Raw genomic sequence first — 57,124 nt, 5'->3', positions numbered from 1 at the left:
CATTACGGACCTGTACAAATGACCATTTTTATCAAACTTACTTGATAAAAATGAATAAACTTCGGGGGTGCCATTTCTTGCCATGTTAAAAATAACATGAATTGCTATTAACTCTAACGTAAAGGATTCATTTTTGTATTTTTTAGCGAGTTTTAACATCGAATCATTCACGCCAACGACATTCAGTCTTTTTAGTTCATTTAATAAGAGGCCAAATAATGGAGGGACATCGCCAGGGCTAAGATACGGTAGATTATTACTATATTGGTGAGGGTGTACAGATGTCTCAATTGTTAATTGGAGTAATTTTAATGCCACAACCCGTTCATCCTCTAACTCAATTAAAGATTTGTACAGGCTGAGTGGTTTTTTTACGTTAGTAGTCCCCCTGGAATTGCGGTTTTTTGCGAGTTGATTAATTACTTTGTTTTTTAAAGTAATAGGTGTGATAATGTTTTGTTGGTGTGAGGAATCTCCTATCTTACTTGGGGAAGGAAGTTTATAAAGTTGCAATTTTAAATTTCCCTCGCCGCCACCAAGATAATTCATTGCATAAAGCTTGCTGTTTTTACAAAAATTAATCCAGGAGTAGATACTATACAGTTCCGTTACTTCATTTAATGAAACAGGAAGATCCGGCCCGATTCTTATACGGCGTACATAGCTTTCTGTGTTTCTCCAAGCCGGTGTTTTTCGTATTAATACAAGCTTCTCTCTGGCCTGTCTTATTAATCCAGCATTTTCAATTGAAGATATCTTTCTGACATATCCCCTCCTGCTATTGAATGCGCAATAGTAAATGCGCCCCTTCTTTAATCGTTTTATTTTACGAGGGATATATTTATTAATCCGATAAACAAGGTCTTTTTCCTTGCGCTCACTCAGTTCGCAGAAGCGCAAATAATGTTTTTTACAGAGCCTTTTACGTTTTGCTTCAGGTAATGGGGACACTAAACGATTGCAGTTTTTTCGTACACATTTAGCCATTTCATATTCCCTCATTCCAGAAAAATTTAAACCTATATTACTCCTTTGAACAGACGGTTAACCATTTTCCGGCGCTATTTTTTCACAGGAGTAAATCATGCCTCAAATCCCCGACCCGCAGGATACAAGCAATGTTCTGCGCACCTGTCTTAATCTCTTACCCCCGCATTCTGCTGAACGTATTCTTTCCCGCCTCCAGGAGGCGATTCGCTATGAACCCATGATAGGCATCATGGGCAAAAGTGGTGCGGGCAAGAGTTCATTATGCAACGCGCTTTTTCAGCAACCCGTTTGCCTGACCAGTGATTTGCTCGGTTGCACCCGGGAACCCCAGCGGATGATCCTAGATGTGGGTAATCGTTGTATGACGCTGGTGGATTTACCGGGTGTGGGTGAGACACCGGAATACGACGAGGAATATCTGGCGCTCTATAAGGCGTTGCTGGCAGAGCTGGATTTGATTATCTGGGTGCTGCGTGCCGATGACCGTGCCCGGGCAACAGATATCAGTGCGTACAGGGCACTGATGGAAGCAGGTGCCGATCCTTCACGTTTCCTGTTTGTACTGACTCAGGCCGACCGTATTCCGCCCCTCAGGGATGGTGAGCCCTGGCAAGCATCACCTTCTTCTGAGCAATGCCTTTCACTAGCAGCGGTCAGTGCTCAGGTTGCCGGACAGTTGCCGTCCTCTTTCCCGGTCATGGCTGTCTCTGCACATACCGGCTATAACCTGCCCGCCATGGTGGAGTTGATGGTGCATGCCTTACCCGTACAGGCCAGCAGTGCCGTGTATTGCCAGCTGAAACCAGAGAATCAGACCCCGGACAGCGACGCCGCTGTACGGCAGCAGTTTGGTGAGGCAGCGGGTAAGGCTTTTGACACGGTGATTAATCCTGACCACTTGCCCTCTGCCTGGACTGCCCTGTTAAGGAGTATCAGACAGAAGTTAGTGCAACTTGCCACGGCATTATGGGACCGCATATTTGGCTGAAATCCGCCGATTTACCCCTCAATTACCACATTCAAAAAACAGTATATTGATCTGTAAAAACGATCGATAATCAAATATCGATCGTTTTTATCTATTAAAATATCGATGTATTAGCCCCCTATTGATCGCTTTTACCTATCAAAGCAAAGGGATATTTATTTTTCAAAGTCTTCATGAGCACGACGAACAGGGACGTTAACGTCATGGTTCGGATACAAAGATGGATCAGTTTTTGTGTACCGCGTCCCCCGTTGCCGCTTCTGATTCATTAATAAGGTGACATATGAAAATTCAGACCGTGATTGCACTTGTTTTGTCAGCCGTTTCGGTTTCTGCTCAGGCGGGTAACTGGGCTGTGAAAAACGGCTGGTGCCAGACGCTGACCGATAATGGTCAGGCACTGGTGATGCTGAAAAACAACACCATTGGCATCTTTGGCCAGTTACAGGGCTGCCCCAGTGGCCCGCAGGAGCTGATGGGGAGTCGCATCAGTGTAAACGGCAATCTGGTACCCACGTCTCAGTTGTGCAACCAGCAAACTGGATTTAAGGCCGTTGAGGTTGAAGGCGGACAGGCACCTGCAGCCGCCAGAAAGGCAATTGCTTCGATTGCAGGTCAGGAAACATCGACCCTTCAGGTCTTTGGTGCGCAACTGACATTCACCCGAGGGGACATGATGACGGTCTGCCCGAAATACGTATCTGGCCTTGCTGCCAGTGCCGGGAGCCCAGCGCCGGAGATTAACAAAGGCTCAGTCATGAAAGCGGCCAAAGAAGCGTACACGAAAGAGTATGACCGTGACACGGCTGAGGCCGCTGATTTTGGCAGCTACAAAGTGGAGGGAAATACTGTGGTTTATGAGGTCTACAATGCCGGGTACCGTACCTACGATAAGGTGACAGTCACCATTGGTGCTGATGGTAAGGCCACCGGTGCCAGGGTTGAATATATGGGGCAATAACGCGTTATCCGCCACGCCATTCGTAATGTTAAAGGCCATGTTCCTTCGGGAGCGTGGCCTTTTCTTTTTATACCGATAACCACACAAAGGAGTGAATTATGCGATTAGCATCCCGCTTTGGTGCGGTGAACCTTGTTCGCCGTGACCGTCCCTTAACCCGTGATGAACTTGCTCACTATGTTCCCAGCGTGTTCAGTGAGGAAAAGCATGAATCGCGCAGCGAGCGCTATACCTGCATCCCGACTATCACCCTGCTGGATAACCTGCAGCGCGAAGGTTTTCAGCCGTTCTTTGCCTGCCAGACCCGTGTGCGTAACCCCGACAAGCGGGCACACACCAAACATATGCTGCGTCTGCGCCGCGAAGGGCAGATTACCGGTAAACAGGTGCCAGAAATTATCCTACTTAACAGCCATGACGGTTCGAGTTCATACCAAATGCTGCCGGGCCTGTTCCGGTCGGTCTGTCAGAACGGACTGATTTGCGGCGAGAGCTTTGGAGAGGTGCGAGTGCCCCATAAGGGAAACGTGGTGGAAAAGGTTATCGAAGGGGCTTACGAGGTGCTTGGGGTGTTTGACAGGGTGGAGGAAAAACGCGACGCCATGCAGTCACTAATGCTTCCACCACCAGCACAACAGGCACTGGCAAAAGCTGCACTGACATATCGCTTTGGCGAGGAGCATCAGCCCGTGACGGAATCACAGCTATTGGCCCCTCGTCGCTGGCAGGATGAGTCCGGAGATCTCTGGACAACTTATCAGCGTATTCAGGAAAACCTGATTAAAGGCGGACTGGTGGGGAGAGCGGCAAACGGAAAGCGCGCAAATACCCGTGCCGTTAAGGGTATCGACAGCGACGTGAAGCTCAACCGCGCCCTGTGGGTGATGGCAGAGAACATGCTGTCATTGCTCGGTCAGTCCTGACATCGGAACGGAGACACATATTCGTGCATACCGAACCTGCTTTATCCCTCCCCGACGGTCCGTTTACCCGCCACCAGGCAACATCCCTCACAGAGCTATATAAGAACGTCGCTATCGAAGACGACCAGGGGACACATTTTCGTCTGGTCGTACGCTATAACGGCACGATGGTCTGGCGGGCATGGAACTTCGAGCCAGAAGCCGGACGGTTACTTAACTGTTACATCACATCTTACGGTATTCGTAAACCCTGACTGACTTAACGACCCCTTATTCCCGCCAGCCCTTACCGGCTGGCTTTTTTATTTCCGGAGACACTCACCATGAATATTGCCCTCCCTGATACTTCTCTTGTCCCTGCCCCCATAACCGCCACGCTCATCCCTAATGAGCAACGTCTCAGCTTCTGGCCCCAGCATTTCAGCACGGTTCCTCAGTGGATATTACTGGAGCCACGTGTCTTTAGCCGGATGGACGCGTTATGCGTGGACTACACCGGTGGCATCTGGAATTTCTTCACGCTCAGTAACGGTGGAGCATTTATTGCCCCGGACGGTGACGAAACATGGTCGTTGTGTAACGTCCTTAACGGTAATAGCGCCATCCTTGGTAATGAAGCGGCAGGCATCGCGGTTTGTCTGCTGGCCTGGAACTACCACGCCTGGCATACGGGTAGTGACGTGATGTGTGACCACTTTTACCGCCTGCGTAATTACGCCCTTCAGCATCCTGAATGCAGCGCCATTTTGCAGATTATCGACTGAGGGAAACGGTATGACTTTCGAATTAACAGCTTCACCTGCACTGCCGATGACTACCCGTCGTACGGTTCAGAGAGCACTCTCATTACTGGAGAAACATCTTCGTGAGCCGGGTGCATTGTTTACGTCCACTGCGGCGGTTCGTGACTGGCTGCGTCTGAAAATGACCGGCCTGGAGCGCGAGGTATTTATGGTGCTGTACCTGGATAACCAGCATCGTCTGTTGGAATGCGAAACATTGTTCAGCGGCACCATCAACAGTACGGAGGTGCATCCACGTGAAGTGGTGAAGGCAGGCCTGAGACATAACGCTGCAACGGCCGTACTCGCACACAATCACCCGTCTGGGCATTCAGAACCCAGCGATGCCGACAGACGAATCACTGAGCGTCTTAAACAGGCACTCGATCTGGTGGATATCCGGCTGCTGGACCACCTGGTGGTTGGCCGAATGGATATCGTCTCATTTGCTGAACGGGGCTGGCTGTAATTTCAGAGGAAAGCAACAGTATGAAAATTATCAGCAAACGTCAGGCGATGGCGATATATCGCCAGCATCCTCAGTCGCGGTTGTTTCGCTTCTGTACCGGGAAATATCGCTGGTCCGGGAGCGTCTGCCATTACTACGGCCGTGAAGTTCAGGAAATCAAAGGTGTTCTGGCCGTCTTTGCCGAGCGGCGCCAGGATCGGAACGGACCCTATGTCTGTCTGCGCAGCGTCACTCTCAATTAACTTTATAAAAGGAGCTTAAGATGTCGAATAAGACACTGACAGTGAATGACGATATTGCTGAGCCCTGGTGGGGCTTGAGTCGTAACGCCATCCCTTATTTTGGTGCTCGTCTGGTCCAGGAAGGTAACCGCCTACATTATCTGGCTGACCGCGCCAGCATAACAGGCCAATTCAATGAAGTGGATATACTCCATCTTGACCAGGCATTCCCGGTACTGCTGAAGCAGGTGGAGCTCATGCTTACCTGCGGCGAATTGAATCCCCGACACCAGCATTGCGTCACGCTCTATGCAAAGGGGCTGACCTGCGAAGCTGATACGCAGGGCTCCTGTGGCTACGTCTATATTGCCATTTACCCCACTCACACTAATCGACCTTAGAACTCACTTTTACGAGAACAACTCATGAATACTTTACCTGCAATAAACCAGCGGGCTGTTCAGTCACGTCCATCGCCCGTGGTTTTCTGGCAAATGCTGCTTGCCCGACTTCTTGAGCAGCACTATGGTCTGATGTTAAATGACACGCCGTTCAGCGATGAAGCTGTTATTAAGGGACATATCGAAGCTGGTATCACGCTTGTCGATGCCGTTAATTTTCTGGTGGAGAAGTATGAGTTAGTACGTATCGATCGCACAGGATTTACCTCAAAGGAACAAGCACCATATTTGACCGTGACAGATATCCTTCATGCCGGGAGGGCGTGCGGATTAATGAACAATTGTTCGTATCGGGAAGTAAATAATATTGTTCTTAGCCGATCGCGGTAATGAGGAAGACTTCAAGAGTCGAGAAGATTTGCACGGTCTGTGAAAAAATTGGTGATATTGGCGACTCGGTGAAAGGCTCATCGAGTCGCATGAAAAACAAGATGGGGGCACAAAAGGGGGCATGTATAAAGATGAAACAAGAAAATATGTATATTTATCAATGGTTAATTTGGTTGTGTTATGTTCCTATTATCGCACCACTTGCACATCTTCCCACGTCTATTAAAATCTACTCAAGCCGCTTGCTATAAGGCTTTAGGCGCTCCAGATAGTCTCGTAACGTCTACGGACATACCCCAAAATCCACACGTCATTGGGGGTACATCTGGGGGTATTTGCTGTTCGGTCTGGTAAAGATACCCCCAGATGAAACTCAACGCCCGCCAGACACCATAACCTACGCCGCAATATCCACTTGCGCTTCGCTGACCTGATGTTCAAGCGAAGCGCGCACGTCGTGCAGGGCTTTTTCCTGCTGGGCGAAGTAGGCTTCCATATTGCTCAGCGACGAGACCAGCAGCCAGGATTCCTCTTTTTCCAGTTCCGCCAGTTCAGTGACCAGGGTGTCGATTTGCTCACGCACCTGCGCAATTCGTTTGCGAATGCGTTCCAGGTCGTTAAGCCTGTCGCTCGCCATCAACGGCTCAAAGCCGTGTTGCAGGCGGGCCACCAGTGAGCGAATGGCTTTCACGTCGCCGCGCTGCTTCGCCTGATTGAGCTGGACCATAATGGCGTTGGCTTCTTCTTTGCGATCGTCGGCAACCAGATCCGGGTGGCAGAGCTTGCTGGCCTGCCGCCACAGCCGTTTCAGCTCGTTGCGATCGTCTTCCGACAGCGCCTTGCCTTTACGTAACCGACTCTCCACATCGTGGTGCTGTTCGCGGTATTTCTCGAACGCTTCATTTGCCTGGTCCCGTGCCTGACGCGCAGGTTCTTCTTCGCGGGTTAACCCCGTTTCCAGCTCCAGCGCTTCGGCAAGCAGATTGGCGATCAGGTTACTCTGCTGCTGCAAATGCTTACGCGCTTCAACCGCCTGTACGGAATCCGCGGGCAGCTCCCGCCAGCGTTGCGTCAGCGTGGTCATTACTTCCACCGCCTGAGCCGTATACTGCTGGCAGCGGCGATAATCCTCTTCCCGTCGCCGCGCTTCTGCCTGCTGGCGGCGCAGATTTAGCTCCGCCAGCGTTTTACGCAGCGAGAGGATCTGCTGCATCAGCGGTCCAAGGCGCGAGAAATAGAGATCGTTAAACTCATCCAACTGCTGTACCCGCGCATTGCGGCGATCGATCAGATCGCGCAGGCGTTCCTCCAGCGCTTTCAGCTCCAGTTTGCTGGCCGCCACTTGCGGATCGCGCCACTGGGTGATCGCGCGCTGGCTTTGCAGCCAGGCGGTGATCGCCGTCATCGCGCGGGTGTAGTTTTTCGCTTCCAGCGCGATGACGATCCCCTGAAGCTCATCGTCAAACGCTTCGCTTTTCAGCCGTGCCAGTTGGCTCTGGATGATGTCATCATCTTCCAGCTCGATGGCATTTTTAATGATTTCCAGCCGCTTGATCGGTGTGCTCATGATGCGTTTCGCTTTGGCGCTTAAGTCGTTGAGGTAAGGTTAGTTGTGGTTCAGTTCAGCGCAAATAATACACACGGATTATGATCGGCGCGATGGAGGATTTCTTTAGTTTTACCTGGCGTGACGCCGGTAATAATTAAAGACGTTTTAAATATCATGACGCGTCAGCCCGACATCCTTCAGTTGCTCATCACTCATCCTCTGCAAAATTCGGCGTGTCCGGTGAACGCGATAGCCGCTTTTTATCGCTTCCCACAGCCAGATAAACACGACGAACGGACGTTTTGCACGATTTTCATTGAATTCCATGATGTTTTCCTCACTGGTCAGAGGCTTTATCATCATGCAATCTCACTGTGGCAATACAGAGCCAAAAACAACTTTTATTTAACATACAGATTGGTTAAAACAGTATCTGAATGCCATTTTTAACAGCAAACTGTACCGGTTTATTTATCTGTATGATGCAACCCAGGGATACAGCATGACCCGTTACCAACATCTGGCCAATCTGCTGGCAGAGCGTATTGAACAAGGCCTGTATCGCAGCGGCGAACGGTTACCCTCGGTGCGTACGCTGAGCCAGGAGCACGGCGTGAGCATCAGCACCATACAGCAGGCCTACCGGCTGCTGGAAAACCTTCAGCTGATCACCCCGCTGCCGCGCTCCGGCTACTTTGTCTCGCCACGCAAAGCGCAACCGCCAGTGCCCGCCATGACGCGCCCGGTCCAGCGCCCGGTGGAAGTCTCCCAGTGGGACGAGGTGATGACGCTGCTTGATACGCGCGGCGATAAAAACGTGGTGCCCTTTGGCAGCGGCTCGCCGGATTTGGATCAACCGGGGCTTAAGCCTTTGTGGCGCGAAATCAGCCGGGTAGCCCAGCATCAGCCGGAAGCGGTGTTGAGCTATGACATGCTGACCGGACGTCAGGAGCTGCGTGAGCAAATCGCCCGTCTGATGCTGGATGGCGGGGCGGTGGTTTCGCCGGATGAAATTGTGGTTACCAGCGGATGTCACGGCGCGCTGGCTATCGCGCTGCTGTCGGTGTGCAAGGCTGGCGATATCGTGGCGGTTGAATCGCCGTCTTATCATGGCACCATGCAGATGCTGCGTGGGTTCGATATCAGAGCCATTGAGATCCCAACCGATTCGCAAACCGGCATCAGCATTGAGGCCCTGGAGCTGGCGCTGGAGCAGTGGCCAATCAAAGGCGTGCTGCTGGTGCCGAACTGTAATAATCCGCTGGGTTTTATCATGCCCGATAACCGTAAGCGGCAGATCCTGTCGTTGGCCCAGCGTCACGATATCGTGATTTTTGAAGATGATATCTACGGCGAGCTGGCGGCGGCTTATCCGCGGCCTTCAACCATTAAATCCTATGACGTGGATGGGCGCGTATTGCTGTGCAGTTCCGTTACCAAGAGCGTCGCGCCGGGGCTGCGCGTGGGCTGGATTGCGCCAGGCCGTTACTACGACAGGGTAGTGCATATGAAATACGCCGCCAGCAGTTTTGGCGTGCCGGCAACCCAGATGGCGGTCGCCAGCTTTATCCGCGATGGGCACTATCACCGGCACGTGCGGCGTATGCGCCAGATTTATCAGCAAAATATGGAAACCTATACCTGCCTGGTACGGCAATACTTCCCCTGCGGGATCTGTGTGACGCGCCCGCAGGGCGGCTTTTTGTTGTGGCTGGAACTGCCTGAGGATGTCGATATGGTGTCCGTCAGTAAACAACTGAGGCTTCAGAACATCCAGGTTGCCGCGGGCTCGCTGTTTTCGGCGTCAGGGAAATACCGCAACTGCCTGCGCATCAACTGCGCGTTACCGCCGAACGAGCGCAACCGCAATGCGCTTAAGCAGATTGGCGAGGCGGTTCAACGTGCGATGGAAGATGCCTGACGGCAGGCCGTTTATTGCGCAAAAAGCCGCTCGCCAATCTGCGCGATCGCCGTATTCGTCATTGGCATCGTCGCCTCCGTGCGGGTGATATAAATCGCCACATAAAAGGGTGCCTGCTGCGGCGGATACACTGCGGCAATAATGGCCCGCGAACCGTGGCCGCCCGCGCCGGTTTTATCGGCAATCGACCAGCCTTGCGGCAGCGTGGCGCGTAACAGCGCGTCGCCCACTTTATCTTCCCGCATCCAGCTATCCAGCGTTGCCCGGTTTGCTGGCGTCAGGGTGTTTGAGGTGAGAATTTTTTGCAGCCCCGCCGCCATGCTTTTCGGCGAGGAGGTATCGCGCGCATCGCCAGGCATGGCTTCATTCAGCGTCGGTTCGGTGCGATCCAGCCGCGTGACGTTATCGCCGAGGCGGCGCATAAACTGGGTGATGGCCTGCGGTCCGCCAAGATACGCCAGAATCCGGTTGCCCGCAGTATTGTCACTGTAGCTCACCGCCGCCGCACACAGCGTTCGCAGCGAGAGGGTCGCCGGGGCCAGATAGTTTTTGGTAATCGGCGCGTAGTCCAGGAGTTCGTCGGGTTGGATAGTGACCTGCTGATCCAGCGATCCGCCGTCTTTCTGCAACCGCTCCAGCAGGGCGGCACAGGCAAGGGTTTTAAAGGTGCTGGTCAACGGGAAGCGTTCGTCCTGCCGATAGCCGAAAACAGATTCGCCCTGCGCATTAACCACCGCCATGCCGATACGGGCGTTAAGCTGCTTTTCCTGCTGTTGCAGAAAAGCCGTCATTGCTGGAGGGCTACCCGCCATTGCGGGGGGGATCAGCGTGAGCAAAATAAAGGCGGCTATGCCGATGAGACGTTTCATGAATTATCCTTAAATGCCGCGTTTGGCTTGATGAGTTCAGACAGGTCAACCTCGCCACTCTATCCGATATTTACCCCGCGCGTGAAGCCGACAAGCTGCTACACTCACCCGAGGCCATCTCCCGGAGGACCCATGAAATTAGGCTTCGCGTGTAAATATCTGGACGCTGACTTTAAACAACCGTTTCCCTTCAAATCCACCACCCGCACCCGGTTTTTAAGGCTGAGTCATGACGAGAGAGCCACGCTGCTTCATACGTTAGCCACCACCAATCTCACTAACCTGTATTTGATTTTCCAGCAACTGGCCCAACAGCCGCCTGCGCTACGGATGATGCGCATCGGCAGCGATTTACTGCCGCTCTATACCGTGCCTGAGGCCACGGCGCTGTATAACGAATTTTTGCCGACGCTGGCTCCGCTGTTCACCCAATGCGGGGCGTTCGCCAGAGCTAACGCTATCCGGCTGTCGTTTCACCCGGGGCAGTATTCGGTGCTGGCGTCAGACAATCTGCTGGTGGTGGAAAGAGCCCTGGAGGATGTCGAGTATCACGCGCTGTGCGCCACGCTGATGGGCTACGGCCAGGCGTTTCAGGACTTCAAAATCAATATTCATATGAACGGCAAAGCCGGATTTGCAGGCTTTAAACGCGCGTTCGGCAAGCTCAGCCCGCAAGCGCGGCGGATGCTGACGGTGGAAAATGATGAAATTTCCTGCTCGCTGGATGATGTGTTGCAGGCGAAAGCGCTATGCCCGGTTGTGGTGGATATCCACCATCACTGGGTGAAAGAGAATGCATTTCTTCAGCCGGACGACCCACGTATCGCGCAGGTTATTGACTCATGGCGCGGCGTAACGCCGGTGATGCATTATTCCGTCTCGCAGGAGGGCATTATCCCGGAGCAGGGTTTCCCGGATCAAAACGCCCTGAGCGTTGCGAAAACCAAACTCAGGGCGCACTCGGATTTTTACTTTAACGCCACGCTGAACGACTGGGCGCTGTCGTTTAACGGTTTCGACATTATGTGCGAAGTGAAAATGAAAAACCTTGCCCGCGACCGGCTGTACCACTATGCGCTGTCGCGGTCGTCTATTACTTCACTTTGACTTTGCTCGCCACCAGCAACGCGGTTAACAGCATCAGGGTGCCAGACAGCACCAGCGGGGAAAGCAACCCCAGGTTATCCAGCGCGAAACCACCTACCGCTGCGCCGCAGGTATTGGCCAACTGGATCACTGCCACCTGGATGGAGCCGGCTTTTTCCGCCTGATCGGCCAGCGAGCGGGTGATCCAGGTTGACCAGCCGACCGGCACCAGCGCAAACGACAGCCCCCAGATGATGGCAATGGCTGCGGCGACGACCTGGTGAGACCCCCATAACATCAGCACTAATGCGCTTAACGCCAGCATCAGCGGCGCGCAGGCCAGCGCCAGTTTTACGGAACGCTTCAGGATGTGCGAGGAGAACGAGGTGCCGACAAAACTGGCGATACCGAAGCTCAGCAGCACCAGCGTCAGGCCGTCAACGTCGAATCCCGCCAGGTTCATATAGATAGGGCGAATATAGGTAAAGAAAGAGAACTGCCCGGCGAAGGCCATAAAAATCGCCAGCATGCCCGCCAGCACGCCCGGACGCTTCAGCAGGCCAAACATATTCTGGTGGTGCTCAGTCTGCCCCGGCATTGTCGGCAACGCCTTCCAGACCCACACAATACAGGCGAATCCCATCAGCGCCGCCGCGTTAAACACCTGCCGCCAGCCGATGATCCCGCCGAGGAAACTCCCCAACGGCGCGGCAATCACTAACGCGATGGACACCGCGCCAAAAATCACCGACAGCGCTTTGGGTATACTGCGGGCGGGCACCAGCCGCATGGTCAGTGAGGCCGACATCGCCCAGAATCCGCCGAGCGCCAGCCCCAGGCAGGCACGGCCCATCAGCAACAGCGTAAAGTTATCGGCAAACGAGACCAGCAGGCAGGAGAGGGTCAGCAGCACGGAAAAGGCGATGACCACCAAACGGCGATCGGTTTTCCCGATGATCTGGGTAATAAACAGGCTGGCGAACATCGCGACAAACGCGGTCACCGTGACGGATTGCCCGGCTACGCCTTCCGAAACGCCGAGATCCTGCGCCATCGGCGTCAACAGGCTCACCGGAAGGAATTCGACGGTAATCAGGCAGGCCACGCAAAACGCGACGGCAAATACCGCCGACCAGTTGGGACGAGCTATCTCAGTAGTAAAAGGCGGTGCCTGCTGCACATCGATCATTATTGTTACCTGGCTTGGTTTTCAGCGAGAAAGTTGCGCAGTGTAACAAATTAAATCGTGATCTAATTAACATTTTGGCAACTTAACGTCATCCTGAGCCTTCTTCTTATCAGTGAAACCGGCAGGCCATACATAGAACAATGAATACTCTTTAACCCCGCCAACTTTCTGAATTCAGCGAGGCGGGATTAATTTCTTGCGAAGCGCATTCCGGCTTTTAACGCCTGTTTTGTTTATTAATTTTTTTCGCGTCATACTGCCGCTGTTTTCCGTCATAACCTGGCCTTTAATGCGCGGGTTCATCGTTTGATGTGATGTTTTTACCAATCCCCTCTGCTAAATTTAACAGGAGTTAATAAGTGTTATTAAAAGAGGCTATAGCGATGAGTTCTTCAACCAAACAGACCATTAGCGCGCAAATTCCGGTGGAACTCGCCAGTGCCGTTGAGCAACTGGCACGTGAACTGGATCGGTCAAAAAGCTGGATCATCAAAGAAGCGCTGACTGCCATGCTGGCAGAAAGAGAGCGTCGCCACCAGAGCGTACAGGCGGGACTGGATGATGTTACTGAGGGTAGGGTAATCGGCCATGCACAGATGAAGCATTTTGCCAGCCAGTTGAAGAAAGAGTAATAAATGGAAATTTACTGGACGCGTAAAGCTCAGAATGATCTGGCGCGAATTTATCGGTTTGCTCTTCAATATAGTCACCAACATGCGACAGAAGTGGTAGACCGTTTAATTACATCAAGCGCTGATCTTACCGAACATCCAGCTATGGGCATCCAGCAAACACGCTATCTTCCCAGAGAGGTAAGGAAAGTCTTGTTTGATGATTATGAAATTCATTATGAAATTGCGGGGAACGATATTTTTGTACTGGATCTCTGGGGCACCAGAGAGGATCGGTAAATAAACTGTCTGTAATGGTATTAATAGATCAGCCAGTCACCCGCACCTCTCTGTCTCCTTTACTTCACCGCCTCACTCCTCAGCCAGTTTTGCAACAGCACCCCATCCGGCGTCATATCGCTGTCTTTACGCATACACAGGTAGTAATCCCGGCCATCGTCAATCGCGTTATCAAATATCTTCACCAGCTCGCCGCTATCCAGATACCGGGCGATCAACGGTTCGCGCATCAGCGCACAGCCCAGCCCCGCCTGCACGCCCGCCAGGGTCAGTAAACCATCTTCAAACAGCGGCCCGGCAGAGCGGGGAGGGCGCTTAACGCCCTGTTGCACAAACCACTGGCCCCAGGTGGTGCGCTCTTCATCATGCAGCAGCGGCATTTGCAGCAGTTGATCCGGGGTATCGATATGGCCGTGCAGGCGCAAAAAATCGCGGCTGCATACCGGCACCATCCGCCCGGAGATCAGCTTTTCGCTCTGGTAGCCCGCCCACTGGCCGTTGCCGAAGCGGATCGACATATCCGACGCGTCGCTCAGGTAGTTGCGATGGTTGGCGTACACCACATTGATTTCGGTTTGCGGATTGGCGCGCATAAACGCGGGAAGACGAGGAATAAACCAGCCCATGCCGAACAGCGGGATCAGGCTGATCGTCACCTGGCGAGTTAACGCCTGATCCACCAGATGCTCTGTGGCCTGGCGCAGCACATTAAACGCCGCGCGGATCGAGCGGTAATATTCGCGCCCCTGCTGGCTGAGGATCAGCCTGCGCCCCTGACGTTCGGTCAGCGGCATTTGCAGATAGCCCTCCAGCACCCTGAGCTGATGGCTCACGGCGGAGGGCGAGATCGCCAGCTCCTGCGCCGCCAGGGTAACGCTGCCCAGCCGGGCGATGGCTTCAAAGGCGCGTACCGCCCGCAGCGGCGGATCGTTGGCCAGCCGGCTGTCGGCATAATCAGGTAGCAGGGACTGTTCTGTTTTATTCATATATTGATTTCTTTAGGGTAATTCGCCCATGTCGTGTGTTTGGCATTCTCTTTTAAATCATTGACATAAAACAAGTTCGAAAAATCATAAGAAATAATATATGCGTATTTTACAATTTAATTCACTTATTAGATGTTACCCGCTGAAAGAGCACTTTGTCGGGTAACCACGTTGGACACACTCATACAACAACTGATCAATGGCGTGATGCTGGGCAGTATCTACGCGCTGATCGCGCTGGGCTATACCATGGTGTATGGCATTTTGCGCATTATTAACTTTGCACATGGCGATATTTTGATGGTCGGCGCGTTAACCACGCTGTCGGCGCTTAACGTTCTGAACAGCCATTTTCCCGCAATGCCGCAACTGCTCCAGCTGGGGTTCGCGCTGGTCATCGCAATGGCGGTGTGCGCCCTGCTGGCGATGGCGGTAGAGCGCTTCGCCTATCGCCGTCTGCGCAACGCGCCGCGTCTGGCGCCGCTGATTTCGGGGATCGGCGTTTCGGTCCTGCTGCAAACCGTGGCGATGATTATCTGGAGCCGCAACCCGCTGATGTTCCCGCAGATCCTGCCGATGGACCCGATTACCGTTACCGCCGGCAGCGCGGCACATCCGCCTGCGATTATCACCGTCACCGGTATCGTCACCGTGGTACTGGCGCTGGTGGTGATGGTCGGCCTGTGGCTGCTGGTGGAGTACACCCGCCTGGGCCGCGGGATGCGCGCCGTGGCGGAAAACCCCCGCGTCGCTACCCTGATGGGCGTTAACCCCAACGCGATTATTACCCTGACCTTCGCCATCGGCGGCGTGTTTGCCGCGCTGGCGGGGGTGATGATGGCCAGCAACTACGGCAACGCCAGCTTCTCGATGGGCTTCCTGCCGGGCATCAAAGCCTTTACCGCAGCGGTCCTCGGCGGCATCGGCAATATTCGCGGCGCGATGATCGGCGGCATTCTGCTGGGGATTATCGAATCCCTCGGCGCGGGCTACCTGGGTGAACTGACCAACGGCGTGTTTGGCAGTAACTATCAGGACGTATTCGCCTTTATCGTGCTGATTCTGGTGCTGGTGTTCCGTCCGGCAGGGTTACTTGGCGAGCGCGTGGCGCACAGGGCGTAGGGGAAAACATGACAACTGCACAACTTCAGGCGCCTGCCGTTCCTCGCCGTTTCTGGTCCGGCATGACGCTGTTTATTCTCGCGCTGCTGATTGCGCCCGTGGTCGCCAGCCAGCTTGGCGGCAACTACTGGGTGCGCGTCATCGACTTCGCGCTGCTCTACATTATGTTGGCGCTCGGGCTGAATATCGTGGTCGGCTATACCGGCCTGTTGGATATGGGCTTTATCGCCTTTTACGCCGTAGGGGCGTATCTGGCGGCGCTGCTGGCCTCGCCGCATCTGCTGGAGGTCTTTCCGCTCCTGGCGGCGTGGTTCCCGGACGGGCTACACACCTCGTATTTATTGATTATCCCGATTGCCGCACTGCTGGCGGCGGTGTGCGGCATTCTGCTCGGCGCGCCGACCCTGAAACTGCGCGGTGACTATCTGGCGATTGTCACCCTCGGCTTCGGGGAAATCATTCGTATCCTGATGCGCAATCTCGATCGCCCGGTCAACATCACCAACGGCGCGAAAGGCATTACCGGCGTCGATACCCTGAACCTGTTCGGCCTGAAATTCAGCGGCGTCTACCACTGGTTCGGCGTGAAGGTTCCGGCGCTGTGGCTGTGGTACTACCTGCTGATGCTGGTGATTGTCGCCATTATTTTCGTCTGCCTGCGCCTCCAGCATTCGCGCATTGGCCGCGCCTGGCATGCCATTCGTGAAGACGAAGACGTGGCCCGCGCCATGGGCATCAATGTGCGTAACTATAAGCTGCTGGCCTTCGCTATGGGCGCGTCGTTTGGCGGCGTGGCGGGGGCGCTGTTTGGCGCGTTCCAGGGCTTTGTTTCCCCGGAATCCTTCACCCTTCAGGAGTCCATCGCGGTACTGGCGATGGTGGTGCTCGGCGGCATGGGCCATATCCCCGGTGTGATCCTCGGCGCGGTGCTGCTGACCGCGCTGCCGGAAATCCTGCGCAGCCAGGCGGCACCGGTGCAGCAGGCGCTGTTTGGCACGGTACTGATCGACCCGGAAATCCTGCGCCAGTTGTTCTATGGCCTGGCGCTGGTGGGCGTGATGCTGGTGCGTCCGTCCGGCATCTGGCCGGTACGCCATAAGGAGATAACAGCATGAGCCTGCTAACCGTGCGCAATATGTCCAAACGCTTTGGCGGCCTGACGGCGGTGGACAACGTCTCCCTGACCATTAACGCCGGGGAGATCTACGGCCTGATTGGCCCGAACGGGGCGGGCAAAACCACCTGCTTTAACCTGATCACCGGGCTGTATCCGGCGGATTCCGGCGAGTTTTTGATTGCCGATAAGCCCTATACCCCAAAGCACATCGAAAAGGTCACGGCGGCGGGGATCGCCCGCACCTTCCAGAACGTGCGGCTGTTTAACGACATGTCAGTGCTGGAAAACGTGATGGTGGGCCGCCACGTGCGTACCCGCAACGGCTTATGGGCGGCGCTGTCGCGCCATAAGCGCGCCCGCGCTGAAGAAACCGACACCCGCGAACAGGCGTGGCGCTGGCTGGAATATACCGGCATCGCCAAATTCGCCCACTATCGCGCCTGCGACCTGGCCTACGGCCATCAGCGTCGGCTGGAAATCGCCCGCGCGCTGGCAACCGACCCGCTGCTGCTGGCGCTGGATGAGCCCGCCGCCGGGATGAACGCGGTGGAAAAATCGGCCCTCGGCGAACTGCTGATGCGCATCCGCGACGATGGCAAAACCCTGCTGATTATTGAACATGACGTGAAACTGGTGATGGGCATCTGCGATCGTCTTACCGTGCTGGATTACGGCAAAACCCTGGCCAGCGGCACGCCGGAGACCGTGCGCCGCGACCCGGCGGTGATCGCCGCATGGCTTGGAGGCAACGCCCATGTCTGAGTTATTAACCGTTGAGCGTCTGGATGTGCACTACGGCGGCATCCAGGCGGTACGCGATGTTTCATTCAGCCTGAAAGAGGGCGAGCAGGCCACATTGATCGGTGCTAACGGCGCGGGGAAAAGCTCCACGGTGCGCGCTATCACCGGGCTGGAAACCTTTGGCGGGGAGATCACCTTCAACGGCCAGCCGGTGCGCAAGCGCCAGGCCGAAGCGTTATTGCGCGACGGGCTGGTGATGGTGCCGGAGGGGCGCGGGATTTTCGCCCGCATGACGGTGCTGGAAAACCTCCAGATGGGCGCCTGGCTGCGCCGCGACACGGCAGCGGTGAAGCAGGAAATGAACCAGATATTCGAGCGCTTTCCGCGCCTCGGCGAGCGCCAGAATCAGCTTGCCGGGCTGCTGTCCGGCGGCGAACAGCAACTGCTGGCGCTTAACCGCGCGCTGCTCAGCCGCCCGCGTCTGCTGATCCTCGATGAGCCGTCAATGGGCCTGGCTCCGAAGATGGTCGAAAACATTTTTGAAGTGATCGCCGGGCTGCGCCATCAGGGCGTGGCGCTGCTGCTGATCGAGCAAAACGCCCGGCTGGCGCTGGAAGTGACCGACCGCGCCTGGGTTATGGACAGCGGCAGTATTGTCCACCAGGGCGACTCGCAGGCCATGCTGGACGATGACCAGATTGCACAGATTTATTTGGGCGATATGCCCGTTTAACACACCAACCAATACCAGGGAAAAACAATGAAAACAGCAAAAATCAGTGCGCTCAGCGCCGCCATTCTGCTCAGCGGTTTTGCCTCAACCGGCGCATGGGCCGCCGACAGTGAAACCGTGGTGATCGGCCTGGCAGGCCCGCTGACCGGTCCGTCCGCCCGTATCGGCAAGGATCTGGAAAACGGCGCGCAACTGGCGATCGACGACGTTAACAAACAGCACCTGACCATCGGCGGCAAAGCGGTGACCTTCAAACTGCAATCCGAAGACGACCAGTCTGACCCGCGTACCGCCGTCGCGGTGGCGCAGCGTCTGGTGGACAGCGGCGTCGCGGGCGTGGTGGGCCACTGGAACACCGGCACCAGCATCCCGGCAGCGCGCGTGTATCACGATGCGGGCATCGCCCAGGTGGCTCCGGTCGCCACTGGCCACGCCTATACCAAACAGGGTTTCGACACCAGCTTCCGCGTGATGGGCCACGACGATGACGGCGGCCAGTACGCCGGTAAATACGCCGTTGAAACCCTGAAGGCGAAACGCATCGCGGTCATCGACGACCGTACCGCGTTCGGCCAGGGGCTGGCGGATGAGTTCATCAAATCGCTGGAAGCCCAGGGCGTGAAAATTGTTGACCGTCAGTACGTTGACGACAAAACCGTGGACTTCAGCGCCGTGCTGACCGCCATCCGCAGCAAAAACGCCGACCTGATTTTCTTCGGCGGGGTAGATAGCCAGGCGGCACCGCTGGCGCGCCGTATCAAGCAATTGGGCATGAACGCCACGCTGATGGGCGCGGGCGGCTTCGTGAGCCAGACCTTCCTGCAACTGGCCCAGAAAGAGGGCGAGGGCGTAGTAGCGCTGGAGCCAGGTCTGCCGGTGGACCAGATGCCGGGCGGTAAAGCGTTTGAGCAGGCGTACCAGTCGCGCTGGCACACCCATATCGAACTGCACGCGCCGTTCGCCTATGACGCCACCCGCGTGCTGGTGGCCGCGATGCAAAAAGCCGATTCCGTTGACCCGGCTGACTACCTGCCCGCGCTGCGCGCTATCAACTATTCCGGCGTCACCGGCCAGATCGCCTTTGACAATCAGGGCAACCTGAAATCCCCGTCATTTACCGTTTACAAAGTGGTCGACGGCAAATGGCAGCCGCAAACCGTACTGGGCGGCGCAAACGCGAAGTAACGCAGTGAGGCAATGTGATGAGTGATAATAATGAGCTGGGCATCCTCGCCCGCCGCAAAATTGAAGCAGAAATTATTAAGCCGATTTATGAAATCCTGGTGCGCGAGATAGGGAAAGCCCGCGCCCAGGCGGTGATTGGCGAAGCCATTGAGCAGGCTGCCATTAACGCCGGGAAAGAATTTGCCGCTAAAGAACCCAACGGCGCAGACGTGAAAAGCTTTATCGCCCTGCAATACCTGTGGGAGAAGGACAACGCCCTGGACGTAAAAGTCATTGATGCCGACGACCAGCAGTACAACTACAACGTGACCCGCTGCCGTTATGCCGAGATGTATCACGAGATGGGGCTTGGCGAGATCGGCCATCTGCTCTCCTGCGCCCGGGATGAAAAATTCATCGTCGGTTACGCGCCGGATGTGGAACTGACCCGCACCTCCACCATTATGCAGGGCGGCTCATGTTGCGACTTCCGCTACCGCAGCACGAAGGACAAGGCATGATCGCCGTTAACGCCGCGCGCCTGTGGTCTACGCTTGAGACGTTGGCGCAAATCGGCGGTACCCCGGCGGGCGGCGTCACCCGTCTGGCGCTGAGCGAAGAAGATCGCCTTGCCCGCAACTTGCTGCGCGATTGGGCGCGGGAAGCCGGGTTTAGCTGCGACGTTGACAGCATGGGCAATATGTTTATCCGCCGCGCGGGTAAAAACCCTCAACTCGCCCCGGTAATGACCGGCTCGCACGTCGATTCCCAGCCGCTGGGCGGGCGCTATGACGGCATCTACGGAGTGCTGGCCGGGCTGGAAGCGCTGCGCGCGCTAAACGACCACGCCATCGAAACCGAACGCGATATCGTGCTGGTGAACTGGACCAACGAAGAGGGCGCGCGTTTTGCGCCCGCGATGCTGGCCTCCGGCGTCTGGTCCGGGCAGTTTTCCGAGCAGTTTGCCTGGTCCCGGGCGGATAGCGCAGGCGTCACCGTGGGCGAGGCGCTGGAAGCGATTGGCTATAAAGGTCAGACCCCGACCCGCGCGTTCCCGGTTCATGCCTGCTATGAACTGCATATTGAGCAGGGCCCGATTCTGGAAGATGAAGCCATCGATATCGGTTTAGTGCATGCGGCGATGGGCCAGCGTTGGTTTACCCTCACTCTGGACGGCTTTGCCGCCCATGCGGGCACCACGCCGATGCACAGCCGTCGCGATGCGCTCACCGCGTTTGCCGAACTGGCGCTGAAGGTCGAAGCGATCGGCGTGCAACATGCGCCAGACGGACGTGCCACCATCGGCATGGCGCATATCACGCCGAACTCGCGCAACGTAATACCGTCCCGTGTGATATGCAGCGTGGAATTTCGCCATCCGCAAACCGAGGCGCTGGTCGCGATGGAAACCGCACTGCGCCAGGCGGCCGACAACCTGGCGGCGCGCGGCGTGACGGCGAACGTAGAGCGGATTTTCGATTACGCGCCCATCGCCTTTGATGCGGCCTGCCTGAGCCGCAGCGAACAGGCGGCGCGGGAATGGGGTTACAGCACCAAACGCATGGTGTCCGGTGCGGGCCACGATACCTGTTACATCAGCAAAATCGCCCCGGCGAGCATGATTTTTATTCCCTGCGTAAAAGGCATCAGCCATAACGAAGCGGAAAACATTCATCAATCCTGGGCGGAAAAGGGCGCGAATGTGTTGTTGACAAGTTTGTTGCTGGCGGCGCAGGAAAAGTAAATCACGCAAATGCGGCGGTAACGCCGCATTGCACGGCAACCCTAACGTAAAAGCTGCTCGTGAAAGGAACTCTTTCATTTTTTTAGCAAAATATATTCTCTTCATTAAGCCTTTCATCTTTCTCACTTCCCTGCCGTTCTGAGCGGTAATGTCCCTGCGCTGCTTTGTGACTGACTCCCTTCACTTTTCACCCCATAGTCTATGATTGATTTTCGTATGGAACCTGGTGTCACGGTATCTGGAGACCGTTTCAATCCCCCTCTCTTTGCGGTGCCAGCCTCTTCAGGACAACCTGGAGACGACCGGCCCGTGGTGGCATTCAGGTCTGATTTTCGCGTTTAAGCTACTGGAGCTCGCCTCGGCGACGAAAGCGCGATGGCGTGCATTGCTCACTTTTGGGTTAAACGAGGCATTGATATGGGATCTAAAACGTTTGTTAAAAGCTGGGGCAGCGAGTTTGTAACGGATGGCGTAGTGCGCTTTCGCCTGTGGGCACCGGGGCAGGAAAGTATCACGCTGAGACTCAACGGCGAAGAGCAGCCGATGAAAGCCGCCGACGAGGGCTGGTTTGAGCATCAGGCAACCGGCGTATCGGCTGGCGCTGAGTACCAGTTTGTGCTCGCCGACGGTATGGCGGTCCCCGATCCGGCATCCCGGGCGCAAAAAGCCGATGTCAACGGGCCTTCGCTGGTTATCGACCCCTACCAGTACGCCTGGCAAAACACCGGCTGGCGGGGGCGTCCGTGGGAAGAAACGGTGGTCTATGAGATGCACTTCGGCACCTTTACCCCGGAAGGCACCTACCGCGCGGCGATTGAAAAGCTGCCGTACCTCGCCGAACTCGGCATTACCATGATCGAAGTGCTGCCCGTCTCGCAGTTTGGCGGCAATCGCGGCTGGGGTTACGACGGCGTGCTGCTTTACGCGCCGCATTCCGCCTACGGCACGCCGGATGATTTCAAAGCGTTTGTCGATGCCGCCCACGGGTATGGTCTGTCGGTGGTGCTGGACATTGTGCTTAACCACTTCGGCCCGGAAGGCAACTATCTGCCGCTGCTGGCCCCGGATTTCTTCCATAAAGAGCGCATGACCCCGTGGGGGCCCGGCATCGCCTATGACGTGGACGCGGTGCGCCGTTATATTGTCGAAGCGCCGCTCTACTGGCTGAAGGAGTACCACCTCGACGGCCTGCGCTTTGACGCCATCGACCATATCCATGATGTCTCGGAAAAACACGTGTTGAATGAGATTGCCGAACGCATCCGCGCGGAAATCACCGACCGGCCCATTCATCTGACCACCGAAGACAGCCGCAATATCATCGATCTGCATCCGCGTGATGCCGATGGTCGCGCGCCACTGTTTACCGCGGAATGGAACGACGATTTTCATAATGCGGTGCATGTATTCGCCACCGGGGAAACCCACGCCTATTACGCAGATTTTGCCGAACAGCCGGAACAACACGTCGCCCGCACGCTGGCGGAAGGGTTTGCCTGGCAGGGAGAATACTCGCCCCATGCCGGTAAAGAACGCGGCGTGGACAGCACCGGCCAGCCGCCCATCGCCTTTGTCGATTTTATCCAGAACCACGATCAGACCGGCAACCGCGCGCACGGCGACCGGTTGATCGGGCTGGCGGGCGAGGATCGCACCAAAGTGCTGCTCGCCACGCTGCTACTCTCGCCGCATATCCCGCTGCTGTTTATGGGCGAAGAGTACGGCGAAACCAACCCGTTCCTGTTCTTTACCGACTTTCACGGCGAGCTGGCTAAAGCGGTGCGCGAAGGGCGCGCCAGAGAGTTTAAAGGCCATCACGGCCACGATGGCGAAGACGTGCCCGATCCCAACGCCGCACAAACGTTCGAACGCTCGAAGCTGGACTGGCACCGCCGCTGTAGCGAGCAGGGCAAACAGTGGCTGGCGCTGACCCGGCAACTGCTGCAACTGCGCCAGCAGCATATCGTGCCGCTGTTGGCGAACGCGCAAGGAGCCGGGAAGGTGGTGAAAACCGCACCGGGCTTTGTCGCCGTAAGCTGGTCGTTGCGTGAGGCCACGCTGTCAATGGCGCTGAATATCGGGAATGCCGCGCAGCCGCTACCGGTTTTTCCTGGCGAGACGATTTTCGCCTGGCCGAACGCGGTAGATGAGCTGCCGCCGAATTCCATTATTGTCCGGCTTGCTTCAGGAGAGGCTATTTGATGATACCCACCGCGACGTATCGTATTCAGTTTCGCAACGGCATGACCTTTGACCGCGCGGCCGCGCTGGTTCCTTATCTTAAGCGGCTGGGCATTAGCCATCTGTATGCCTCGCCGATTTTTACGGCGACAGCGGGATCGACCCATGGCTATGACGTCACCGACGCCAACCAAATCGACCCGTCTATCGGCGGGCGCGATGGCTTCGACCGTATGGCGAAAACCCTGAAAGAGGCCGGGCTGGGGCTGATTCTCGATATCGTGCCGAACCATATGGCGACATCGCTGGAAAACGCCTGGTGGCGCGATGTGATTGAGCATGGCGAAAACAGCCGCTACGCCCGGCATTTTGATATCGACTGGACGCGCCGCCTGACGCTGCCGTTTCTCGGCGACACCTTTGAAGCGGTGCTGGAAAGCGGCGATATTTGCATTAAGGCCGATCCGCAAACCGGCAAACCGGTGCTGGCCTATTTCGAAAACTTATATCCGCTGACTCCGGAAAGCTGGCAGGGCCGCGAACAAGAGGTGCTGAGCCTGACCGATAAAGCGGCCATCGCTGAACTGCATGAGCGCCAGCCGTACCGCCTGATGTCGTGGCGGGACGCGCCGCGCGAGCTGTCGTTCCGCCGCTTTTTTGAAGTCACCGGGCTGGTGGGGATGCGGGTGGAGGACGACGCGGTGTTTGATGACACCCACCGGCTGATCCTCGAGCTGGTGCATTCCGGCGCGGTGGATGGATTGCGCATCGACCACGTCGACGGGCTCGCCGATCCCAAAGCCTATGTGGAAAAACTGCGCCAGCAGGCCGGGCCGGATTGCTACATCACCGTGGAAAAAATCCTCGGCAAGGGCGAGCATCTGCCTCAGGACTGGCCGATTTCCGGCACCACCGGCTACGAGTTTATTTCGTCGCTATCCGAAGTGCTGGTGGACGACGAGCAAATTGACGCGCTGCGCGACGTCTACCACAGCGTGGTGGGCCAGCCGGTGGATATCAAAGCCGAATTGCGCGCCGCCAAACTGCTGATGGTGGATCGCAATTTCGAAGGGGAGTTCACCCGGCTACTCAACCTGGCGGTCACTATTGCCGAAGCGGAAGGCGTGGCGCTTGATGAGCCCACTATCCGGGCGGCGCTGCGTGAACTGCTGATCGCCTTCCCGGTGTATCGCACCTACGGCACGCTACAGGGGATGCCAGAGGAAGGGCAGGCGCTACTGGCGAAAATCATTGATAAGGTGAAAGCCAGCGAGTTTGCGCCCGAGCCGGCGGCGCTTGATTTCCTGACCCGAGTGCTGCATGGCGAGGTATCCGCTGGCGCGTCGGACACCGCCGGGCACTTTCGCACCCGCTTCCAGCAGTTAACCGGCCCGCTGATGGCCAAATCGGTGGAGGACACGCTGTTCTTCCGCCAGAACATGGGGCTGGCGCTCAATGAAGTTGGGGCCGAGCCGGTACAGCGCGCGTTTTCGCTCGACCGCTTCCACAAAGAGATGAAAACCCGGCTGGAACGCCAGCCGGATGCGATTTCCAGCACCTCGACCCATGACACCAAACGTGGTGAAGACGCCCGCGCCCGGCTGTACACGCTCACCGAAGCGCCGCAGCTGTGGGATGAATGTTTCGCCCGCTGGCGGCAGATGAACCAGACCAAAGTGGTGTTTCTTAACGATGGCACCGCGCCGCGCGGCGTGGACACCTGGATGCTGTATCAGGCGCTGGCGGGAGTGTGGCCCGCCACGCTGCAACCCGATGATGAAGCGGGCATCCGGGCGCTGGAGGCGCGTTTTCTGGAGTTTGTCGAAAAGGCGTTGCGTGAAGCCAAGCTGCGCACCGACTGGGTCGACAGCAACGAAGCCTATGAAAACGCGGTGCTGGATTACGCCCGGCATATGCTGGATCCGGCGAATCAGACTTTCCTGCAGGATTTTTACGCGGGGCTCCAGCCGTTTATCCACGCGGGCCTGGTCAACAGCTTGACTCAGACGGTGATCAAACTGACCGCGCCGGGCGTGCCGGATATCTATCAGGGCAGCGAGGCGCTCAACTTCAGCCTGGTTGACCCGGATAACCGCCGCGACCCGGATTTCGCTACCCTGGAACGGATGCTGGACGACGAGCGCCCCAACTTCAGCGCCGAAGAGAACTGGCTCAGCGGCCAGGTGAAACAGCGGGTCATCGCGCATGTGCTGCGATTGCGTCAGCAAAAACCGCTGCTGTTTCGCCGCGGTGACTATCTGACGCTGGCGGCCTCGGGTAAACGGGCGGATAACGTCATCACCTTCGCCCGGGCGCAGGATGACGATGCGCTGATCGTTATCGCCCCGCGGCTGGTATTTAGCGCGCTGCACGGCGGCTTTGAGTTGCCCCATACCGAACTCTGGACGGAGACGGAAATCCGGTTGCCGGAACGGCTGGCTAACCAGCGCTATCGCGACATTCTTAGCGGAAAAGAGATCTTACTGACGGACCGCATCGACCTTAATTCGGTCGATTCCTGTTCATCCGTCTTGCTGCAACGGGTTAACTCTTCTGAAAGCTAAAACGTTAGCCGCTGCATTTGCTGAAATTTCTGGTTCCAAGAGAGGGATTCATGTCTAAAGGTAAACCGTTTGAAATCCTGGCGGGGCACGCACACCAGCTCGGTGCCAACTACGATGGCGAAGGCGTAAACTTTGCGATTTTCTCCGCCCATGCGCAACGTATTGAACTGTGTCTTTACGATCCCACCGGTAAAGTTGAAATTGCCCGGCGCGATCTGCCGGAATGTACCCACGAAGTGTGGCACGGCTACGTGCCGGGCCTGAAGCCTGGCGCGTTGTACGGCTTTCGCGTTCATGGTCCTTACGATCCGGAGAATGGCCACCGCTTCAACCCCAATAAACTGCTGCTCGACCCCTACGCCCGAGATCTGGTGGGCGACCTTGAGTGGAACGAAGCCCATTTCGCCTACGACCTCTATCATGAGGATAAGGACCTGACCTTTGACGAGCGCGACAGCGCGCCGTTTACCCCAAAATGCCGGGTTATCGATCCTAATGAGTTTAACTGGCACGATCAGAACCGCCCGACCGTTCCGTGGCCGAAAACCGTGATCTACGAAACCCACGTCAAAGGGTTTACCCAGCTTAATTCCGCGCTGCCGGAAGAGATGCGCGGCACCTACGACGGTATGAGCCATAAATCCACCGTTCAGTACATTAAGAGCCTCGGCGTTACCTCGGTGGAGCTGTTGCCGGTGCACTGGTTCCCGGACGACCAACACCTGCTGGAGCGCGGGCTTAAAAACTTCTGGGGCTATAACTCGCTGGGCTTTTTCGCGCCCGCCTCGCGCTACTTTGGGCCGCGCGGCATCCAGGGCTTCCGCGATATGGTGCGCGCTTTCCACGACGAGGGCATCGAAGTGATCCTCGACGTGGTGTACAACCACACCGCCGAGGGTAACGAACTGGGCCCGACGCTGTCGTTTAAGGGTATCGACAACTTCTCCTATTATCGCACCATGCCCGATCAGCACCGCTATTACATCAACGATACCGGGACCGGTAACACGGTAAACACCTCCCATCCACGCGTATTGCAGATGGTGATGGATTCCCTGCGTTACTGGGCGGATTCGATGCATATCGACGGTTTTCGTTTCGACCTGGGCACCATCCTTGGCCGTGAGCCGGAAGGCTTTGACCAGCGCGGCGGCTTCTTCGACGCCATCATGCAGGACCCGAAACTCTCCCGCCTGAAGCTGATTGGCGAACCCTGGGACATTGGTCCCGGCGGCTATCAGGTGGGCGGCTTCCCGCCGGGCTGGGCGGAGTGGAACGACAAATACCGCGATACGGTGCGCGAATACTGGAAGGGCGATAACGTCTCAACCGATTTCGCCGCGCGTTTGCTGGGGTCCGGCGATCTCTACGATCAGCGTGGCCGCCGCCCGTGGGCCAGCGTTAACTTTATTACTGCCCATGACGGCTTCACCCTCAACGACCTGGTGTCGTACAACGAGAAGCACAACGAGGCCAACGGCGAAGATAATAACGACGGCCACAACGATAATCGCTCGTATAACTACGGCGCGGAAGGCCCGACCGACGACGAAGGCATTAACGCGGTGCGCGAGCGCCAGAAACGTAACTTCCTCGCCACGCTGTTCTTCTCCCACGGCACGCCGATGCTGCTGGCGGGGGACGAATTTGGCCGCAGCCAGATGGGCAATAACAACGGTTACTGTCAGGACAGCGAGATCTCCTGGATCCACTGGGACAACCTGCCGGCGTCCAGCGAAGCGCTGCGCGAGTTCACGCGCCATCTGATCAAACTGCGCGCCGAGCAGCCGCTGCTGCGCCGCGATAACTGGCGCGACGGCATGGTGATCGAATGGTTCAACGCCGGCGGCGGCCCGCAGCAACCGGAACAGTGGGACGAAGGGTCAACCCTGGGGGTATACATTGGCCGCACCGACTTCCAGACTGAAGAGGGTATCTGGCACGACATTCTGATACTGTTCAACCCGTTTGAGGGCAACGTGCCGTTCCGCATCCCACAGTTCGGCGAAGGCGGCTGGGTGCTGGAACTGAGCACCTCCGAGACGGTAGAGCCGGGTCTGGTGATCACCAAAGAGAAGGATTTTGAACTGGAAGGGCGCAGTATGGCGCTGTTCAGAAGGCCGTAAAATTTAACATTATCCTTATAGTTAACAATAGGATAGATCTACAAAAAAACCGGATTGTCCTGCCAGACTAGCCGGTTTTTTTATATCTCGGAGCTGACTATTATGTCGGGAAATATATTTTCCCTGTCTTCAAAATGGCTGCTTTTAATTAAATTCCAGCCTGGCAAAATCCTGTTCCAGCGATATTTGCAGGTGCCGATCGTCACCAGTGATATAAAGATATCTTAAATTAAACTATGGGACTGACATCACACTTTTGCCATAGCCATATTGTCTTACGATCGCTGGCTGTTACATTACCTGCAAATGGATTGTTACTGCATTGGCAGGCGAAACCTGATTTCTGGCTTATGTCGGAGGTCGGGTTTTTTTGTTTTCCGGGGTTCAGATGAAAATCGCCAAGATTCTTAATAATAACGTGGTGGTTGTACTCGATGAACATCAGCGCGAGCAGGTCGTGATGGGGCGTGGGCTGGCATTCCAGAAACGTGCTGGCGAAGACCTGGATGAAACCAAAATCGAGAAAGTTTTTGCGTTGCAGGATGCGGGTATGGCGGGACGGCTTTATGAGTTGTTAAGTCAAATTCCGTTGGAGGTCATTACCACCTGTGATCGTATTATTGAAATGGCGCGTCAACGTTTGGGGAAATTACAGGACAGTCTTTACATTACGCTAACGGATCATTGTCATTTTGCTATTGAGCGTCATAAAAATGGTGTGCCAATAAAGAATGTTTTGCTGTGGGAAATAAAACGCCTTTACCCAAAAGAGTATGAAATTGGGCAGGAAGCGCGCGCGATGATCCATCGTCGTCTTGGGGTGGAATTACCGGAAGATGAGTCAGGATTTATCGCTCTGCATCTGGTTACCGGGCAGCTTAATAGTGAAATGCCGGAAGTCATGCATATTACCCATGTGATGCAGGAGATTTTGCAGATCGTTAAGTATCAGTTGCGGTTGGAATATCAGGAAGAGTCATTGAGTTATCACCGGCTGGTCACTCATCTGAAATTTTTTGCGCAACGCATGATGACCCGTACCGTGGTGCCAGATGACGATTTTTCTCTTCATTCGGCAGTCAAAGAGAATTACACCGTCGCCTGGCGATGCGCAGAAAAAGTTGCAAAGCATTTGCATCAGAAATATCAGCGAGATTCGACAACCGAAGAAATTATGTTTCTCGCAATACACATTGAACGGGTAAGAAAAGAAGGGCGATAGCGCCCGGCGATTACGCCACCTTTGGATTGTTACTGCACTATGCAGGCAAAACCTGAACGCAGACTTCATCGTCAGCGCTCGGGTTTTTTTTTATCCGCAGTATTCAACAATTGAAGTAAGGGAAAGCGAATATGGGCTATCAAACACTGGCGAAAGAAATTCTTAGCCATGTTGGGGGGAAAGAGAATATTGCCAGTCTCATCCATTGTGCGACCCGGCTGCGATTTAGATTAAAAGACAGCGCGCTGGCGGATGCTGAAGGCCTGAAAGCAAAGCCGGGTATCATCATGGTGGTGGAGAGTGGTGGCCAGTTTCAGGTGGTAGTCGGTAACCATGTGGGTGAAGTTTGTCAGGCGGTGCGCGCTGAGGCGGGTATTACGGATGACACGCCTGTCAGCGGTGAAACTAAACAAAAAAGCTCGTTGCTCAGTAGCGCTATCGATATTATCTCTGCGATTTTTACGCCGTTTATCGGCGTGATGGCGGCATCCGGCATTTTAAAAGGGTTGCTGGCACTGGGCGTGGTTGCCGGCCTGTTCAATACCGACAGCGGGACTTATAAAATACTCTTCGCAGCAAGCGATTCGCTGTTCTATTTCTTCCCGATTATTCTGGGCTATACGGCGGGCAAAAAATTTGGCGCAAGCCCCTTCGTCACAATGGCGATTGGCGGGGCATTAACACATCCGCTGATGATCCAGGCTTTTGAGGCAACCCGGCTACCTGGCGCGCCGGTTGAATACTTCTTTGGTATACCGGTGACCTTTATCAATTACAGCGCTTCTGTTATTCCGATCATTATCGCAGCCTGGGTAACTAGCCATATTGAACGTCGCTGTAGCCCACTTTTCCCGTCTGCCGTGCGTAATTTCTTTACGCCGCTGGTGTGTATCGCCGTGGTGACGCCACTGACCTTTCTGGTCATCGGCCCGCTGGCGACCTGGCTAAGCCAGATACTGGCTCATGGCTACCAATGGATCTATAACCTCGCGCCCTGGTTGGCTGGCGGTGTGATGGGCGCGATCTGGCAGGTATGCGTGATCTTCGGTCTGCACTGGGGACTCGCGCCATTAATGATCAACAACCTGACCGTATTTGGGCACGATTCTATGGTCCCTATGTTGCTTCCGGCGATTATGGGGCAGGTCGGTGCCGCGCTGGGCGTATTCCTGCGTACCCGTGACGCGCGGTTAAAGACGCTCGCCGGTTCCGCCGTTTCTGCCGGGATTTTTGGCATCACGGAGCCTGCCGTGTATGGCGTGAACTTGCCTAACCGTCGGCCCTTTATTTTTGGCTGTATCGCTGGCGCATTGGGCGGCGCATTCATCGGTTGGAGCCAGACTCTCGTCTATTCCTTTGGCCTGCCAAGCGTACTTACCTTGCCGCAACTTATTCCGCCCTCTGGACTGGATTTCACCGTATGGGGCGGCGTGATCGGCATGTTCGGCGCGGCGATTCTGGCCTGTGTAATGACATGGTTTGCCGGGCTGCCTGCGGAAAAACCGAAAGATGAAGCGGTTATCGTGGAAAAAGCAGGTGAAAACGACGTGCTTGCCCCATTAAGCGGAACGGTGCTGCCGCTGGAAAATGTGCCTGACGCGACCTTTTCAAGCGGACTTTTAGGGCAGGGCGTCGCCATTATTCCAAACGATAACCGTGTCATCGCGCCGTTTGACGGTGAAGTCGCCTCGCTGTTTCAGACTAAACATGCCATCGGAATTCTAAGTGAAAGCGGGGTGGAGGTGCTGATCCATGTGGGTATCGACACCGTAAAACTGGATGGTCAGCATTTCACCGCACACGTTAAACCTGGCGATAAAGTGCGGGCTGGCGACCTGTTGCTTGAATTCGATCGTCAGGCGATCCGCAGTGCGGGTTATGACCTCGCCACGCCAGTTATTATCAGTAACAGCGATGACTTCCGGAACGTCGAAACGGCAAATACCAGCACCATCACAATGGGTACGCGACTGTTATCCCTTAGTCGCTAAAAAATGGAGAAGAACATGAAAGTATTTCCAGAAACATTCTTATGGGGCGGTGCCATTGCGGCGAATCAGGTTGAAGGCGCATGGCAGGAGGACGGCAAAGGCCCTTCCACCTCGGATATGCAACCCTGGGGCATCCTGGGCGCGACGCGCGAACGTACACCAGGTGACAGCAATATCAAAGATATCGCCATCGATTTTTACCGTCGTTACCCGGAAGATATCGCGCTGTTTGCTGACATGGGTTTTACCTGTCTGCGCGTCTCTATTGCCTGGACGCGGATTTTCCCGAACGGCGATGAAAATACGCCTAACGAGGCGGGGCTGGCGTTTTACGACAACTTGTTTGATGAATTGGCAAAACACAGCATTACGCCGCTGGTCACGCTGTCCCATTATGAAATGCCCTGGGGTCTGGTAAAACAGTACGGCGGTTGGGGAGATCGTCAGACGATTGATTTCTTCGAACGCTATGCCCGCACCGTTTTCTCTCGTTACCAGGACAAAGTAAAGCTGTGGCTCACGTTTAATGAAATCAATATGGCACTCCATGCACCGTTAACCGGCGTTGGCTTGCCGGAAAACAGCAGCGAGTCGGAGATCTATCAGGCCATCCATCACCAGTTAGTGGCCAGTGCCCGGGCTGTGTGCGCCTGCCATGAAATTATTCCCGACGCCAGAATCGGCAACATGCTGCTCGGTGCGTTGATGTATCCGCTAAGTTGCAAACCGGAAGATGTATTAAAAGCGCAGCAGGAAAACCATGGCTGGCAGTTCTTTGGCGATGTGCAGTGCCGCGGCAACTATCCAGGCTATATGCAACGTTACTTCCGGGAAAACAATATCGTGCTGGAAGTGACACCGCAGGATCGTGAAGACCTGCGGACTACCGTAGATTTTGTTTCCTTCAGCTACTACATGACCGGTTGCGTTACCACCGATGATGAGCTGAATAATCAGGCGCGCGCAAATATTCTCAATATGGTGCCAAACCCGCATCTGAAAAGCTCTGAGTGGGGATGGCAGATCGATCCGATAGGCCTGCGCACCCTGCTCAATGAACTCTGGGACCGCTATCAGAAACCGTTATTCATTGTCGAAAACGGCCTGGGCGCCAAAGACAGCCTTAATGCAGATGGCGAAATAATTGATGATTACCGCATCAGTTATCTCAACGACCATCTGGTACAGGTCCGTGAAGCGATTGACGATGGCGTTGAGGTGATGGGGTATACCTCCTGGGGGCCGATTGATTTGGTGAGCGCCTCGAAAGCTGAAATTTCCAAGCGCTACGGATTTATTTATGTCGATCGCGACGACGAGGGCAATGGTACGCTGAAGCGTATTCCTAAAAAAAGTTACTACTGGTATCAGCAGGTTATTAATAGCCGGGGTGCCGCACTGAAATAAATTTAGTCGAAATACCATAGGGCGCGATGACTTTTTAAGTAATTGCTCCCTTTGTTAATCAAGGCCCGACTTCGGGAGGGCTTTATTTTGTCTCGCGCAGGGATGCCGGAAATACTATTCGGCCAGCCTGCACATGAATTATTCAACGATCAGTTTAGAACATCCTCTACTTTAACCGTGCAATAGGCATTTAAAATGAATAAAAAGTTGGCACATTTTTCTTTATCTCTGTTCGCGCTTTTACCAGGTTTGACATTTGCTGATACCACATCGCTACAAGATTATGTTCCCGTTGAGGACCGTCTGGCAAAACTTGAAGCGGATAACGATAAACTTAAAGATTTTAACTTTGCAGGCTATTTCCGCGGCGGCTGGGAAACGGCGGCAAACGGAACCACTAATGCGACAGTCACAGTGGGTAAAGGCGTTACGCCATCTGGTATCAGCTATGAAAGGCCTAACTGGGCACAGGGGGCGCTGGGGCGTTACGGTAACGAATTTTATGGCTGGTACGATCTGATTTTTTCACAGCGTTTTTATAATAAAGACGGTGTTTCAATGAAAGCGGTAGTGATGCTGGATGGCTCTATCGATCTTGACAGCAGCAATAACAACTTTGCTAAATCGGAAGGCAATGATATTTCATTTGGCAAAATGTACCTCGAAACTAAAGGATTGGTGCCGAATCATCCAGAGGCCCTGTTCTGGGTAGGACGAAATCAGCTTCCTGCTAAAGAAATTCTGATGTTCGACTGGAAATATGCGTATACCGCGGAAGGGGGCGGCGCAGGTATTCAAAATCTGAGCATTGGACCCGGCGCGCTCGACCTTGCCGTTGGCCGTAATGATTACAAGGTGTTCAAAACCAACCTGAGCGGCAGTACTAACGTAGCCACGAATACCGTACAGATGCGGTATAACAATATTAAACTCGCACAGGATTTAACCCTAGGTTTCCATGGCGATTACACCATGGCGAATCCATCGGACACACAAAAACAGCGTGCGGCGGACGGGGAGATTTTTGATCTCAAAGATGCCTTCCTGGCTGGCGTGGCATTAAAGAAAACGCAAACCGATAAAAGCTTTAATGAACTCATCTTTCAGGTGGCTAATAACGGAATGGCAACCAATATGAGCCGTATTCATGGCGCCAATCCCTATCTTGGACACAGTGACAATTATTTCGGCGAACAAAGTGGTGGCGTACTTTATCGCGCAGTAACCCAGGGTGAGAATTTTATCGGCGATCATTTTGGTATTGTTCATGCGATAGCCTTTGGTAAGGCCAGTGATATTGCCGATCCTGAAACCTTTGCTCCTCATTCAGATATCACCTTTATCCGCTCCGCTATTCGGCCTGCCTATATCTGGGAAAATTATAATCAGACCGGCGTGGAACTGGGCTATTTTAAACAGGACAGCAAACAGTACGGTGAAACCCTTATCGAGTCCGGATATAAAACCACGTTTTTCCATTCAATCCGCTTCGAAAAAAGCAGCTTCGGTTTATTGCCTGAAATACGTTTTTATGCCACGTATCTCAAAGCTATTGATAACCAACTTGATAATGTCGTTTTCTCTGATAACAAAGACGATCAGTGGAAGTTCGGTATTTCAGCAAATGTGATGTTTTTCTGATTACCAGAAAAACACGCTGGTATAAATAAGGAGAAATAAATGAAACGTAGTTTATTATCTGCACTGATTGGCGTAGCTTGCCTTGCAACGACGGCTGGCTCAGCGGCCTGGGCAGCGCCGGAAAAACCGAATATCGTTTATATCATCGTTGACGATCAGCGTTACGATGCGATGGGCTTCGTTAACAGCGATGCGGTAACGCCGAATATGGACGCGATGGCCAAAGACGGCACTTACTTTAAAAATGCTTTTGTCACCACTTCGCTATGCGGACCGAGTCGCGCCAGCATCCTCACAGGGATGTATGCCCACAATCACGGCATGGTTGATAACAATAAAAACGACAAAGTTTATGATCTGAACTTCTTTCCTCAGCGCCTTAAAGAAGCGGGTTATCAAACAGGGTTCTTTGGTAAATGGCATTTTGGCGGTGTAGAAAAAGAAGCGAAGCCGGGGTTTGCCGGGTTTGATAAGTGGGTTGGCTTTATTGGTTCAAACTCGCAAGGGAATTATTACCCTGTGAATGAATTCGGCGGCGCGTCCGAACTGAACGTTGATGGAAAAGTCGTTAAACAGAAAGGCTATATTACCGATGAGCTGACCGACTATGCCGTTGACTGGTTGGATCACAGGGACAAATCAAAACCCTTTATGCTCTATTTAGGCCATAAAGGTGTCCATGCTGATTTCTTGCCTGCACCGCGCCATATCGGCAAGCTAAAAGGTAAGGTGTTCAAGAAGCCGGATTCGTGGGTGAATAACGCGGAAAACTATCAGGGTAAACCGCGTTGGGTTAAAGATCAGCGTAATAGCTGGCATGGGATCGATTTCCCTTATATGGAAAAGCTTGATTACAACGAATGGCTACAAAGCTATTACGAAACCTTAATGTCCGTTGATGAAAGCGTAGGGCGTGTTCGTCAGTATCTTAAAGAGCATAACCTGGATAAAAACACCATTATTATGGTGATGGGCGATAATGGCTTTATGTTTGGCGAGCATGGACTGATCGATAAGCGTAATGCGTACGAAGAGTCGATCCGTGTCCCGCTGATTGCCAGCGGCCCCGGTTTTGATGCTGGTCGGGTCGTTGATGATGTTGTCGCAAATATCGACATTGCGCCAACGTTGCTCGAAGCCGCAGGTTTGCCAAAACCAAAAGACTATGACGGTTCTAGCTTCCTGTCTCTGGGCAGTGGAAAAGCCCCAGCAGAGCCAAGAAGTAAAACCTTCGTGTATGAATACTTCTGGGAATATAACTTCCCTTACACTCCCACCACCTTTGCTATTCGCGGTGAGCAATATAAGTACATTAACTATTATGGCGTCTGGGATACTGAAGAGCTTTACGATCTGAAAGCAGATCCTAAGGAAATGCATAACCTGATCAATTCCACCGATCCACAGATCGTTAAGGTTAAACAGGATCTGCGTCAGGAACTGTTTGCCAAACTTGGCGACCATAACGGTGAAAATATTATTCCTTATAACGCAAAACTGTCGGAAGGGATCGTTCAGCGTTATGAAGACAAAGGTAACGGCGTTAAATCGGCAGACTTCCCGCAAAACTGGATGCGTCCATATGGTCCTAAAGACAAATATGTCGGATTCCTGCCGGATACCCCGGGCAAAGCGGAAAGGTTGCAGAAAATGAGTGAAGCGATGGATAAAACTCAGGACTTCATTAAAGAAAATTACATGAAAGAAGCAAAATAAACGCAAACCGGAGGAGAGCAATCTCCTCCTTTTTAGGGTAAAAAATGAAATTATCTCATTGGCTACTATTTATTCTTTTCTTCTCAGGGCTCTCTTTCGCGCAGAGTCTGGATATCCTTGCGCAATCACTTGCCCGGCAAATGGGGGTGCCTGAAAAATACCGGCAGACGGAGTTGAGCGCTCATGTCACACTCCCCGTACTACCTGAATCAACGCTGGTTTTTAATCGTTACAATGGTATCGCTTTTGATGATTATGGAACGTCATTACCCTTTGCGATGTTTATCTCGCCCGTCACTGAGACGGCTACCGTGAATTTTTACCAGCAGCGGTTGCCGCACTTCCATAAAACCATGCGTAATAATGCGGTTATTTATTTTGCAGAACAAACCGGGCCAGTCGATAACCATCCGGTGGATAATCTCGATAAAGTGTGGGTAGAAATACAGCCATACACGATAGACGGCGTTGCCGTTACCCTGGTGAAAATGAATTATCGCTTGCCTGAAACGCAATAAATATTTTGCCGCAAGCCGATTTTATTTCCCTGCCTGACTCGATGGCGAAAGCAGGGAAAATTTCACTCTGACTTATCGCGCTTTGATCAGGGTACGCATTTCTCTTTTAATTCGCGTGGGTGTTGTCTGTTTTTCCAGCAAGTTGAGTATCCGTTGAAACTTCGGAACCACATGATGTAAGTGAATAGCGAAGCCGTCGCAAAGATAGTTTTTATTCGGTTTCCCATCGCTTGATAGTTCAAAGCGATGCTTAGGGCATCCACCGTTACAGACGGATTTGACCGGACACTGAAGGCAATCTCTGCTAATGTGGGTCGCTTTCCTGGCACCAAAATCCAGATTTTGCGGCGAGTTAACCATATCGGCAATATCCGTCACATTAATATTTCCCAATTTATTTTCCGGATAGACGAAATGGTCGCATGAGTAAACATCGCCATTGGATTCGACGATCAAATTACCACCACAGGTTTCGTTAATAACACAGGCGCTTTGCATCCCGTTCATTTTTGTCAGGGTTTGTTCGAAATTCATGACGAACGTCTGGCCCAAATCGTTAACGGCCCATTCATCAAAAATGGCATTAAGGAATTTACCCCACGCCGCAGCGGGTACTGACCATGCCTCAACCGCGCATTGCTCAGAAAAATCAGGTTTGATTAACGTAAGGCCATTTTGATCCGGCTGCGCCGCACGTCGCTCTACCAGAGGAATAAATTGCATGTAACGGCTGCCGATTCTTTTCAGGAACCGGTAGACATCGAGCGGGCGCTGAACATTTTTTGCATTAACCACCGTCAGGGTATTAAATTCCACTTTATGACGTTTGAGCGTTTCGACGCCAGTAATCACACTATCAAAGGTACTTTTTCCGGAGCGCGTTAATCGGTATTGGTCATTACTTATGCGATCGCCATCAATAGAAATACCTACCAGAAAGTGATGTTCTTTGAAGAATGTTGCCCATTCGTCATTGAGGTTTATACCATTAGTCTGGAAGAAATTATTGATGGTCTTTTTTCCCCGATACAATTCCTGTAACCGTACCGCTTCACGATAAAAGTCGATACCCAACATTGTTGGCTCGCCGCCCTGCCACAGGAAATCAACCACATCGGCTCGCTGAGCCTGGATATTTTTTTTAATGTAATTTTCCAGCGTCTGGTTATCCATCCGCCAGTTCTGTTTTCGCTCCGGATATAAATGCTCTTTTTCAAGATAAAAGCAGTAAGTGCAATCAATGTTGCAGACTGAACCGGAGGGCTTTGCCATTAACTGAAAATTTTGGATTGTCTGACGCATGACTTACGCTGCCTTTTTATTGATCCTGAAAGGGTAATGCTCATCGTCACGCCTGAATGAATTAGTGATGTACCGGTATTTCGCTATTCAAGTAGGGCCTGGCAACAAGCAAAAAAAAACCAGACAGACCTCTGAGAAGTCTGTCTGGTTTTGCCTGCTCGTCGCAGTCACAATCCTTTTTTGTGAACTTATCACGCAAGGACGAAGTTACAACGCAGGGGGCGGAATTTTGTGATAGGGCCCACAAAAATGACGGTGGTCTACAAAGGCCCGATCAAGGACGATCAACCCACTGAGGGCCAGGTCGTCGATATTCTGGAAACCAGCGGTTAATTACGCCGGGCGCACCTTACGGCGAGAATCCAGCGATATCAGCGCCACCGATGACAGGATTAACAGCGTGCCCAGCCAGTCCGGCAGGGTAAACGAAATCCCCAACAGCGCCAGCGACAGTAGCGCGCTGCTCAGGGGTTCCGCGCAGCTCAGAATGCTGGCTTTCGGGCCGCCGATCATCTGCGCGCCTTTCAGGTAAATACTGAAGGTGAGGGCGGTGCCGACTACCACCAGATAGAAAAACGCCATCAGCACGTGGCTGTTAATGGTGACGCCGCTGTGCTGGCTGATATAGAACGGCAACAGCGCCGCGCCGCCAATCAGCATACTCCAGCCGACGATCGGCAGCGTGCCGTACTGGCCGATAAGCTTAGAGGGATAGGTGGTATAAAACGCGGCGGCAAACGCCGAGGCGATGCCCCAGAACAGCGCGGCACCGGATATCGACAGCGAAGTCGGGTTGCCGTGGGTGACCAGCAAAAAGGTGCCGATAAGCGATGTCGCCACCGCCATCATCACATAGCGCGACGGGCGTTTTTTCAGAATGGCGGCAAACCACATTACAATGATGGTCGGCGACAGGAACTGCAAAATGGTGGCCGTCGCGGCGTTGGATTTTTCAATGGCGACCAGAAAGGTAAACTGGACCAGCAGCGCCCCGAAAAGGGAAAAAATAATCAGGCTGATGGCGTCGCGGCGGATTTTGAACATCGCGAAGATGTGATCGCCCTGCATAAAAGAGAGCGTCAACAGAATGAATCCGCTAAACAGCAGGCGGATCATGGTCAAAAACGGTGCGGATATCTGGCTTTGCTCCATAATGTACTGCGCGGCCACACCGGAACTTCCCCAGAATATGGCGGCGAGCAGAACATACAGCATCCCTTTTTTTGCGTAACTCATTTGTTTCCCGGCGGTGATGTTAATAAGCCGCCAAAGCATAACATAATATTAATAATGAATGCGTTAAGCGCGACGCCGCAAATGCCCTGCAAACTTTAAGGGGGTAAAAAAACCGCCACGGTTTTCGCCAGGCGGTTTTTTTATACTGAAATTATTTCACGGCCTGTTGCGCGTTTTCCATGGCCTGTTTTTCTGAGGCGGAGAGAATCGCTGCCTGGCGCTGCTGTTCCGCCAGGTAACAGGTATCACGGCTGATGCCTTTGGCCTCGCAATCCGCCTGGCGCTGCGCGGCGCTGGAGCAGCCAGCGACTAAACCGACAAACGCGATACTCGTTGCCATCATCATTAACTTTTTCATTATTTAACCTTCTCTGCAATTATCCTGATAATTCAGGTGTGAAACTAAGATAATTTTCCAGAGTCGTCATTACCCATCGGATTAATACGAATATCCGCTTATCTATTATGGATTTTAATTATTTTAGCCTTGCGTTATTAAAATGATAACAATAAATAATAGTGAAATTTACAGCGTGTTTTTTTCGTTCATTTATTATTAGCTGATTAATGACAATCGCTCAGTTTATCGTAACGGCGAGCATCCGGCGCACAGACTGGCGTTGACGCTTTCGCCACCCTTTTAAAACCGTGCTATGATGCGTTTTTATCCATAACTCCCTGTCACTGTTCATTAATACGACGTTTATGAAAGATACTGGCGATCAATCCCCGAAAGAGACTTCCCAAACTATTGGCAACGCATTGCGCCGTCGCCCGCTGGCGCGCGTGAAATTGTCTGAAATGGTGGAAGAAGAACTGGAGCAAATGATCCGCCGCCGCGAGTTTTCCGAAGGCGAGCAACTCCCGTCGGAACGCGAGTTAATGACCTTTTTCAACGTTGGCCGTCCATCGGTGCGTGAAGCGCTGGCGGCGCTGAAGCGTAAAGGGCTGGTGCAGATCAATAACGGCGAGCGCGCCCGCGTATCGCGACCCTCCGCAGATACCATCATCAGCGAACTCTCCGGCATGGCCAAAGATTTCCTGGCGCATCCCGAGGGCATCGGCCATTTTGAACAGTTGCGCCTGTTCTTTGAATCCAGCCTGGTGCGTTATGCCGCCGGGCACGCGACCGATCAGCAGGTCGAACGGCTGGCGAAAGCGCTGGAGCTTAACAGCCAGTCGCTGGATGATAACGCCGCGTTTATCCGTTCCGACGTTGAATTTCACCGCGTGCTGGCCGAAATCCCCGGTAACCCGATCTTTATGGCGATCCACGTCGCCCTGCTCGACTGGCTGATTGCCGCGCGTCCTGCGGTGCCGGATGAGGAGCTCTACCAGCATAATAACGTGAGCTATCAGCAGCATATCGTTATCGTCGAGGCGATCCGCAACCGCGATCCCGACGCGGCGGATCGGGCGCTGCATGACCATCTCAACAGCGTATTCGCTGCCCGTCACGCTTACCAGCAAAGCAAAAAATCCCGCAAGAAAGCGTAACGATCGTTTAGTGAAGTCGATCCCAATCTGAATCTTTTCCTGCAAAATGGCGCGTTGGTGTGCTGGTATAACAGGTATAAAGGTATATAGTTACGTCACATTCATCATTCATGAGGTTGCTATGTCCGCCACATTAAAAGGGGTTATGCCCGCGCTGCTTACGCCGTTTGATCAACACCAGAGACTGGATACCGAAAGCCTGCGCCGGCTGGTGCGGTTTAATATCGATCAGGGGATCGACGGGCTGTACGTTGGCGGTTCAACCGGCGAAGCTTTCGTCCAGAACATCGCCGAGCGCGAAGAAGTGCTTGAAATTGTTGCTGAAGAAGCCAAAGGCCGCATTACGCTGATTGCCCACGTCGGCACCGTCAGCACCGGGGAAAGCCAGCAGTTAGCCGATGCCGCCAGCCGTTACGGCTACGATGCTGTCTCAGCGGTGACGCCGTTTTACTATCCGTTCAGCTTTGAAGAGCATTGCGATCACTATCGCGCCATTATTGATTCAGCGAATGGATTGCCGATGGTGGTGTATAACATCCCGGCACTCAGCGGGGTTAAGCTGAGCCTCGAGCAAATCAATACGCTGGTCACGCTGCCTGGCGTCGGCGCGCTGAAGCAGACCTCCGGCGATCTGTACCAGATGGAGCAGATCCGCCGCGCCCATCCGGATCTGGTGCTGTACAACGGCTATGACGAGATTTTCGCCTCCGGCCTGCTGGCGGGCGCTGACGGCGGTATCGGCAGCACCTATAACATTATGGGATGGCGCTATCAGGGTATTGTAAAAGCGCTGAAGGAAGGAAATATCGCTCAGGCGCAGCGGTTGCAGACCCAGTGTAACCAGGTAATTGATCTGCTGATTAAAACCGGCGTATTCCGCGGCCTGAAAACAGTGTTGCACTATATGGACGTGGTGGCCTCGCCGCTGTGCCGTAAACCCTTCGCGCCGGTAGATGAAAAATATCTGCCTGAACTGAAAGCCTTAGCGCAGCAGCTCCAACAAGAAAAACAACAACAGCAATAAAAATACCGGATGCCGGAGCCATCCGGCACCTACCCTACAAGACGCGTTTCGGGAGACTCCTATGAGTATCACGACCCAAACTATCCCGTGGTATCGCCATCTCAACCGCAGCCAGTGGCGGGCATTTTCCGCCGCCTGGTTAGGCTATTTACTTGATGGCTTCGATTTTGTCCTGATTGCCCTGGTGCTGACTGAAATTCAGGGCGAATTCGGTTTAACGACGGTACAGGCCGCCAGCCTGATCTCCGCCGCGTTTATTTCCCGCTGGTTCGGCGGCCTGATGCTGGGCGCCATGGGCGACCGCTACGGGCGGCGTCTGGCGATGGTCTCCAGTATCGTACTGTTTTCCGTGGGCACCCTGGCCTGCGGCCTTGCGCCGGGCTACACCACCATGTTTATCGCCCGGCTGGTGATCGGCATGGGGATGGCGGGTGAATACGGCTCCAGCGCCACCTACGTCATTGAAAGCTGGCCGAAGCAGTTGCGTAATAAAGCCAGCGGTTTTTTGATTTCCGGCTTCTCGGTTGGCGCCGTGGTCGCGGCGCAGGTATATAGCCTGGTTGTGCCGGTCTGGGGCTGGCGCGCGCTGTTCTTCATCGGCATTCTGCCGATCATTTTCGCCCTGTGGCTGCGTAAAAATATTCCTGAAGCCGAGGACTGGAAGCAAAAACACGCGGGCAAAGCCCCGGTGCGCACCATGGTGGATATCCTCTATCGCGGCGAGCATCGCGTGCTCAATGTACTGCTGACGATCGTTGCGGCAACCGCGCTGTGGTTCTGCTTCGCCGGTCAGTTAAACAATGCGGCGATTGTGGCCGTGCTGGGTCTGCTGTGCGCGGCGATATTTATCAGTTTTATGGTACAGAGCAGCGGCAAGCGCTGGCCGACCGGCGTCATGTTGATGGTGGTGGTCCTGTTCGCGTTTCTCTACTCGTGGCCGATTCAGGCGCTGTTGCCGACTTACCTGAAAACCGAGCTGGCCTACGATCCGGCCACGGTGGCGCGAGTACTGTTCTTTAGCGGATTTGGCGCGGCGGTAGGCTGCTGCGTGGGCGGCTTCCTGGGCGACTGGCTCGGCACCCGCAAAGCCTACGTGTGTAGCCTGCTGGCCTCGCAACTGCTGATTATTCCGGTGTTCGCCATCGGCGGCAGTAACGTCTGGGTGTTGGGCCTGCTGCTGTTCTTCCAGCAGATGTTGGGGCAGGGGATTTCCGGCATTTTGCCGAAGCTGATCGGCGGCTATTTCGATACTGACCAGCGGGCCGCCGGGCTGGGCTTTACCTACAACGTCGGCGCGCTTGGCGGGGCGCTCGCGCCGATTATTGGCGCGGTGATTGCCCAGCGTCTCGATTTGGGCACCGCGCTCGGTTCGCTGTCATTCAGCCTGACTTTCGTGGTGATCCTGCTGATTGGCCTGGATATGCCGTCCCGGGTTCAGCGCTGGTTGCGCCCCGAAGCCCTGCGCACCCATGATGCCATCGACGGCAAACCCTTTAGCGGCGCGCGGGTAAAAAGCCTAAAGCCGCATGAACTGGTGAAGAGCAAAAGCTAAGGCTTGAGCGCCGCCATGGTTTTCAACTTATTCGCCCGGGCCTGTTCCGGGCGAGCCTGTACCAGCAGGCTGTACAGCACATCCAGCACAAACGCCTGAGCCACTCGCGTAGCCAGCGAGTCACCCTGTAATTCCCCCTGATGATGACCGTTGATTAACACGATGTCGGCCTGCTCCAACAACGGCGTGGCGAGATTATGGGTTAACGCCACGGTGGTTGCGCCCGCCGCTTTCGCCAGACGCAGCGCCTTGACCGTTTCCGGCGATGCGCCGGAATGGCTAATGGCGAAAGCCACCTCATCGGGCCGCAGCAGCGCCGCCTGCATCGCCATCTCATGATTATCCTGTATCGCCACCGCCCGTAAGCCCACGCGCATCAGCTTGTGCTTCATCTCCCGGGCGCTAATTCCCGATGAACCCACGCCGAAAAGGTACACCGACGGGGCGTTTAATAGCGCATCCACCGCGCGCCGTACCTGTTGGGCATCAAGCAGGGTGCGGGTTTGCGTCATTACGCTGTTAACCGTTTCCTGGAGCTTGCCGCTGACCGCGTCCACGTCGTCATCCGGCGTGATATCGGCATCCAGCATCGCGTCGCTGCGCGCCAGTTCGATGGTGAGATCGCGTTTAAAATCCTGAAAGCCGCGAAAACCCAGCAGGCGGCAAAACCGCACGATAGAGGCTTCGCCTGCCTGGGCGTCCTGCGCCAGCCCGGCGACGGTCAGGGTGGTGGCCCGCTGCGGGTTTTGCAAAATAAACTGAGCGATGCGCTGGCTGGTGCGGCTCAGGCTGCTTTGCATCGCTCCAAGGGTGGCGAGGATTTTTCCGGGTTGCAGTGGTGGCATAGTGAAGGTATTAGGTGTGTGAGTCATCACGGTATAGTACTCAAAAAAATGCCGCGACGGGGGACGCGCGGCAAAAGTCTCAACAGAGAAGACGCTTATCACCCGGTAGCAGGGCATCCCGGTGCAATTTAATCACCACTTTTTTGAGCGGCTCGCGACGTGTGTCATGGCAACCCGGCTTGTGCGGCTCGCCGGGCATAAAGATGGCGAACATGCCGGGTTCAAGAGTGAGGCTCTGGGAATTATGGATGTCGTTGCATAACTGGTAATCCTGCTCCGGGTGCCACTCCTCAAGCTGTCGCGCGCTTTCCGCGAGGCCGTAATAAATGGTTTCGCTACCTTCCAGCAGCAGCTGAATATCAATATACGCCCGGTGCAATTCGGCCTTTTTTTCCTGTGGCGGCTGGGTAGTCAACGTCATCACATTCATAAACAGCCGCTCGCCGTCGAGGGTGTAGCTGTCCGGCTGCTTTTGCGCCGGGTTTTCCCTCAGCGCCTGAACGAGGGCATCGTGCAGCGGCCTGGCTAAGCCCGCCGCGGCCAGATGGTCGATATGTCCTGTAATCATCCGTTACTCCTTAGCAAAAAGCGCCGCGCCCAGTAAACCGGCGTCCTGGCGGTAATGAGCGGGGCGCAGTTCTACGTGATACACCGCCGGTTCCTGCATCAGAGCCACGTGGACGCGCTCCAGATAGCCCGGCGCGAGACCGACGCTGCCGCCAATCACCACGCACTGGCAGTCGAAAGCGGCTTTGATATCGGCGATTAAGCGCGCCAGAGTACGGGCGGAACGATCAATAAGCGCCAGCGCCTGCGGATGATCCTGCCGGGCGTGGACAAAAATGGCTTTGGCGTCCAGCCCGGCCAAATCATCGCGCGCCGCAGCGGCGATCCCGCGCCCGGAGGCGATGGCTTCCACGCAGCCGGTGCGCCCGCAGCCGCAGCGCGGACCATGTGGATCGACAAGGGTATGGCCCAGATGTCCGGCCAGGCCGCCGGGCCCTTGTAACAGGGTGCCGCGACTGATAACTCCGCCGCCCACGCCGGTGGATACGGTTAAAAACACCATATCATCGATAGCCGCCGATAGCGCCTGGTACTCTGCCCATGCAGCGGCCTGGGCGTCGTTCAGGGCAATCCCCCGCAAGCCGGTGATGTGAGACAGCGTTTGGGTCAGGGGGAAGTTTTCCAGCCCGCCAAGATTCGCCGGATTAATCGACGTCAGTACCCCATGCTGAATAATGCCGGTGGAAGCGACGGCGAAGCGCGTGGCCCGTGCGGCAAGCGGGGCGACCAGCTCACGCAGCGCCGCTTCCAGCGCTTGCGGCGTTTTGCTGGCGGGCGTTGGCCGTTCGCAACGGGTGATTATCGTTAACTCATCGTCGATTAGCGCCGCTGCCAGTTTGGTGCCGCCAATGTCTATCGCCAGGGTCGTCATTTTTTCACGTCCTGTAACGCGTCCCGGAACCACTGGCAGACATGCTCCAGCCGGGTGATTGCTGAGCCCACGGTGACGGCGAAGGCGCCATGTTGTAGCGCCTGAGCCGCCAGTTCCGGCGAATTGTAGCGGCCTTCCGCCATCACCCGGCAGCCTTTAGCCGCCAGCGCCGACACCAGCGCCAGATCCGGCTCGTTGGGCGTAACGTCGGTGGTATAGCCGGAAAGGGTGGTGCCAATCAGCTCCGCGCCCAACTGGTGGCACTGCAAGCCATCCTCCAGCGAGGAGCAGTCCGCCATCGCCAGCAGGCCGTGATGATGAATACGCGCCAGCAGCGCTTCAACGCTTGTCGGACGCGGACGCGCCGTCCCGTCAAAGGCGATGATGTCGGCGCCTGCGGCGGCAAGGGCATCCACATCCTCGAGCCACGGCGTGATGCGCACCGGGAAGTCCGGCAGGTCGCGTTTAATAATGCCGATAATCGGCGCGCTCACCACGGCGCGCGTGGCGTGCAGGTTATCGATTCCCTCAATGCGCAGCCCCGCCGCGCCGGCCTGTTCCGCCGCCAGCGCCATGGCCGCGACGATCGCCGGCTTATCAAGCGGGCTGCCTGGTACTGGCTGGCAGGAGACGATAAGTCCGCCAAGCGTGTTGATGCGATCTTCGAGTTGAATGAGCAATGACATGATTACTCCACTTAATAAAAAAATATGAAATTACACTCCAAATGAAGATAAAGAGCGGGCTGGTGGGCTGCAACCTTTCATACCAGGTTATGTGAAGTAGGTTGGATTTTGACGCGGGGTTACTCGCCAGCTTTTTGCTCGGCTTTGATTTCGCGGATTAACCGATCGGCATATTCCCCGACAATCATCTCCACGGCTTCGCTGCGGGTGATATTGCTGAGCAGCGCCAGCAGTTCGATTTTTTGCAGGATCGACATTTTCAGCGACAGCGAGACCGCCTTTTTCTTCTCTTTATCCAGCGAAACGTAGCTGACGGTTTCGCTGGATTTGCGTCCGGCGTTGGCGTTCAGCGCCTCGTTCATGCGGCGCAACTGCTTTTTATCCAACAGCCCGGCGTGGGTGAGCTGGTAGGTGTGGTTGGCCTTGCTGTACTTAATTTCCGCCGAATAAAACTCTCTGAGTTCTTTAAGAACCCGGGTCAGGGTGGGTTCAGAGCAGGCCAGCGCGGCGATGATTTTAGCGGCGGGCACAGGCTTGCCGGGCCCCAGCAGGGTGGCCAACGTATAAACTCGGGCTTGTCGCGTACTCAGTTGCATAATGAAAAACGGCCTGCGTTTAAAGTGTAAATTTCAGCGTGCCACACGACGTGGCGCAAAATCATCGCCAAATGCCCGAAAACTGGCAACGTATTCCCGGTAAAAAAATGCGTCTCGTTGTCCATTGATTGCGCATGGGTTAATTTTTCACCGTAGCGGTGAGCAGACGAATGCCGTCCTGCGGCTGCTCGCTGGCGATGCCGTAAACCTGGGCGCGGGCGAGAATGCCCGATGCCCAGCGGCGGTGAGTCGCAGGTTCGCACATCGCCCCCTGGGATTTAAACACCGCCTGGGTGGAGTTCAGAATACGCAGCGCATCAGCGTGATCGCTGGGCGACACCATCAGCGCCGCTTCGATCTTGCTGATTTGATTGGGATGGATCGCCGTTTTACCCACCAGGCCATGGGCTATATCCAGCGCCAGTTCCCGGTCCATGATCTGGTGATCGTCAATGTGTTCGCACACCGGGGCGGTCAGGGCGAAATCCCGCGCAGCAAACACCGCCACCAGCATTTTGATGGTATAACCCATTGGGCCGTCATACAGCGTTAAATGGCGTGAACGGCGCAGGGAGATCACGTTCATCAGATCGTTGCCGCCGATGCGCAGGGCGATGATCCGTGAATGACACGGGTGATCCACCAGCGTGGTCGCCAGCTCGCGCATCTGCACCACGTCGAACACCTCTTCGGTTTCCAGCGTTGGCATCATGCATAAACCGGTGGGTTCGAGGATGCGCCACCATACGGGCAGCGAGGCCAGGGTAAATTTCGGCAGCACCAGGCCGTCAATGGCGCTGAGGTCCATCTCCCGCGCCAGCTGTTCGCCCATGGCGCTGTCGCGTGGGCGGATAAACACCAGCGGCCAGCTCGCGTTGCCCTGGGCGGTTTTGGCCTGGGTGAGTTGAACCAGCAGCGCGCGTAAATTTTCCAGCGCTTGCGGAATATCGCCGTCGCTGACCGCGTCTTCCAGGCAGATCACCAGCGAGCGCAGGCCGCTGATTTTGTTATTCAGGATGGCGTCAGCAATATCAGTGCGGGTCGCGGGCATATACAGTGTCGCGCCCAGACGCCAGGGTGAAAGCCGTTTGTCCATCAGAGCACCTTTTTAATGATTGTCACCGCCCGATACTGGCCGATGGCGTCGCCCACTTCGGTAATAGTGATGCCTTTCTCCCGCGCCAGGTAGACCAGCAGCGCCACGTCGGGGTCGGCGGCGGAGCGTACCAGCACATGATCCGGTACCCGGCGCAAGACGGCGCGGGTAGCTTCGGCGATGCCGGGCTTGATGCGGTTGATGCTGGAAATCTGGTAGTGGTCAGCCAGCGTCTGGATCACCCGCTCGCTTTGCTGCTGAAGCTGGGTTTTTCTCACCTCTGACAGGTCGCCGTGAGGCAGCGTGCTGAGATCCAACCGCTGGCGGTATTGCGCCACGGTATCCACCAGCATCCGGCTGCATTCGAACTGCGCCAGGTGATCGCAAATCACGCAGCCGTGTAAACCCTCGGCGGACCAGACAGAGCGTGAAATCATGCCGGAAACCGGCGCGCCCATAATGCCAAACGGGATCAGCCAGTCGTCGTCGCTGGCGGTGAGCCAGGCTTTGCCGCACGGATCGGCGAGCACCGCGAGGCGCGGTTGTTCAGGGTAGCCGGGGCGATGTTGCAGGCTGCGGCGCAGCTCGCCGGAAATCGCGCCTTTGCCGGTCCAGCCGTCGACAAACACAACGCCTTGCGTACCGTGGCGCGCTTCAATCCACGCCAGCGCCGCCTCATCAATGCCCCGGTCGCGGATAATGCTGATGCCGTAATGATGGGATTCTTTACCCATCTCGCGCAGGGTCTGATGCAGCATCACCCCGAGCGGGACGCCCGCGCGCACCAGGCTTGCCAGTACGATGGGCGTGTCGCCGAAGCGCTCCGCCAGCGCCTGCGCCAGCATCGCCACTTCTTTCGCTAAGCGTTCCGCGCCGCGATCCAGCGCCTGAGAAAAAATATCCAGATGCCAGGCAGTGGGTTCCGGCTCCTGGCTGAGCATTTCCGAATAGTGGCGCGCGCCGGACTGGATCAACTGCTCTTTCTGATCAACCGGCGTCATTTCCAGCTCGACGGGGTTGAGTAGAAAGTGAATATCCTGCGGGGAATACGAGCCGGAAAACGGCGTGAAGTCAGTCATACAGTTCTCCAAAGAGCGTCCGCGTGATGCTTTGGGCAAACTGGCTCTGGCGCGGCAGGCCGAACCAGGTGCAGAGCCGCATAAAGCGGTGGTCGCTTAAGCTGTCACCGAGGCCGATCACCGGGAAAACGCCGCGCTGCTGGCGCAGTTTTTCCAGCAGATAAGTGACCGCCAGCCCCTTTTCCACCACCGTTGGCAGCCAGGCGACGTTATTGCTGTTGCGGTGGATGTAGTAGCCCTCGGTGGGGAAGGTCTGTTCGATTTCGTCAGCGATGGCGTTGAGTTCGTCCAGCCGGGTGCTGTCGCGGTGTTTCATCACCAGGTACACCGGCACATCGCCGTATTCGTAGTTAATTCGCGCCCAACCGTTGATATTGCGCGCCGCCATCAGCTCGGTAATGGCGCTTTGCATGGCGAGGAGTTTATCTGCATAAGGCTGTAATTTCGCCAGCATCAGCGCTTTCCACGTGTCGTCCGGTTGGCCCTGCGGATCGAGGATCACCGCGCCGTGGGTGGTTACCGCCCAGGAACGGAACGGGATAGTGACCCGGGCGATCTCTTCAGTGCCGCGCGCGGTGACCGGGATCAGTTCGGCGTGCTCCAGCATCCAGTCCACCAGCATCGCCTGCTCTTCGGTCATAAAGCTGCGCGGCTCCAGGCTGCGATCCAGCGCGCCGGTGCGAAACGGAGCCAGATCCAGCTCATCCACCATCTTGCGGCGAGTCTGGAATAACGTGTCGTCGAGATCGGAAAAAATCACCGGCCTATTCATAGCTAATCACCTCTACGCGGGGCGCGACCTGGCGTAGCGCATCCAGCAGCGCCGTATCGATGCTGGCGACGGGGGTTTCCGCGCACAGCAGAATACGGTCGAACTGCTGGTGCGCGACGTTGTAGACAAAATTAGGAATGCCGAGACCGTAATTATCCGTAAAGGCAATGGCGGACTGAATGGCGAACCCGGTGGCAATCGGCGAGCGCGTCGTGGAGCTGTACTTCACCTCCGCGCCCGCTTTTTCCAGCCGCTCCGCCAGCAAAAACGGTTCCCAGACAAATTCGCTGGTGCCCAGCACCAGAATTTTTTCACCAGGCTGAAAGGTAATATGCGCGCCCAAATCCGCTGCGGGCATCGCCATGCCCAGCCGTCCCCAGCTCTGGCGGCCAGTAATCGGCACGCTGCCTGTCGCCGTGACGTTTACCGCGGGCATCACCGGTACGGGCGCATCGGGATTCGGTTCCCAGTGCCAGTCACCCTGTACCAGCGACACGGTGGCGATCGGCAAAGTGCAGCGCTGCGCCAGCGCGTCGCCGCTCCAGTCGGTGAGAGTAACCGCAATCACCTGGCTGAATTGCGTCAGGCCGGCGCGTTGTAGCGCGTCCAGCAAATTAATAAACGTGTTGCCGGTGGTGGCTTCGTCATCGATAAGCACCAGCGTGCGGGCGTTAAGCACCCGACGGCGCAGTTCGGCGTCATCCGGCAGATAAATCAGGTGGTCGGTGGCGTGGCTGTGGTTCTCTTTAAATTCGCACAGCAGTTCGCCGGGAACCGGATGGCGCGTCGAGGTCAGATACACCGGTTCCGCCGCCTGATGGCGCAGTTCATCAAACACCCCCGCGCCAAGGCCGACGGCGGTTTCCGCCATGCCGATAAACAGCACCGGGCCCGCCTCAAGCCCAGGAAACTGTTCCGCCAGCTGTCGATACACCGATCGCATGATGCCGGGGGCGACCGGGATGTGGCGGCCCAGCACTTTGCTGACGAACAAAAACGCGCGCTTGGGATTGCGGCGCTCCGCCAGCTCGAACAGTTCATCCAGCTGACGCATTCCGCCGGTGGGCGTCACGCGTAACGTTCCGCTGGAGAGCGTGCGGCTAAATTCACTCATGGTCATTCTCTTCACGATACAGATTAGTCAGCGCGGTCGGATAGTTGACCGCTTCAGTCAGCGGCCTGACGACGGCAGGCGCAAAAGCGCGCTCCGCTTCATCCAGCACCTCCTGCTGGCTCATCAGCCCAAGCTGGCGGAAGGCGAACAGGCCAGGCAGGTTCACGCCGCTTAAGCGCGTATAACCGATGCCCCCGGAAGGGCGCATATTGATTTCCAGCAACAGCGGCTTGCCGCTGGCGGTGTTGCGGGTTTGCACGTTGACCAGCCCGTCGGCTTTCATCAGGCGCGCACAGGCTTTCGCCAGTTCGAAGGCCTCACCGTGGTTTTCCAGATGTTGTACCGAGCCCTCTTTACGACGGCCCACCGCTGCCAGCACCACGCCGTCTTCCACCAGCATATCCACCGAATATTCCGGGCCGGGGAGATAGGGCATTAATACCAGCGGTTCGAATTCGCCCGCCTGCTCCAGCGCGCTGAGATAAAAACGCGCGTTCACTTTGCGGCTGTCGGGATTCATAAAGTGCGCCATTGGCGAGACGCTTTCATCAAACCGCCAGAATCCCATGCCATAAATACCTTTCACCGGTTTAACGCACAGCGATTTGCTGGCGAACGGAGAGCGGGCGAGCAGCGCGCGCAGTTCGTCCACCGACTCGACACGCAGGGAAGGGACTACCGGCAGACCGGCTTTTTCCATGGCGTGAGCGTATTCGACTTTATCGTCGGCCAGTTCAAACATGGCGGGCTGAAGGGAGCCGGTAGTGAGCGTGACGCCGCTGGCGGTAATCGCCGCGCGATGGGCTTCGAACCAGGCGGCGTGGCGGCCAGTATGAATCGCCTTAACGTCCAGTTTTTTTACCATGGCGAGGATAAACGCCAGCCGGTCGTCGGCTTCCTGCGGTTCAGTCAGCGCCATATCAGCCTCGGAGAGGATCTCATGGCGATCGTTGCGGTGCGACGCAATCACCGTCACATCGGCCTGCTTCAGATTAGCGAACGCGCGGATGCCCTGAATCAGGTCGCGCTGGGAGGACAAGCCTTCCATTAGCCAGATTTTATTGGTCATTTTTTTATTACCGATGGGACGGGGTTGAATGGCTACAGTTAATTAACAAGTCTAGAAAGCGGCAAAAAAGATGTCAATCATAATATGATTTTGATTTTGGACGGGGTTGTATGTGATTTTCAAAACGCAATCTGATACATTTTTTCCTAAAATTAGCCTGTCGGACTGCATTCAATATCATTGAAAAATAATGGATTTACCTTTCTTTAAAAAATTGGTGGGTAAAATGATCTTGTTCATTAACAGCATCATGATATGATTTTTTTCTGAAGGATTTTGGTGTAAAAACTCAACCTTTTTCACGAACGACTTTATGGAGATCTGACCATGGTTTCATTAACAAAGAACCAAACTGTTTCACTCAGCAAGCAATCGTCGGCGCTTAACCAGCTGCATTTCGGCCTGGGCTGGGATCCCATCAAGAAGAAAGGGATGCTAGGCAAACTGTTTGGCGGAAATGATTCCATCGATCTTGACGCGGGCTGCGTACTGCTCGATAAATCCGGCGGCAAAATCGACACGGTCTGGTTCCGCAAACTGAAATCCTCTTGTAATTCCGTGGTGCACAGCGGCGATAACCTCACCGGCGAAGGCGACGGCGATGATGAAGTGATCCGCGTGGATCTGACGCGTCTGCCTGCCCAGGTGGAATATCTGGCGTTTACCGTCAACAGCTTCCGTGGCCAGAGCTTTAACGATGTGGAAAACGCGTTCTGCCGCGTGGTCGACCAGAACAATAAAGAGCTGGCGCGCTACCAGCTGAACGAGCAGGGCTCGCATACCGGCATCGTGATCGCCTCTCTGCGCCGCAACAACGGCGAGTGGGATTTCACCGCGCTGGGCAAAGCCTGTAGCGGCCGCACGATTGACGATATGCACAGCGACATCGTCGCGGCGGTGGTGCGCTCATGAACATGACGGCGGGAGGCAATGCCTCCGTTCCTTCTCAACTGTTGACGGTGCGCGTGCTGTCCGGCGCGGCGGTTGACGCTTCCGCTTTCCGGCTGTTCGCCACTGGCAAAGTGAAGGGCGACGCCGATATGGTGTTTTACGGCCAGCCTAAAAATGACGACGCCACCATCGCGCTGACCAATGACGGCAACAACACCGCGTTTAGCGTGGATCTCAACCGTCTCCAGGCGGATGTGCAAAAAGTGGCCTTTACCGTCACCTGCGACGGCAACCAGACCGTGGCGGGCCTGCAACGCCTGGCCATCCAGGTAGAAGCGGCGGGTGAAGTGCTGCTGAACGGGGTGGTCGATCTCAATGGCCGCCAGGAAGCGGCGCTGATTTTAGGCGAATTGTACCGCCGCAATAATGAGTGGAAATTCCGCTTTATCGCCCAGGGCTTTAACGGCGGGCTGAAACCGCTGGCGGAGCATTTCGGCGTGGATGTGGCGGATAGCCCGGCGCCGACGGCGGCCCCCGCGCCGACGCCTGCGCCCACTCCGGCAGCGTCTAAAATCAATCTCAGCAAGGTTTCCCTGACCAAAGAGAAACCGGCGATCAGCCTGACCAAGCGGGATAACTTCGGTGAGATCCGCATCAACCTCAACTGGCATCGTGGTAATCCGGCGACCGGTTTGCGCGCCGTATTTGGCGGCAGTAAGGGTATCGACCTGGATTTAGGCGCGTTTGTTGAACTGAGCGACGGCTACAAAACCGTGATTCAGGCGCTGGGCAACCGCTTCGGCTCGATGGACAGCGAGCCGTATGTCCAGTTGCAGGGCGACGATCGCACCGGCGAGTTTTCCACCGGCGAGTGGCTGCATGTCAATGGCCGCGAGTGGAAACACATCCGCGAAGTGCTGATTTTCGCCTTTATTTATGAAGGCGTGCCGAGCTGGGATAAAACCGACGGCGTGGTGTCGTTGTTCATCCCGGACCAGCCGCCGATCGAAACCCGAATGACCGAAGGGCAGAACAACCGCAACATGTGTGCTATCGCCCGTCTGGTCAACGAAAACGGCAATATAAAAGTAGAACGAATCAATCAGTTCTTTAATGGACATAGCGATATGGACAAGGCGTTCGGCTGGGGCTTTAGCTGGAAAGCGGGTTCCAAGTAATTTCTTTGGCAGAGGGTGTCAGTATGAGTTTCTTCAATAAAGTAAAAGGGGCGTTTAACGCCAGCCGCGACGAGTTAACCAAACAGGTTGGCCGTTTCAAGAACAAAAAGTTTATGCAGGGCACGGTGGCGGTCTGCGCGCGTATCGCGGTATCCAGCGATGGCGTCAGTTCCGAAGAGAAGCAGAAGATGATCGGTTTTCTGCGTGCCTCCGACGAGTTGAAAGTGTTCGATACCTCTGAGGTTATCGACTTCTTTAACAAACTGGTGAGCAGCTTCGATTTCGATATGGAAATCGGCAAGGGCGAAACCATGAAGTACATTCTGGCGCTGAAAGATCAGCCTGAAGCCGCGCAGCTGGCGGTACGTGTTGGGATCGCGGTGGCGAAAAGCGACGGCAATTTCGACCCGGACGAGCAGAAAGCGGCGCGTGAAATCGCCCTGGCACTGGGCTTTGAACCGGCCGAATTCGGTCTTTGATAGCATTTCTTAAGGGTTTTGTATGGTATCTACGCATATTGGCTTTCCAACAGAAACGGTGGTGGTATTCATTGCGTTGGCAGTGGGAGCCATTTTTATCGACCTGTTCATGCATCGGCATGACAAACCGATCTCGCTGAAAAGCGCGGCGCTGTGGTCCGTATTTTGGGTCGTGGTGGCGATGGCGTTCGCGGGGTTCTTATATGTTCATCACGGCGCGGAAGTCGCCAGCCTGTTCGTGACCGGTTACGCGCTGGAGAAAGTACTGTCGGTCGATAACCTGTTCGTGATGATGGCGATTTTCTCGTGGTTCGCCGTGCCGGACCGCTACCGTCACCGCGTGCTGTACTGGGGTATTATCGGCGCCATCGTGTTCAGGGGGATTTTCGTTGCGATTGGTACCGGCCTGCTTAGCCTGGGGCCCTACGTCGAAATCGTCTTTGCGCTGATCGTCGCCTGGACGGCGGTAATGATGCTGAAAAGCGGCGACGATGACGACGAGATTGAGGATTACTCCCAGCATCTCGCCTACCGTATGGTTAAGCGCTTCTTCCCAATCTGGCCGAAACTGAGAGGGCACGCCTTCCTGTTGAACCAGAAAGAAGTGGATGAAGAGCTGGCGAAGCCGGAAAACAAAGACATTACCATTGGCCGCGGTCAGAAAGCCGCGCTGTACGCGACCCCGCTGATGCTGTGTGTGGCGGTGGTGGAGCTGTCGGACGTGATGTTCGCCTTCGACTCCGTACCGGCCATCATTGCGGTCAGCCGTGAGCCGCTGATTGTTTATAGCGCCATGATGTTCGCGATCCTCGGTCTGCGTACCCTGTACTTTGTTCTGGAAGCCCTTAAGCAGTATCTGGTGCACCTGGAAAAAGCCGTTATCGTGTTGCTGTTCTTTATCGCCGCTAAACTTGGCCTGAACGCAACCGACCATATCTGGCACCACGGTTTTAATATTTCGGCGACGACCAGCCTGTTTGTCGTTCTGGGTGTGCTTGCGTTGGGTATCGTGGCGAGCATTATGTTCCCCGGTAAACCCGATTCTGAGGAGAAAAAGGAGGGCTAACCTCCTTATCCCCGGCAAATAACAACATCAACCAGAGAGGATTGAACAATGAGTGTTTCTCTTTCTAAAGGCGGGAACGTATCACTGAGTAAAGCAGCGCCGACCATGAAGAATGTCCTGATTGGTCTGGGCTGGGATGTGCGCGCCACCGATGGTCAGGACTTTGACCTCGACGCCTCCGCCTTTTTGCTGTCTGCCAGTGGGAAAGTGCGCAGCGACGCGGATTTCATTTTCTACAACAACCTGAAATCCGCTGATGGCTCGGTAACCCATACCGGCGATAACCGTACCGGTGAAGGCGATGGCGATGATGAAACCCTGAAAATCAAACTGGATCTGATCCCGGCTGACGTCGACAAAATCGTTTTCGTGGTCACCATTCACGACGCGCAGGTGCGCCGTCAAAGCTTCGGCCAGGTTTCTGGCGCGTTTATCCGTTTGGTCAATGATGACAACCAGACCGAAGTGGCGCGTTACGACCTGACGGAAGACGCCTCCACGGAAACCGCGATGCTGTTTGGCGAACTGTATCGCCACAACACCGAGTGGAAATTCCGCGCGGTTGGCCAGGGCTATGCAGGCGGACTGGCGTCCGTGTGCGCCCAGTACGGCATCAACGCCTCGTAATCTGAATACACAGCGGGCGGTTAACGCCGCCCGTCTCTCTCCCTAAAAGCAGGAGCTTTAAAATGGCAGTTTCTCTCGTAAAAGGCGGTAACGTATCCCTCACTAAAGAAGCACCGACCATGAACGTCGCCATGGCTGGCCTGGGTTGGGATGCGCGTGTCACCGACGGACAAGCATTCGACCTGGACGCGTCCGTGTTTATGGTTGGCGAAGACGGCAAGGTGCTGAGCGACAGCAGCTTTATCTTCTTCAACAACAAACTCAGCGCCTGCGGCTCCGTTGAGCACCAGGGCGACAACCGTACCGGCGAAGGCGAAGGCGACGACGAGCAGATCAAAGTCGATCTGACCAAAGTGCCTGCCGAGGTTAAAAAGCTGGTGTTCGCGGTCACTATTTATGATGCGGAAGCCCGTAAGCAGAACTTCGGCATGGTGAGCAATAGCTACATGCGTATCTTTAACAATGACAACGGTTCTGAAATCGCCCGTTTCGATCTGTCTGAAGATGCGTCTACAGAAACCGCGATGGTGTTTGGCGAACTGTACCGCCACGGCGCAGAGTGGAAATTTAAAGCGGTAGGCCAGGGCTTTGCAGGCGGTTTGTCTGCGCTGGCGTCGCAGCATGGCGTGAACGTATAACGTTTAACGCTGTGGTTATACAAAACCTCGGTTCGCCGGGGTTTTTTTATGGCTGGTGTTTGAGGGGGAATTGTTCTGTTAGGTGGAATTGTTCCGTTCGCTTGGGTGTAGTGGAATGGTTCCGTTCGGTGGAATTGTTCCGTTCGCCTGGGCTTTCGGGTCAGTCTCTGGCGTCAGTGTACGCGAACGGGCCAGTGGGGCTCGCCGCCGCCCCCCTGGCGACCCCGGCTCCCCCGAGCGAAATCGCCGCTTCGCGGTGCCCTCAGCTTATCGCGTCCGGCTCCGGGTCGGGCGAGATACGGCATCCTGCCTTTCT

At 55.1% G+C, this 57,124-nt stretch carries 56 protein-coding genes and 1 pseudogene (1 of these 57 cut by a window edge); 38 read left to right on the top strand and 19 right to left on the bottom strand.

Annotated features, from left to right (window positions below; all coding sequences use genetic code 11):
• A protein-coding gene (locus FHW74_RS20375) for a hypothetical protein (RefSeq protein WP_183172153.1) crosses the window boundary here: on the bottom strand, positions 1-987 show its 5' portion. It extends 165 nt beyond the left edge of the window; 987 of the gene's 1,152 nt are visible here — the first part of the coding sequence; its start codon is at positions 985-987; the stop codon falls past the left edge of the window.
• 97 nt (positions 988-1,084) lie between these two features.
• Here FHW74_RS20375 and FHW74_RS20370 point away from each other — a divergent pair, with 97 nt between their 5' ends.
• The 9 genes from FHW74_RS20370 (at position 1,085) to FHW74_RS20330 (ending at position 6,125) form a co-directional block, all read left to right on the top strand.
• The gene (locus tag FHW74_RS20370) at positions 1,085-1,978 is read left to right on the top strand and encodes a GTPase family protein (protein ID WP_183172152.1); all 894 of its coding nucleotides are present in this window, start codon (positions 1,085-1,087) and stop codon (positions 1,976-1,978) included.
• A 283-nt stretch (positions 1,979-2,261) separates the two neighbouring features.
• A complete protein-coding gene (locus tag FHW74_RS20365) occupies positions 2,262-2,939 on the top strand; it encodes a hypothetical protein (protein ID WP_135719854.1) in 678 nt (225 codons plus the stop codon).
• Positions 2,940-3,034: 95 nt separating this feature from the next.
• Complete coding sequence (locus FHW74_RS20360) at positions 3,035-3,862, top strand: DUF932 domain-containing protein (RefSeq protein WP_183172203.1); 828 nt, start codon at positions 3,035-3,037, stop codon at positions 3,860-3,862.
• Between the two features lie 23 nt (positions 3,863-3,885).
• Complete coding sequence (locus tag FHW74_RS20355; protein WP_183172151.1) at positions 3,886-4,116, top strand: DUF905 domain-containing protein; 231 nt, start codon at positions 3,886-3,888, stop codon at positions 4,114-4,116.
• A gap of 69 nt (positions 4,117-4,185) precedes the next feature.
• Positions 4,186-4,626: an antirestriction protein gene (locus tag FHW74_RS20350; protein ID WP_183172150.1), complete on the top strand. Its 441-nt coding sequence runs from the start codon at positions 4,186-4,188 to the stop codon at positions 4,624-4,626.
• Between the two features lie 10 nt (positions 4,627-4,636).
• Entirely contained in the window at positions 4,637-5,113 is a 477-nt protein-coding gene (gene radC, locus FHW74_RS20345) for a DNA repair protein RadC (RefSeq protein ID WP_183172149.1), read from the top strand.
• 20 nt (positions 5,114-5,133) lie between these two features.
• Positions 5,134-5,355, top strand: a complete 222-nt coding sequence (locus tag FHW74_RS20340) for a DUF987 domain-containing protein (RefSeq protein WP_135719850.1) — start codon at positions 5,134-5,136, stop codon at positions 5,353-5,355.
• A 20-nt stretch (positions 5,356-5,375) separates the two neighbouring features.
• Positions 5,376-5,735: a type IV toxin-antitoxin system YeeU family antitoxin gene (locus FHW74_RS20335; RefSeq protein WP_183172148.1), complete on the top strand. Its 360-nt coding sequence runs from the start codon at positions 5,376-5,378 to the stop codon at positions 5,733-5,735.
• A gap of 24 nt (positions 5,736-5,759) precedes the next feature.
• Positions 5,760-6,125, top strand: a complete 366-nt coding sequence (locus tag FHW74_RS20330) for a TA system toxin CbtA family protein (RefSeq protein WP_135719848.1) — start codon at positions 5,760-5,762, stop codon at positions 6,123-6,125.
• A 397-nt stretch (positions 6,126-6,522) separates the two neighbouring features.
• Here the strand turns inward: FHW74_RS20330 and FHW74_RS20325 are convergent, their stop codons facing one another.
• Both FHW74_RS20325 and FHW74_RS20320 read right to left on the bottom strand, forming a co-directional pair.
• Positions 6,523-7,692, bottom strand: a complete 1,170-nt coding sequence (locus tag FHW74_RS20325; RefSeq protein WP_183172147.1) for a DNA repair protein — start codon at positions 7,690-7,692, stop codon at positions 6,523-6,525.
• Between the two features lie 147 nt (positions 7,693-7,839).
• Positions 7,840-8,001 carry a DUF1127 domain-containing protein gene (locus FHW74_RS20320; RefSeq protein ID WP_183172146.1) on the bottom strand — a complete coding sequence of 54 codons (162 nt, stop codon included), beginning with the start codon at positions 7,999-8,001 and terminating at the stop codon, positions 7,840-7,842.
• Between the two features lie 175 nt (positions 8,002-8,176).
• Here FHW74_RS20320 and FHW74_RS20315 point away from each other — a divergent pair, with 175 nt between their 5' ends.
• The gene (locus tag FHW74_RS20315; RefSeq protein ID WP_183172145.1) at positions 8,177-9,595 is read left to right on the top strand and encodes a PLP-dependent aminotransferase family protein; all 1,419 of its coding nucleotides are present in this window, start codon (positions 8,177-8,179) and stop codon (positions 9,593-9,595) included.
• Between the two features lie 11 nt (positions 9,596-9,606).
• Here the strand turns inward: FHW74_RS20315 and bla are convergent, their stop codons facing one another.
• Positions 9,607-10,464 carry a class A beta-lactamase gene (bla, locus tag FHW74_RS20310; RefSeq protein WP_183172144.1) on the bottom strand — a complete coding sequence of 286 codons (858 nt, stop codon included), beginning with the start codon at positions 10,462-10,464 and terminating at the stop codon, positions 9,607-9,609.
• A gap of 132 nt (positions 10,465-10,596) precedes the next feature.
• Here bla and FHW74_RS20305 point away from each other — a divergent pair, with 132 nt between their 5' ends.
• Positions 10,597-11,571 (top strand): UV damage endonuclease UvsE, encoded by a 975-nt coding sequence (locus FHW74_RS20305; protein WP_183172143.1) that lies wholly within the window; start codon positions 10,597-10,599, stop codon positions 11,569-11,571.
• Here FHW74_RS20305 and nepI read toward each other — a convergent pair.
• Entirely contained in the window at positions 11,558-12,739 is a 1,182-nt protein-coding gene (gene nepI / locus FHW74_RS20300) for a purine ribonucleoside efflux pump NepI (protein WP_183172142.1), read from the bottom strand. The genes FHW74_RS20305 and nepI overlap by 14 nt on opposite strands.
• Positions 12,740-13,122: 383 nt before the next feature.
• Between nepI and FHW74_RS20295 the strand changes: the two genes are divergently transcribed.
• Positions 13,123-13,371 carry a CopG family ribbon-helix-helix protein gene (locus FHW74_RS20295; protein WP_183172141.1) on the top strand — a complete coding sequence of 83 codons (249 nt, stop codon included), beginning with the start codon at positions 13,123-13,125 and terminating at the stop codon, positions 13,369-13,371.
• 3 nt (positions 13,372-13,374) lie between these two features.
• Positions 13,375-13,650, top strand: a complete 276-nt coding sequence (locus FHW74_RS20290; RefSeq protein WP_183172140.1) for a type II toxin-antitoxin system RelE/ParE family toxin — start codon at positions 13,375-13,377, stop codon at positions 13,648-13,650.
• Between the two features lie 59 nt (positions 13,651-13,709).
• Here the strand turns inward: FHW74_RS20290 and FHW74_RS20285 are convergent, their stop codons facing one another.
• On the bottom strand, positions 13,710-14,636 hold the full coding sequence (locus FHW74_RS20285) for a LysR substrate-binding domain-containing protein (protein ID WP_183172139.1): 927 nt from the start codon (positions 14,634-14,636) through the stop codon (positions 13,710-13,712).
• Between the two features lie 171 nt (positions 14,637-14,807).
• Between FHW74_RS20285 and FHW74_RS20280 the strand changes: the two genes are divergently transcribed.
• The 16 genes from FHW74_RS20280 to FHW74_RS20205 all read left to right on the top strand — a co-directional run bounded on the left by FHW74_RS20280 (position 14,808) and on the right by FHW74_RS20205 (position 36,623).
• Entirely contained in the window at positions 14,808-15,758 is a 951-nt protein-coding gene (locus FHW74_RS20280; protein WP_183172138.1) for a branched-chain amino acid ABC transporter permease, read from the top strand.
• Between the two features lie 8 nt (positions 15,759-15,766).
• Positions 15,767-16,873 (top strand): branched-chain amino acid ABC transporter permease, encoded by a 1,107-nt coding sequence (locus FHW74_RS20275; RefSeq protein WP_183172137.1) that lies wholly within the window; start codon positions 15,767-15,769, stop codon positions 16,871-16,873.
• Positions 16,870-17,637 (top strand): ABC transporter ATP-binding protein, encoded by a 768-nt coding sequence (locus tag FHW74_RS20270; protein WP_183172136.1) that lies wholly within the window; start codon positions 16,870-16,872, stop codon positions 17,635-17,637. Before FHW74_RS20275 ends, FHW74_RS20270 begins: the two co-directional genes overlap by 4 nt.
• Positions 17,630-18,349 carry an ABC transporter ATP-binding protein gene (locus FHW74_RS20265; protein WP_183172135.1) on the top strand — a complete coding sequence of 240 codons (720 nt, stop codon included), beginning with the start codon at positions 17,630-17,632 and terminating at the stop codon, positions 18,347-18,349. The genes FHW74_RS20270 and FHW74_RS20265 overlap by 8 nt, the downstream gene beginning before the upstream one ends.
• A 27-nt stretch (positions 18,350-18,376) precedes the next feature.
• On the top strand, positions 18,377-19,534 hold the full coding sequence (locus FHW74_RS20260) for a branched-chain amino acid ABC transporter substrate-binding protein (RefSeq protein ID WP_183172134.1): 1,158 nt from the start codon (positions 18,377-18,379) through the stop codon (positions 19,532-19,534).
• Positions 19,535-19,551: 17 nt separating this feature from the next.
• Complete coding sequence (locus tag FHW74_RS20255; RefSeq protein ID WP_125295086.1) at positions 19,552-20,034, top strand: L-2-amino-thiazoline-4-carboxylic acid hydrolase; 483 nt, start codon at positions 19,552-19,554, stop codon at positions 20,032-20,034.
• On the top strand, positions 20,031-21,257 hold the full coding sequence (locus tag FHW74_RS20250) for a Zn-dependent hydrolase (protein ID WP_183172202.1): 1,227 nt from the start codon (positions 20,031-20,033) through the stop codon (positions 21,255-21,257). The genes FHW74_RS20255 and FHW74_RS20250 overlap by 4 nt, the downstream gene beginning before the upstream one ends.
• Positions 21,258-21,674: 417 nt before the next feature.
• A complete protein-coding gene (gene treZ, locus FHW74_RS20245; protein WP_183172133.1) occupies positions 21,675-23,459 on the top strand; it encodes a malto-oligosyltrehalose trehalohydrolase in 1,785 nt (594 codons plus the stop codon).
• On the top strand, positions 23,459-26,002 hold the full coding sequence (gene treY / locus FHW74_RS20240) for a malto-oligosyltrehalose synthase (RefSeq protein ID WP_183172201.1): 2,544 nt from the start codon (positions 23,459-23,461) through the stop codon (positions 26,000-26,002). Before treZ ends, treY begins: the two co-directional genes overlap by 1 nt.
• A gap of 50 nt (positions 26,003-26,052) precedes the next feature.
• Positions 26,053-28,128: a glycogen debranching protein GlgX gene (gene glgX, locus FHW74_RS20235; RefSeq protein ID WP_183172132.1), complete on the top strand. Its 2,076-nt coding sequence runs from the start codon at positions 26,053-26,055 to the stop codon at positions 28,126-28,128.
• A gap of 388 nt (positions 28,129-28,516) precedes the next feature.
• On the top strand, positions 28,517-29,350 hold the full coding sequence (gene licT, locus FHW74_RS20230; RefSeq protein WP_183172131.1) for a BglG family transcription antiterminator LicT: 834 nt from the start codon (positions 28,517-28,519) through the stop codon (positions 29,348-29,350).
• A 131-nt stretch (positions 29,351-29,481) separates the two neighbouring features.
• Positions 29,482-31,341, top strand: coding sequence for a PTS beta-glucoside transporter subunit IIABC (gene bglF / locus FHW74_RS20225; protein WP_183172130.1), 1,860 nt, complete (start codon positions 29,482-29,484; stop codon positions 31,339-31,341).
• A 15-nt stretch (positions 31,342-31,356) separates the two neighbouring features.
• Positions 31,357-32,748, top strand: coding sequence for a glycoside hydrolase family 1 protein (locus FHW74_RS20220; protein WP_183172129.1), 1,392 nt, complete (start codon positions 31,357-31,359; stop codon positions 32,746-32,748).
• A gap of 195 nt (positions 32,749-32,943) precedes the next feature.
• The gene (locus tag FHW74_RS20215) at positions 32,944-34,389 is read left to right on the top strand and encodes a carbohydrate porin (RefSeq protein WP_183172128.1); all 1,446 of its coding nucleotides are present in this window, start codon (positions 32,944-32,946) and stop codon (positions 34,387-34,389) included.
• Positions 34,390-34,428: 39 nt separating this feature from the next.
• Positions 34,429-36,105 (top strand): sulfatase, encoded by a 1,677-nt coding sequence (locus tag FHW74_RS20210; RefSeq protein ID WP_183172127.1) that lies wholly within the window; start codon positions 34,429-34,431, stop codon positions 36,103-36,105.
• Positions 36,106-36,149: 44 nt separating this feature from the next.
• On the top strand, positions 36,150-36,623 hold the full coding sequence (locus FHW74_RS20205) for a hypothetical protein (protein ID WP_183172126.1): 474 nt from the start codon (positions 36,150-36,152) through the stop codon (positions 36,621-36,623).
• 72 nt (positions 36,624-36,695) lie between these two features.
• Here FHW74_RS20205 and FHW74_RS20200 read toward each other — a convergent pair whose 3' ends face one another.
• From FHW74_RS20200 to FHW74_RS20190, 3 genes and pseudogenes are all read right to left on the bottom strand, one after another.
• Positions 36,696-37,925 (bottom strand): anaerobic sulfatase maturase, encoded by a 1,230-nt coding sequence (locus FHW74_RS20200; protein WP_183172125.1) that lies wholly within the window; start codon positions 37,923-37,925, stop codon positions 36,696-36,698.
• 333 nt (positions 37,926-38,258) lie between these two features.
• On the bottom strand, positions 38,259-39,161 hold the full coding sequence (locus FHW74_RS20195) for an EamA family transporter (protein WP_183172124.1): 903 nt from the start codon (positions 39,159-39,161) through the stop codon (positions 38,259-38,261).
• A gap of 160 nt (positions 39,162-39,321) precedes the next feature.
• Positions 39,322-39,519, bottom strand: a pseudogene (locus FHW74_RS20190) (hypothetical protein); the annotation flags it as partial.
• Between the two features lie 347 nt (positions 39,520-39,866).
• On the opposite strand from FHW74_RS20190, the gene nanR reads away from it, so the two are divergent.
• The 3 genes from nanR to FHW74_RS20175 all read left to right on the top strand — a co-directional run bounded on the left by nanR (position 39,867) and on the right by FHW74_RS20175 (position 43,234).
• On the top strand, positions 39,867-40,658 hold the full coding sequence (gene nanR / locus FHW74_RS20185; RefSeq protein WP_183172122.1) for a transcriptional regulator NanR: 792 nt from the start codon (positions 39,867-39,869) through the stop codon (positions 40,656-40,658).
• Between the two features lie 121 nt (positions 40,659-40,779).
• Positions 40,780-41,682: an N-acetylneuraminate lyase gene (gene nanA / locus FHW74_RS20180; RefSeq protein WP_183172121.1), complete on the top strand. Its 903-nt coding sequence runs from the start codon at positions 40,780-40,782 to the stop codon at positions 41,680-41,682.
• 61 nt (positions 41,683-41,743) lie between these two features.
• Positions 41,744-43,234 (top strand): MFS transporter, encoded by a 1,491-nt coding sequence (locus FHW74_RS20175; RefSeq protein ID WP_183172120.1) that lies wholly within the window; start codon positions 41,744-41,746, stop codon positions 43,232-43,234.
• Here the strand turns inward: FHW74_RS20175 and FHW74_RS20170 are convergent.
• The 10 genes from FHW74_RS20170 to FHW74_RS20125 all read right to left on the bottom strand — a co-directional run bounded on the left by FHW74_RS20170 (position 43,231) and on the right by FHW74_RS20125 (position 51,929).
• Positions 43,231-44,079, bottom strand: a complete 849-nt coding sequence (locus FHW74_RS20170; protein WP_255459955.1) for a MurR/RpiR family transcriptional regulator — start codon at positions 44,077-44,079, stop codon at positions 43,231-43,233. The genes FHW74_RS20175 and FHW74_RS20170 overlap by 4 nt on opposite strands.
• Before the next feature lie 79 nt (positions 44,080-44,158).
• Entirely contained in the window at positions 44,159-44,647 is a 489-nt protein-coding gene (nanQ, locus tag FHW74_RS20165; RefSeq protein ID WP_183172118.1) for an N-acetylneuraminate anomerase, read from the bottom strand.
• A gap of 3 nt (positions 44,648-44,650) precedes the next feature.
• Positions 44,651-45,517, bottom strand: coding sequence for an N-acetylmannosamine kinase (locus tag FHW74_RS20160; protein WP_183172117.1), 867 nt, complete (start codon positions 45,515-45,517; stop codon positions 44,651-44,653).
• On the bottom strand, positions 45,514-46,203 hold the full coding sequence (locus FHW74_RS20155) for an N-acetylmannosamine-6-phosphate 2-epimerase (RefSeq protein WP_183172116.1): 690 nt from the start codon (positions 46,201-46,203) through the stop codon (positions 45,514-45,516). Before FHW74_RS20155 ends, FHW74_RS20160 begins: the two co-directional genes overlap by 4 nt.
• Positions 46,204-46,322: 119 nt before the next feature.
• Positions 46,323-46,799 (bottom strand): tellurium resistance protein TerW, encoded by a 477-nt coding sequence (locus tag FHW74_RS20150; protein WP_183172115.1) that lies wholly within the window; start codon positions 46,797-46,799, stop codon positions 46,323-46,325.
• A gap of 139 nt (positions 46,800-46,938) precedes the next feature.
• Entirely contained in the window at positions 46,939-47,895 is a 957-nt protein-coding gene (locus FHW74_RS20145; protein WP_183172114.1) for an HpcH/HpaI aldolase/citrate lyase family protein, read from the bottom strand.
• A complete protein-coding gene (locus tag FHW74_RS20140) occupies positions 47,895-48,974 on the bottom strand; it encodes a cysteine protease StiP family protein (protein WP_183172113.1) in 1,080 nt (359 codons plus the stop codon). The genes FHW74_RS20145 and FHW74_RS20140 overlap by 1 nt, the downstream gene beginning before the upstream one ends.
• Entirely contained in the window at positions 48,967-49,746 is a 780-nt protein-coding gene (locus FHW74_RS20135; protein WP_183172112.1) for a hypothetical protein, read from the bottom strand. The genes FHW74_RS20140 and FHW74_RS20135 overlap by 8 nt, the downstream gene beginning before the upstream one ends.
• Positions 49,739-50,860 (bottom strand): phosphoribosyltransferase domain-containing protein, encoded by a 1,122-nt coding sequence (locus tag FHW74_RS20130; RefSeq protein ID WP_370528056.1) that lies wholly within the window; start codon positions 50,858-50,860, stop codon positions 49,739-49,741. The genes FHW74_RS20135 and FHW74_RS20130 overlap by 8 nt, the downstream gene beginning before the upstream one ends.
• Positions 50,853-51,929 (bottom strand): ATP-grasp domain-containing protein, encoded by a 1,077-nt coding sequence (locus FHW74_RS20125; protein ID WP_183172110.1) that lies wholly within the window; start codon positions 51,927-51,929, stop codon positions 50,853-50,855. The genes FHW74_RS20130 and FHW74_RS20125 overlap by 8 nt, the downstream gene beginning before the upstream one ends.
• A gap of 327 nt (positions 51,930-52,256) precedes the next feature.
• On the opposite strand from FHW74_RS20125, the gene FHW74_RS20120 reads away from it, so the two are divergent.
• The 6 genes from FHW74_RS20120 to FHW74_RS20095 all read left to right on the top strand — a co-directional run bounded on the left by FHW74_RS20120 (position 52,257) and on the right by FHW74_RS20095 (position 56,808).
• Entirely contained in the window at positions 52,257-52,841 is a 585-nt protein-coding gene (locus FHW74_RS20120; protein ID WP_125295067.1) for a TerD family protein, read from the top strand.
• On the top strand, positions 52,838-53,998 hold the full coding sequence (locus FHW74_RS20115; RefSeq protein WP_183172109.1) for a TerD family protein: 1,161 nt from the start codon (positions 52,838-52,840) through the stop codon (positions 53,996-53,998). The genes FHW74_RS20120 and FHW74_RS20115 overlap by 4 nt, the downstream gene beginning before the upstream one ends.
• Positions 53,999-54,021: 23 nt before the next feature.
• On the top strand, positions 54,022-54,477 hold the full coding sequence (locus FHW74_RS20110) for a tellurite resistance TerB family protein (RefSeq protein WP_144130008.1): 456 nt from the start codon (positions 54,022-54,024) through the stop codon (positions 54,475-54,477).
• Between the two features lie 22 nt (positions 54,478-54,499).
• Positions 54,500-55,543, top strand: a complete 1,044-nt coding sequence (gene terC, locus FHW74_RS20105) for a tellurium resistance membrane protein TerC (protein WP_183172108.1) — start codon at positions 54,500-54,502, stop codon at positions 55,541-55,543.
• A 48-nt stretch (positions 55,544-55,591) separates the two neighbouring features.
• Positions 55,592-56,170, top strand: a complete 579-nt coding sequence (locus tag FHW74_RS20100) for a TerD family protein (RefSeq protein WP_183172107.1) — start codon at positions 55,592-55,594, stop codon at positions 56,168-56,170.
• Positions 56,171-56,232: 62 nt separating this feature from the next.
• Positions 56,233-56,808 (top strand): TerD family protein, encoded by a 576-nt coding sequence (locus tag FHW74_RS20095; RefSeq protein WP_183172106.1) that lies wholly within the window; start codon positions 56,233-56,235, stop codon positions 56,806-56,808.
• Positions 56,809-57,124: the final 316 nt, after the last annotated feature.

This window comes from Atlantibacter sp. RC6, assembly GCF_014193285.1.
Taxonomy (GTDB): Bacteria; Pseudomonadota; Gammaproteobacteria; order Enterobacterales; family Enterobacteriaceae; genus Atlantibacter.
The sequence above is the reverse complement of the archived record's forward strand: the minus strand, read 5'-3'. Positions and strand labels throughout refer to the sequence as shown.

Excerpts from the sequence above, each read along its gene's own strand:
- bglF (WP_183172130.1), top strand. The coding sequence starts at position 29,482 with ATGGGCTATCAAACACTGGCGAAAGAAATTCTTAGCCATGTTGGGGGG.
- FHW74_RS20130 (WP_370528056.1), bottom strand. The coding sequence starts at position 50,860 with ATGAGTGAATTTAGCCGCACGCTCTCCAGCGGAACGTTACGCGTGACG.
- terC (WP_183172108.1), top strand. The coding sequence starts at position 54,500 with ATGGTATCTACGCATATTGGCTTTCCAACAGAAACGGTGGTGGTATTC.
- FHW74_RS20175 (WP_183172120.1), top strand. The coding sequence starts at position 41,744 with ATGAGTATCACGACCCAAACTATCCCGTGGTATCGCCATCTCAACCGC.
- FHW74_RS20285 (WP_183172139.1), bottom strand. The coding sequence starts at position 14,636 with ATGAATAAAACAGAACAGTCCCTGCTACCTGATTATGCCGACAGCCGG.
- FHW74_RS20220 (WP_183172129.1), top strand. The coding sequence starts at position 31,357 with ATGAAAGTATTTCCAGAAACATTCTTATGGGGCGGTGCCATTGCGGCG.
- FHW74_RS20160 (WP_183172117.1), bottom strand. The coding sequence starts at position 45,517 with ATGACGACCCTGGCGATAGACATTGGCGGCACCAAACTGGCAGCGGCG.
- nepI (WP_183172142.1), bottom strand. The coding sequence starts at position 12,739 with ATGATCGATGTGCAGCAGGCACCGCCTTTTACTACTGAGATAGCTCGT.
- FHW74_RS20330 (WP_135719848.1), top strand. The coding sequence starts at position 5,760 with ATGAATACTTTACCTGCAATAAACCAGCGGGCTGTTCAGTCACGTCCA.
- FHW74_RS20095 (WP_183172106.1), top strand. The coding sequence starts at position 56,233 with ATGGCAGTTTCTCTCGTAAAAGGCGGTAACGTATCCCTCACTAAAGAA.
- bla (WP_183172144.1), bottom strand. The coding sequence starts at position 10,464 with ATGAAACGTCTCATCGGCATAGCCGCCTTTATTTTGCTCACGCTGATC.
- FHW74_RS20315 (WP_183172145.1), top strand. The coding sequence starts at position 8,177 with ATGACCCGTTACCAACATCTGGCCAATCTGCTGGCAGAGCGTATTGAA.
- FHW74_RS20275 (WP_183172137.1), top strand. The coding sequence starts at position 15,767 with ATGACAACTGCACAACTTCAGGCGCCTGCCGTTCCTCGCCGTTTCTGG.
- radC (WP_183172149.1), top strand. The coding sequence starts at position 4,637 with ATGACTTTCGAATTAACAGCTTCACCTGCACTGCCGATGACTACCCGT.
- FHW74_RS20205 (WP_183172126.1), top strand. The coding sequence starts at position 36,150 with ATGAAATTATCTCATTGGCTACTATTTATTCTTTTCTTCTCAGGGCTC.
- FHW74_RS20100 (WP_183172107.1), top strand. The coding sequence starts at position 55,592 with ATGAGTGTTTCTCTTTCTAAAGGCGGGAACGTATCACTGAGTAAAGCA.
- glgX (WP_183172132.1), top strand. The coding sequence starts at position 26,053 with ATGTCTAAAGGTAAACCGTTTGAAATCCTGGCGGGGCACGCACACCAG.
- FHW74_RS20110 (WP_144130008.1), top strand. The coding sequence starts at position 54,022 with ATGAGTTTCTTCAATAAAGTAAAAGGGGCGTTTAACGCCAGCCGCGAC.
- FHW74_RS20125 (WP_183172110.1), bottom strand. The coding sequence starts at position 51,929 with ATGACCAATAAAATCTGGCTAATGGAAGGCTTGTCCTCCCAGCGCGAC.
- nanQ (WP_183172118.1), bottom strand. The coding sequence starts at position 44,647 with ATGATTACAGGACATATCGACCATCTGGCCGCGGCGGGCTTAGCCAGG.
- FHW74_RS20150 (WP_183172115.1), bottom strand. The coding sequence starts at position 46,799 with ATGCAACTGAGTACGCGACAAGCCCGAGTTTATACGTTGGCCACCCTG.
- FHW74_RS20155 (WP_183172116.1), bottom strand. The coding sequence starts at position 46,203 with ATGTCATTGCTCATTCAACTCGAAGATCGCATCAACACGCTTGGCGGA.
- FHW74_RS20365 (WP_135719854.1), top strand. The coding sequence starts at position 2,262 with ATGAAAATTCAGACCGTGATTGCACTTGTTTTGTCAGCCGTTTCGGTT.
- FHW74_RS20260 (WP_183172134.1), top strand. The coding sequence starts at position 18,377 with ATGAAAACAGCAAAAATCAGTGCGCTCAGCGCCGCCATTCTGCTCAGC.
- FHW74_RS20250 (WP_183172202.1), top strand. The coding sequence starts at position 20,031 with ATGATCGCCGTTAACGCCGCGCGCCTGTGGTCTACGCTTGAGACGTTG.
- FHW74_RS20325 (WP_183172147.1), bottom strand. The coding sequence starts at position 7,692 with ATGAGCACACCGATCAAGCGGCTGGAAATCATTAAAAATGCCATCGAG.
- FHW74_RS20215 (WP_183172128.1), top strand. The coding sequence starts at position 32,944 with ATGAATAAAAAGTTGGCACATTTTTCTTTATCTCTGTTCGCGCTTTTA.
- FHW74_RS20350 (WP_183172150.1), top strand. The coding sequence starts at position 4,186 with ATGAATATTGCCCTCCCTGATACTTCTCTTGTCCCTGCCCCCATAACC.
- FHW74_RS20195 (WP_183172124.1), bottom strand. The coding sequence starts at position 39,161 with ATGAGTTACGCAAAAAAAGGGATGCTGTATGTTCTGCTCGCCGCCATA.
- FHW74_RS20270 (WP_183172136.1), top strand. The coding sequence starts at position 16,870 with ATGAGCCTGCTAACCGTGCGCAATATGTCCAAACGCTTTGGCGGCCTG.
- FHW74_RS20335 (WP_183172148.1), top strand. The coding sequence starts at position 5,376 with ATGTCGAATAAGACACTGACAGTGAATGACGATATTGCTGAGCCCTGG.
- FHW74_RS20290 (WP_183172140.1), top strand. The coding sequence starts at position 13,375 with ATGGAAATTTACTGGACGCGTAAAGCTCAGAATGATCTGGCGCGAATT.
- FHW74_RS20255 (WP_125295086.1), top strand. The coding sequence starts at position 19,552 with ATGAGTGATAATAATGAGCTGGGCATCCTCGCCCGCCGCAAAATTGAA.
- FHW74_RS20120 (WP_125295067.1), top strand. The coding sequence starts at position 52,257 with ATGGTTTCATTAACAAAGAACCAAACTGTTTCACTCAGCAAGCAATCG.
- FHW74_RS20135 (WP_183172112.1), bottom strand. The coding sequence starts at position 49,746 with ATGAATAGGCCGGTGATTTTTTCCGATCTCGACGACACGTTATTCCAG.
- nanA (WP_183172121.1), top strand. The coding sequence starts at position 40,780 with ATGTCCGCCACATTAAAAGGGGTTATGCCCGCGCTGCTTACGCCGTTT.
- licT (WP_183172131.1), top strand. The coding sequence starts at position 28,517 with ATGAAAATCGCCAAGATTCTTAATAATAACGTGGTGGTTGTACTCGAT.
- FHW74_RS20305 (WP_183172143.1), top strand. The coding sequence starts at position 10,597 with ATGAAATTAGGCTTCGCGTGTAAATATCTGGACGCTGACTTTAAACAA.
- nanR (WP_183172122.1), top strand. The coding sequence starts at position 39,867 with ATGAAAGATACTGGCGATCAATCCCCGAAAGAGACTTCCCAAACTATT.
- FHW74_RS20370 (WP_183172152.1), top strand. The coding sequence starts at position 1,085 with ATGCCTCAAATCCCCGACCCGCAGGATACAAGCAATGTTCTGCGCACC.
- FHW74_RS20170 (WP_255459955.1), bottom strand. The coding sequence starts at position 44,079 with ATGCCACCACTGCAACCCGGAAAAATCCTCGCCACCCTTGGAGCGATG.
- FHW74_RS20210 (WP_183172127.1), top strand. The coding sequence starts at position 34,429 with ATGAAACGTAGTTTATTATCTGCACTGATTGGCGTAGCTTGCCTTGCA.
- FHW74_RS20115 (WP_183172109.1), top strand. The coding sequence starts at position 52,838 with ATGAACATGACGGCGGGAGGCAATGCCTCCGTTCCTTCTCAACTGTTG.
- treZ (WP_183172133.1), top strand. The coding sequence starts at position 21,675 with ATGGGATCTAAAACGTTTGTTAAAAGCTGGGGCAGCGAGTTTGTAACG.
- FHW74_RS20340 (WP_135719850.1), top strand. The coding sequence starts at position 5,134 with ATGAAAATTATCAGCAAACGTCAGGCGATGGCGATATATCGCCAGCAT.
- FHW74_RS20295 (WP_183172141.1), top strand. The coding sequence starts at position 13,123 with ATGAGTTCTTCAACCAAACAGACCATTAGCGCGCAAATTCCGGTGGAA.
- FHW74_RS20200 (WP_183172125.1), bottom strand. The coding sequence starts at position 37,925 with ATGCGTCAGACAATCCAAAATTTTCAGTTAATGGCAAAGCCCTCCGGT.
- FHW74_RS20320 (WP_183172146.1), bottom strand. The coding sequence starts at position 8,001 with ATGGAATTCAATGAAAATCGTGCAAAACGTCCGTTCGTCGTGTTTATC.
- treY (WP_183172201.1), top strand. The coding sequence starts at position 23,459 with ATGATACCCACCGCGACGTATCGTATTCAGTTTCGCAACGGCATGACC.
- FHW74_RS20140 (WP_183172113.1), bottom strand. The coding sequence starts at position 48,974 with ATGACTGACTTCACGCCGTTTTCCGGCTCGTATTCCCCGCAGGATATT.
- FHW74_RS20145 (WP_183172114.1), bottom strand. The coding sequence starts at position 47,895 with ATGGACAAACGGCTTTCACCCTGGCGTCTGGGCGCGACACTGTATATG.
- FHW74_RS20265 (WP_183172135.1), top strand. The coding sequence starts at position 17,630 with ATGTCTGAGTTATTAACCGTTGAGCGTCTGGATGTGCACTACGGCGGC.